The organism is Vibrio sp. 1F255 (genome assembly GCF_041439145.1).
GTDB lineage: Bacteria > Pseudomonadota > Gammaproteobacteria > Enterobacterales > Vibrionaceae > Vibrio > Vibrio crassostreae_C.
Genome location: NZ_JBGONQ010000023.1, coordinates 1 through 55,062, shown reverse-complemented (window position 1 = coordinate 55,062; position 55,062 = coordinate 1). Strand labels below are relative to the sequence as shown.

The window sequence follows — 55,062 nt, the reverse complement described above, 5'->3', positions numbered from 1 at the left end:
GAATTAAGTTACTATTCCAAGCATTGTAAGAATAATGAGATAGGAGGAAAATATGGCAGAGCAATTAGAATTCGACCAAGCTCACCAAACCCTCCAAGAAGTCAGCGAAGCCCTAGAAAACGGCCGATTTGTTCACGTACGCCGACAACTTCAGGACATGGAGCCTGAAGATATTGCACACCTTTTAGAAGCCTCCCCTCGCAAAAGTCGTGACGTACTCTGGCAACTCACCGATCCTGAAGACTACGGTGAAATTCTTGATGAACTAAACGAAGACGTCAAAGATGCTCTTGTGTCGAAAATGGCACCTGAGACCTTGGCAGAAGCAACCGAAGGTATGGAAACCGATGACGTCGCGTACGTACTTCGAAGCCTACCCGACGATGTTTCTCGCGAAGTCCTTTCTCAAATGGACTCCGTCGATCGTGCATTAGTTGAAACTGCCCTGTCGTACCCTGAAGATTCAGCGGGTGCGATCATGAACACCGACGTAATCACGATTCGTGGTGATGTCGATGTTGACGTTGTATTGCGCTACATGCGTATGCGTGGCGAACTGCCGGATGCAACTGATGCTCTGTATGTTATTGATGAAGAAGAACGTCTTATCGGTAACCTATCACTTACCACGCTAGTAACGACTCAACCTGATGTCCCTGTTTCAGAAGTGATGGATGATGCCGACGAAGCGATCGCGGTAGAAACCAGTGCGTCAGATATCGCGAGCCTGTTTGAACGTCGTAACTGGGTTTCTGCGCCTGTCATCGATAGTAACCAGCACCTTGTTGGTCGTATCACCATCGATGACGTGGTTGATGTTATCCGTGAAGATGCCGAACACTCAATGATGAGTATGGCGGGTATGGACGATGACGAAGATACCTTCGCACCGGTCGTAAAATCTGCTCGTCGTCGTAGTGTGTGGCTTGGTGCTAACGTACTCGCAGCACTGGCGGCAGCATCTGTATCAAACATGTTTGAAGCAACGCTCGATCAAATGGCAGCGATTGCGGTTCTGATGACTATCGTGCCTTCGATGGGGGGTGTTGCGGGTAACCAAACCGTTGCTCTGGTGATTCGTGGTTTGGCACTCGGTCATATCGGTGACAGTAACAAACGCGAACTGCTACTCAAAGAGGCAGCCATCGGCTTCCTAAACGGCGTTCTATGGGCCGTTATCATTGGTGGTATCGTGGTGGCTTGGAAAGGTAACTGGATACTGGGAGGCATCATCTCAGCGGCGATGATGACCAACTTGATTGTCGCAGGTATTGCTGGTGTAACTATCCCAGTGATGTTGAAGAAGATGAATATCGATCCAGCCCTTGCTGGCGGTATGGCACTGACCACAGTAACCGATGTTATTGGCCTATCGGTGTTCCTAGGCTTAGCGACCATACTGATCTAGTTAGCATAAGCAGTTAGCCAATTTTTGGCGAAATACAGAAAACAAAAAGGGAGCCACGGCTCCCTTTTTTAATTCATCAGATTCGCTTTAATTGAATTACTCACCCGCGACTTTCATCGACTCAAGCAGGATAGAACCCGTTTGAATTTGCGAACGTGTTTCTACGTCGTTACCCACAGCAACAATCTGAGTAAACATGTCTTTTAGGTTACCTGCGATTGTTACTTCTGATACTGGGTATTGGATCTCTCCGTTTTCAACCCAGAAACCTGCAGCGCCACGTGAATAATCACCCGTTACGGTGTTTACGCCTTGGCCCATCACTTCAGTGACTAGGAAGCCAGTACCCAACTCTTTTAGCATCTGCTCAAAGTTTTGACCGGTCGATTTAACGAACCAGTTATGAATACCACCAGCATGACCGGTTGGCGTCATATCCATCTTACGTGCGGCATAGCTCGTTAGTAGGTAAGTTGCTAGCACACCGTCAGTGATGATTTCACGATCTTGAGTGAACACACCTTCGCTATCGAATGGGCTTGAAGCCAAACCACGCAAGATATGTGGTCGCTCAGAAATGTTAAACCAGTCAGGTAGGATTTTCTGACCGAGATGATCCAATAGGAATGACGACTTGCGGTAAAGGTTACCGCCACTGATCGCCATAACAAGGTGACCAATCAAGCCAGTTGCCACATCATTAGCGAACATAATTGGGTACTGGCCTGTTGGTAGCTTTTTCGCATCCAAACGGCTAATGGTCTTTTCTGCAGCTTCTTGACCTACACGCTCAGGCGTCCACAGCTCGTCACGGTGACGTGCAACGGTGTAGCTGTAGTCACGCTCCATCTCACCGTTAGCGCCTTGTCCAATTACACAGCAGCTCGTGCTATGACGACTAGAAGCATAGCTTGCTAGTAAGCCATGGCTGTTACCATAAACCTTAACGCCATAGTGGCTGTCGTAGCTTGCGCCATCACTCTGTTTGATCTTATCGCTATAAGCTAACGCTTGCTTCTCAGCAGCAATCGCAATCTCAGCGGCATAGTCAGGGTTTGGTTCATCAGGGTGAAAAAGATCCAAATCTGGAATTTCTTTTACCATGTATTCTTTTGCCGCAGGACCGGCAAATGGGTCTTCAGAAGTGTACTGAGCGATATCAAGTGCGGCCGCGACGGTTTGAGCAATCGCCTTTTCACTCAGATCAGATGTAGATGCGCTGCCTTTTTTCTGGCCGCGATAAACAGTAATACCTAGCGCACCATCACTATTAAATTCAACGTTTTCCACTTCACACATACGTGTTGAAACACTTAAACCCGTTGACTTAGTAATAGCGACCTCAGCTGCGTCTGCACTCACTGATGCCATATCCAACGCTTTAGCTACTGCGGCTTCTAGCTCAACTCTTTGCTGGGCGACTTGCTGTTTTACATCCATATCTATTCTAATTTTTTAGGTCAATATTACGTAGGATAACAAGAATTTCGCTTTCTCCCCAAGATTCTTGCTAAAATAGGCAATATATTCGTTTGAGATAGTGACATAGGCAGAAAAGATGGCTCGCAAAAACCAAAAAGCCCCATGGGAACCAGAAGAAGAAATCATCTGGGTAAGTAAGACAGAAATGAAAACCGACATGGAAGCGCTACAAAAACTGGGGGAAGAACTTGTTTCCCTGAAGCCTTCTGTATTAGACAAGTTTCCTCTGTCTGAAGATTTGGCACAAGCGATTAAAGATGCACAACGCTTTAAAAATGAAGCGAAGCGCCGTCAACTTCAATACATTGGTAAAGTAATGCGCAATGTTGATCCTGAGCCAATTCAAGCGGCTTTGGATAAAGTACGTAACAAGCACTCGCAAGCAACCGCTGAACTGCACAAGCTTGAGCAACTGCGTGATCGCGTTGTTGCTGAAGGCGATGCTGCCATTTCAGAAGTCATGGACATGTACCCTGAAGCAGACCGTCAGCGTCTTCGTCAGCTAGCTCGCCAAGCTAACAAAGAGAAATCAGCGAACAAGCCAGCAAAGGCTTCTCGTGAAATCTTCCAAATCTTAAAAGAGCTAAAGCTAGAAGACTAATCGTTATCTCGCTTTACTCATAGAGTGAATAAAAGACCTAGCACATGCTAGGTCTTTTTGTTTTTGACGTACTCGATATCAAGAAGCACTCAATATCAATAAATACTCACAGGAGTGATGAGTCGTCACTCACCCGCTTTAACAAATGAGCTTAATTCTGTCTGTGGATGATCCGCCGTCAGTGCCTCTATCGAGTCTTCAACCAACACCTTACCTAGCGCCACAAACACAAACTTATTCGCGATACTGCGTGCGTCACCTAAATGGTGAGTCACCATCAAGACCGTAATATTTCGCTCTGCCGCTAATCGCTTCACTAAGCTAAGCATCTCTTCACGCAGCAAAGGATCAAGCGCAGAGAAAGGTTCATCAAGCAGCCAAATATCATGAGGTTGGACAAAACAACGCGCTAACGCAACACGCTGGCGTTGACCGCCGGATAAGTGCTCAGGCAACCTATCCAAATACTCAGCGACGCCAACTTGCGCTGCGGCTTGCTCCACAGCTTGCTTTTGGGTTGCAGTAAGCTTTAAACCTGGATGCAGACCTAAACCAATATTTTCTCGCACCGTAAGGTGAGCAAACAGGTTGTGCTCTTGAAACAACATCGCCAACGGACGCTGATGTGCTTCTTTACCAATAAGCGACTGCCCAGCCACTGATATCTCACCCGATGTAGGCTCGATGAAACCAGCAACTAGCGCCAACAGTGTAGACTTACCCGCACCACTCGGCCCCATAAGCGCAACAATATCGCCCTGCTCAGCTTGAAAATCAAAGCTAAACAACTCTCTGTGATAGTGGTAATCCACATCTTTCATCACTAACATCATCGGTTCCTTAATTCTTTAGCATCGAGCTTAGATCTTCGAGTAAATAAGAATTCTATTAAGCTAAAGCTGCCGACACTCAATAACAGTAAGCTCACAGAAACCACCGCCGCAGCTTCCATTTGATAACTGCCTAACAATTGGAATAGGTACAAAGGCAGAGTTCTAAAATCTTGGCTACCAAACAAAGCAATCGCGCTTAAGTCACCCATCGCCAACATAAAGCTAATCGAGAAGGCTTGCGCCATCGGCTTACGCAGTGCTCGCCACTCCACTAACCTAAAACGCGTGAAACCTGTCATTCCCAAGCTTGCACACACATACTGATACTGCTGAGACAAATGCAGCATAGGTTGAGCTAGGGTTTTAATTACGTAAGGCAGCGCCATTAAGCTGTTGACGGCAATCACGATAAAGAAAGCTAAACTAAAGACATCGGTGAATGAACGCAGTAATAAGAAGATCCCCGTACTGATCACCAGCCCCGGAGTCACTAAGATAATAGTGCCAATCAGCTCGATTTTATCGGCTCGAAAATTCTTGTTCTGTAAACGCCATGCTCGGCTAGTCAGCAGTATGGCGATACCAATACCAACTGCGATAACACTTGCTAATGACGCGACTTTAACCGAGGTAATTAACGCCGCCCAAAACGGCTCGCTGCTGAGTACGGTTAATGCCTGCGAGTTAATTCCACTGACGATAACCATAGCTAATGGCGGCAATACCAGCATTGAGACTATTATGATCCAAAAGCTATCCCAAGCTTTTGACCACCAGCTGTCCTTAACCAAATATTTCTCTTCAGACAACTGACTGGCCGTCACTGAAATAGGTTTCGATAGCCGTTGAATGCTCACTGCTAGCACACCACACAGCAGCATTTGCCATATCGCGAGCAAGGCACCAGCTTGAAGGTCAAAGTCGAATTTAATCGCCTGATAAATAGCGAGTTCGATAGTGGTTGATTTAGGTCCACCGCCTAGTGCCATCACGGTAGCAAAGCTGGTAAAACACAGCATGAAGACTAAGCCACACACATGAGGCAATTGCTGTCTTAAACGTGGCCATTCAACCCATCTGAATTTGTTCCAATGACTCATACCCAAATGAGCACAAAGCTTGTGTTGCTCGGCAGGCACGGTATCTAAGGCTTGTAAAAGTAAGCGACTGGCATAAGGCAAGTTAAAGAAAACGTGCGCCAGCAAAATACCATTCAATCCGTATATGGAAAATGGCAATTCAATATCGAAGCTCGCCAAAAACTTAGCTAACCAACCACTATTGCCATAGATCGCAAGTAAGCCAAATACGCCCACTAACACAGGCAGGACTAAGGTCGACGCGAACAGCCTTAACAACAAAGCGCGTCCAAAAAATTGCCTACGACACAGCGCATGAGCAATAGGTATAGCAAAGCCAACACTCAGCACTGTTGAGAGTGTCGCTTGATAAAAGCTGAATTTCGTTACATGCCAATAGTAAGGATCGGACCATACTTGGCTGATATCAAGAGAAGGGGCATTGCTAAGCAATGCCCCAACTGCTGAAACCACGAAGGCAGTAATGAGTATCGCTACCCAAATCCCAACCTTAGGTGTTTTCTTTATCATAGATTGTTTTTTACCGTAAATGGTTCGCTCAGTTAACATCGAACAAACCTTTAAATACAGAAAGTTAGAAAGCTAATTTTTTAAAAGCAAATTAAAAAGTAAGTGCACTCTGCCATTCACGAATCCATGGCTTACGCTTCTCGGCGATCTCTTCTGAGCTAAAGCTCAGCGCTTTCTGAGGAACCGTAAGTTGCTCAAACCCTTTTGGTAACTCAACATCCGTCACTGGGTACATCCAGTTGCCTGTTGGCATCGCCGATTGGAATTCATCACTTAGGATAAACGCCATAAACTCATCAGCAAGCTTTTCGCTCTTGCTGCCTTTAACCTTAGCGGCCACTTCCACTTGAGTGTAATGCCCTTCTTCGAAGCTTGCTGCTGCATACTTAGAATCGCTTTCAGCAATAATGTGGTAAGCCGGAGACGTTGTATAAGACAACACTAAATCCGACTCGCCTTCTAGGAACATAGAGTAAGCTTCAGACCAGCCTTTGGTTACAGTCACTGTTTTCTGAGCAAGCTTCTTCCATGCTGCTGTCGCTTCATCACCGTATACTGATTTCATCCAAAGCATCATGCCTTGGCCTGGTGTTGATGTACGTGGATCTTGGTAGATGACCTTAAGATCATCACGCTGCTCAACCAGTTCTTTCAAGCTCTTCGGCGGGTTTTCCAGTTTCTCTTTATTGTAAACAAAAGCAAAGTAGCCAAAGTCATAGGGTACAAAAGTGCTGTCGTTCCAACCATTAGGAAGCGTTACCGATGACGTATCAACATTATGCTCAGCCAATAAGCCCGTCGCTTTCGCTTCAGCCATCAGGTTGTTGTCGAGACCTAGCAAGATATCGGCTTTGCTGTTGCCGCCCTCAAGACGTAAACGGTTCAGAATAGACACGCCATCTTCTAGAGCGACAAAATTCACATCACAACCACACTTCTCTTCGAATGCTTTTTCAACGGCAGGACGAGGGCCCCAATCCGCAGCAAAAGAGTCATAGGTGTATATAGTCAAAGTGTTGTCTGCAGCAAAGGCAGAAAAAGAAATAGCTGTAGTAACAGCAAGGGTAGTTAATGTGAATTTCACTGGACGCTCTCCATGGTCTGAGCGGCACAGGTTTGAGGGAGGAGAACGGTAGAGGTTGTTCCTAACTCAATTCCTACGCCAGCATTATCTGGTTCAGGTTTACGGGTCCCAAGCACCTGCTTGATCTCAGCTCGCATTCATTATTTGAATGGTTCGCTCCCCGATGAGTGTTCAGAATTGTAATTTGATTTTTAACAATAAGCTATCAAGTTTGGATCAATTACGTTGATCGTAACCCCAACGTGGCACTAAACCTTGTTCAATACCAAGGTGATCTAGAATACGCGCCACCATAAAGTCGACCAGATCTTCAATTGACTTGGGTTGATGATAAAAACCCGGAGCTGCAGGCATGATCGTTACGCCCATGGTCGAAAGTTTGTGCATGTTCTCGAGATGAAGCGTCGAAAATGGCGTCTCGCGAACCACCAACAACAATTGGCCTCGCTCTTTCATGACTACGTCTGCTGCTCGCTCAATCAGGTTATCTGATAGACCATGAGCAATCGAAGCCAAGCTTCCCGCTGAACATGGACAAACGACCATCTGTTTAGGTGCTGCTGAACCAGAGGCAACCGGCGAGAACCAATCATCTTTTCCACACACCACCAGCTTTTCAGGGTCGCAGCCAAGATGTTTAACCAAAGCTTGTTTCGCCGCATCTGGCCCAGCAGGTAACTTAAGTTCATGCTCGGTCGCCAATACCACTCGCGCTGCCGATGAAATCAGCAAGTAGACCTGATAATCGGCTGCCAAAAGGCATTCAAGTAAACGCAGGCCATAAGGCGCACCAGATGCGCCAGTGAAAGCAAGGGTTATCGCTTTATCGTGTTTTGTCATGTTCTCAATTACTTCAAATTATAAGGTCGTGGATGCCGTTAGCCTTTGAGTGCCAATCCATCCAACAGTTTTTGATGAATGCCACCAAAGCCACCATTACTCATTACCAAAATTTGGTCGCCAGCTTGTGCCTCTGAGACAATTTTAGCAACGAATGCATCCATGTCATCACTCACGTGTGCCGGTTGGTGACAAGCGTCTGCAACATCTTGAACTGACCAATCAATGTTATCCGGTTGGAATAAGTAGGTAGAATCCGCTTGTTTAAGCGAATCAGCCAAGGTTTCTTTATGCACACCACGTTTCATGGTGGCGGAACGAGGCTCTAAAACGGCAATGATTTTTTTCGAGTCGACCTTATTACGTAAGCCGCCGAGCGTAAGTTCAATCGCCGTTGGGTGATGAGCAAAATCATCATAAACAGACACACCTGCCACCTCGCCTTTAAACTCCAAACGGCGCTTAGTATTAATAAAGGTAGCTAGTGATTCACAAGCAAGGTCAGGTGTCACGCCCACATGACGTGCAGCTGCAATCGCCATCAAAGCATTATTTACGTTGTGGTCGCCCACTAAATCCCAATTTACGGTTCCAACACATTCATTTTGGAAGTAAACCTCAAATTGAGAGCCATCTTTGACCAGTTTCTTGGCATCCCAGTCGCCTTGCTCGCCACTCGATTCAGTTTCACTCCAGCAACCGCGAGCTAGAACATCTTCAATAGCGCTGTCTTGCTTAGGTGAGAAAATGCGACCATTGCTTGGCACAGTACGCACAAAATGATGAAATTGTCGCTTAATCGCTTCAAGATCGTCAAAGATGTCCGCATGATCGAACTCTAGGTTATTCATCACTAAGGTTCTTGGGTGGTAATGAACGAACTTAGATCGTTTATCGAAAAAAGCACTGTCGTATTCGTCGGCTTCTACCACGAAGAACATGCTTTCACCAAGGCGAGCAGAGATACCAAAGTTACCCAACACTCCGCCAACTAAGAAGCCCGGTGCATAGCCACAGTCTTCCAAGATCCAAGCCAACATGCTTGATGTCGTGGTCTTACCGTGCGTTCCCGATACCGCTAACACCCAACGGTCATGCAGTAAGAACTCTTGCAACCACTGAGGACCAGAGGTGTATCTAAGGTTGTTATCCAAGACATACTCAACACATGGGTTACCACGGCTCATTGCGTTACCGATAACCACGAGATCTGGCCTTGGTTCTAATTGGCTAGGGTCGAACCCTTCAATAATTTCAATCCCTTGTGATTCCAACAAGGTGCTCATTGGTGGGTAAACATTCGCGTCACTACCCGTAACCTTGTGACCTAATTGACGAGCCAATACCGCAGCACCACCCATGAAGGTGCCACAAATTCCTAAGATATGAATATGCATAAATTGCTTCCAAACGCTTGGCTAAATAAACAGTGCCTAATTAAAACGGCTTGCACTCATTATCATTAAATGGCGATTAAAAGCGAGCGGCAATGCAAAACAAATTGAGTCGACATAGTAAGTGAGATCTGTGTCGCTTAGTTCATTACCATTAAAAAGATCTAACCTTTAGAATTTAGGTAAGCGTCTAGATGAATAAAGCCCACTCAAGAGGCCGAATCTACAGTGCTCAAATCCCCCCTAATATTGAGAGAAGTTTAAGGAAATAACATGTCTGAGATGCGCACCCTTGGTGAGTTCATTGTTGAGAAACAGAGTGACTTCCCCCATGCAAGCGGTGATCTATCATCCCTTTTGTCATCAATTCGTCTTGCTGCAAAAATTGTGAACCGTGAAATCAACAAAGCAGGTCTTGTCGACATTACTGGCGCTGTTGGTACAGACAACGTGCAAGGTGAAGAGCAGCAAAAGCTAGACCTTTACGCGAACGACAAATTTAAAGCGGCTCTAGAAGCCCGTGACCAAGTTTGTGGTGTTGCAAGTGAAGAAGAAGACGAAGCTGTCGCCTTCAATAAAGAGCTCAACAAAAACGCAAAATACGTTGTACTGATGGATCCACTTGATGGCTCTTCAAACATCGATGTGAATGTATCGGTTGGTACAATTTTCTCTATCTACCGTCGAGTATCACCGATCGGTACACCACCAACACAAGAAGATTTCTTACAGCCAGGACACAAGCAAGTAGCCGCGGGTTACGTGATTTACGGTTCTTCAACCATGCTTGTTTACACAACAGGTGCTGGCGTAAATGGCTTCACCTACGACCCATCACTGGGTACCTTCTGCCTATCTCATGAAAACATGATGATTCCAGATGAAGGTAAGATTTACTCAATCAACGAAGGTAACTACATCCGCTTCCCTACGGGTGTTAAAAAGTACATCAAGTACTGCCAAGAAAATGAGCCAAGCGACAACCGTCCTTACACATCACGCTACATCGGTTCTCTAGTATCAGATTTCCACCGTAACCTGCTGAAAGGCGGCATCTACTTGTACCCAAGTACGCAAAGTCACCCTCAAGGTAAACTGCGCCTGCTTTACGAGTGCAACCCAATTGCTTTCCTTATGGAGCAAGCGGGAGGCATCGCTTCAGACGGTGCTCAACGTATCATGGATATCAAACCAACTGAGCTACACCAACGTGTACCTTTCTTTGTTGGTTCAACAGACATGGTCCGCAAAGTAGAAGAGTTTCTTGAGCTGAACCCTGAGTAACCCTCTCATTTCATTCTCAAACTAACGCTATTAAAAAGCCAGCACCTCAGTGCTGGCTTTTTGTTGTCTCGTAAGGTGATTAACTAGTTAGGAATCATTGTTCCGCTGACACCAGTTACCCGAAAGTATTTCTTTATTAGCTGTTAGATCAAGCTGATACAAATATACCCATGCTAATCCAAATATAGTCTCTATTTGCTCGCGACGATACTCAACAGGAACATCTTCTAGCCGATCGAGCGACTCTAAAATTTCGTCGTTAATGATATAGACCTCACCAGCGACACTTTTCTTTCCCAAAATCATCGCCGGATAGGCACCTAAATCAAAAAGTGCGTATTCCTTAGGTGTATCAAACTGCCCTAATAAATCGCAGCCCTTCAAATAGTGGTGATTGGACTGACCTTGCCTCAAGGTTCCATAGACAAAAACAAGATGCTGCATATGCCCTCCCATACGGCTCTACTCGAACTCAAATTGATAGAGAAGATCCACAGCACTGTCTAAACCAGACACAGCTTCAACATAGAGATCCTGCATCAATCGATAACGAACGGTAAACTCACCTAAAGAGTTGAAGATACCCACACCATACTTCACCTGTAAGCCTGGCAGGATGTAACCACTTACCGTCACCTGAGAGTCATCGCCAGAGCCTGCGGTATCCAGTTGCAAATCTTGCACACCAAAGGCTTCACCAATTTCGCCGACAACCTTACCACTCTTCGCTAAACTCAAACCGATTAAAGTCGTTGTCATCGAACCGCTCGACTCACCATCGATATCTTGGCCACGCAAAATATAAGACAGTGCGTTCGCTTGTGGCATCGCTGGGTCAGAATAAATCTCGATGGTAGGCTCTGTCGCCGGGCCTGTCACTCGAATACCTGCGGTCACATCATCCTGAGTATTATCAGGATTACGAATCGCGTTGATGGCTACGTATGGCTGATCCGGTGGTCCATTCATTAGGATCTTACCCTCTTCGATCAAGAGGTCTTGCCCGAATGATTGGTAAGTACCATCGACGATGTTCACTTCACCTGTAATAAATGGACCTTGGTCTTTTTGAGCCACGTTGAGCTTACCGACCAAATCACCTTCAAGACCGAAGGCAGACAGTTTAAAGTCATCACCAATGGAGATATTAATATTCGTCATCACATTGAATGGAATCGTATCTTCGTTTTCTGGCTCTAGATCTTTATTCAAAATAACCTGATCAGAAGAGACGCCAACCGCTGACGGTGGTAAATCTTCAACAACAATTCGTCCCCATGGTAATGCAATATCACCGGTGATTTTCGCCAGATCTGGTGTGACATCAATAGTCATATCAGGTACGACCTTCACCTTAACCATCGGTGGGATATCAACCATCAACTCATCAGCGAAAACTCTAACGTTCGAATGCCATGCTTTAAGATCTTGCCAATCTCCGGTTCCCTCAATATCAAGGTGACCATCAGGTGTTTCGACATTCGCATCCAGTTTTGCACTATAACCATCAAAGTCGAGGTCGATGCGGCCATCTTTCACATCAACAGGCGTAACATCGCCTTTGACTTGAATACCATCAACAGAGAATTGACCAAAGACTTGAGGGTGCATCAGAGAGCCTTTAACTTGAAGATCACTCTCAAGGTCGGCTTTCAATAAGCTGTATTCACCTAGAATTGGTTGTAAGAAATCAAGATGGAACGTGGTCAGCTTAATTGCCGCATCGACCATTTTGTCTTCGGCAAGAATATCCGGTAACGACACCGTGCCAGACAGGTCACCATTGTCGGAAACATCCAACTTAAAATCGGCATCCAGTTTGTTGTCTTTCAGTTGGGCATTCAATGCAACGCTTTCCCAACCCAGTGTGATTGGCTCACCCACTTGTTGAACAACCTGACCTTTCGGCATATCAACGCTTACCGTGACTTCAGGCTCATCTTGTTCAGACCACTTTGCATGAGCAGTCGCATTGACTAAGCCCTGTAATTGCGTCTCTTTAGGCACAAAGGCTTTAATCTGCTCGAAATCGAATTGATTGATGGCCACTTTGGCCTCACCCGATTTTCCGACACGAACATCTTCATCCAAACACACGCTCGAACCCGATTGGTTCCAACAGTGCGCTTGAACATCGGCAAACTGCTTATCGACATCCGCCTTTATCGCGACAGGTTGATCTAACACCCAAGGACCTTGCTGAGTGGTGATTTTGACTCTGTCTAACGATCCATCCCAAATAAGAGAAGGCTTTTGAATCAACTCTCCGGAAATAGCTAAGCTTGTAGATACGATGTCGGATATCACATCAAGTGTCACTGTGTGTTTCTTCTCACCACCACTCACCGTGAGATCAATGCTTTCTACGCTTTGATTTTGATAGGTTAGGTTGTTAGCTTTTAATTCAAGATCAGCTTGAGCTTCAGGCAATGGCAGAGGAATCACAGAGCCATTAAGCGACAAGGATTCTAGTGTTGCTTCGCTATTCCAATCTACCTTATCCACATTTAGAGCGAGATCGACTTCAGGCTCTTTCGTTGGACCGCTTAGCTGGATATTACCAATCACTTTACCTTTCAAATCAGGGACGCTTTTTACAAGCTCAGGGAAGTAAATCTCAACACCCATGTCCCATTTCTTATCAAGCTCACCCTGAGCCTTAATCGAGTTAACACCGTGAGCCAAACTCAAACCACTGGTTTTCAGTTTTGGTTCACCGCTCGCGCTGCGATCCGACGCTGACAACTGACCTTCGATATCCAGAGGGTATTCTCGCAAGATCCCTTCAATATCCAATTTAGGCAGTTCAATCGCCCAGCCGCCCGCTTCCGTCAACTCACCCGAGGTGACGATGCTTCCGCTAATGTTGCCCTCGGCTTCAGGCCACTGCAGACCCGGCTGAATATCTTTGAGTGTCACGTCAGCTTGCCAGTTAACGAGACTCTTCCAGTTCGCTTTAACGACACCGTTAAGCTCACCGCCTAGCGTGTTGAGCTTTAGACGCTCGAGCTCAATTTGTTCCGTCGTGCCTTTACCCTGTAGATCAATGGCTAATTCAGGGATTTCCTTACCATCGGCTTCACCTTTAAGAAGAACATTGAAACCATCTAGTGAGCCATCAGCTTTGAATTGCTCAATTGTCGCTTGGTAATCGCTTTTTCCGGTAAGGGGCCACTGTGCTTGTCCGCCCTCTAAAAGAAGGTCAAATGGCAGAGTCGGTTCTAAGGGTTGAATATCCCCAGACAACTTTGCCTCAATCAGCTCAGAAAATTGGGAATCTAGGTTTAGCTTAGCCACGCTGCCTTGTGCTTTCAGAGACAACTTCTGACCAGCAAGGTCGGTTTCTTTCACTAACGCATCCAAAGAAAGCTCTAGCGGATAACCACCCTTGAGCTCAACCTTAGTCGTTAGATTTGCGCTTGCTTGTGGCATATCGAGTTCGAGAGTTGAAACATCAACCGTGTGTTTACCCGCGCGAGCTTCTAGCCCAAGGTGGTTAACAACGATTGGTGTTTCTTGCTCTAAGGTGAAACGGTTGAGGTCAAAACGCTCCAACACAACCTGCAGAGGAATCCAGACTTCCGGCAATTCGATAGCCGTTTTAACGGCAGCTTTTGGCTCAACCTTTTCTGCTTGCGGTTCTTCTGTCGACTCAGCGAGTTTAACCTTAAGATCATTGAATAAGGTTGGCGATACAGTTAGCTTTTCGCCCTGCATACTCAAAGCCGTAGAGAACAAGCTCCATTCAATTTCATGCCCTAAGATATTCAACTTGATATCAGACAAAGCGATACGGTTGATCACAATTGGCAACGGTGTTTTTACCGATGTTACGGGCGGAGTAGGTTCTGTTTCTTCTGTAGAGGCCGGAGGCAGTTCAGTAAATGCGAAGTCCAATCCTTGAATCGCTACACGATCGACACACAACTTAGGGTCGAGCAGACAGCGAGGATTAATCGCCAAGTTCAGCTTTTGAACTTTGGTGTCTATATGCAGGCTGTCATCTTTAAACTGAACATTATTAAGCGTAAAGCTCGGGAACAGAGCCCCTTTAGTGCTTTCCACTTTAAGCTGTGGCAACGCTTTTTCAGCGCCCCACAACACAGTGTTCAACCCTGGATTGGTGAACAAAACAAAACCTAGCAAGGCTATCAACAACAGCAAAATAGACGTCAATGAGATCGACGTCCACTTGATGCACTTGCCCATCACTTTGATCATAATTCTGGCCCTAAACTAAAGTGTAACTGGAACTCATCACCTTTTTCTGCATCTAGACCCCAAGCAAAATCCAAACTCACTGGACCAACAGGTGACGCCCAACGAACACCGACGCCGGTGCCGTGTTTCCATTCGGGTTTATCATTGAAGGCATCACCAATGTCGTAGAATGCTGCGCCCCACCAGTTTCCAACCAAGCGGTATTGGTATTCAAACGAGCTGGTTGCAATGAATTTGGCACCCGTTAGTGCGCCACTTTCATCTCGAGGAGAGATCGACTCATAACCATAACCACGAATGCTATTGTCACCACCAGCAAAGAATCTTAGGGAGGGAGATAGCTTATCAAACTCGTCGGCAAAGTTGCCGCCAAATTGAAGTCGAGTTAAGCCTCGGTGATTGTCGCCAATGCTTCGAATCCAAGCGGTTTGACCTTGAAAACGAACAACCTTAGTTTCAGATAACAAGGTATCATCACCCGCTTCAACCATAATGGTTTGTTTATCGCCCCACATCGGCATCGAACCGCCTCGCGTTCGAGTGCGTGAGAAAGAGATACCCGGCAGCACAAATTGCGCTAAATCATCCTGCAAACCTTGCTCATAGTTTTCGACCAAGTATCGAATGAAGACCGTGCGTTGCCAACCGTTATCCAGTCGCCAATATCTTTCTAGCGCTAAGTTTGACTCCAAACTCTTGGTATCACGATTATCCAAGTTTTTCATACCGTACTTAACTTGATAGTAGTCGTTCAGCACGTCATCCAGAGGGATTTTATAGGTAGCGGTAATCGTCTGTTCAGGTTTAGAAATCGACAGGCTGCTATTGAAGCTATGGCCTTGTTCATTAACCCAAGGTTTTTTCCACTTCAGAGTGCCTTTTACGCCAAGGTCGGTGGATACACCGATACCCGTTTCGATTTGGTTACGAGCTTGCGGAGCAAGGCTAACCTTCATCGGGATCTCTCGGCCTTCGCCTAACTGGCTTAAATCTGGTTCAACAAATACCGAGGAGAACCAATCCGTATTGGACAGGTTTTGGTTGTACTCACCGACTTTGGTGATTGAGTAAGGTTCGCCATCCTCAAATGGTTTAAGTGACTGCACCTTATCTTCTTCTATCTGGCTACCAGTAACCTGAGTAGTACCAAAGTGATAGCGGATACCACTGTTATAATGAAGACGAACATAAGCGCGGTTCAATTCAGGAGCGACTTCTAGCTTACTAAGATCATAAGCACCATCGAAGTAGCCTTTCGCTAAGCCAAGGTTGCGGATCGACGATTTCAAAGAGTCATAATTACCATGATTCAGAGTCGAACCTTTAGACAAGCTACTCTTCGCTATCAAGGCTAAAAAGTCTGGGTCATCCTTGGCTTCACCAGTTAGAACGATATCTGAAGTATAAATAACAACAGGCTCTCCCGGCTCAACCGTAACGGTCATTTCGGTATCATCTTCGGAGTGAGTAAATGTGATTTTAGGGTGGTAGTAGCCTAACGCATTCAGGGCTTCTTTAATCATAGATTCCAAGCGGGATTGGAATCTTAGTGAAACCGAATACTCTTCTTCAGGGATCGCACTCAGATAAGCATCAACATTATCCTCAAGCGCTCCATCTAGCCCTTTGATTTCAAGGGAAACGTCAGCGAAAGCGAGCGTCGATGACAATAGAGTGCCAATCAGAACTGGTAAAGTTTTTCTTATCATGTTTAATTGGTGAAGAAGTTATCAATACGTTAATAAGTGAAAAGAAATAATACCGCTAAATAGGCATTGAGTCTGTAATAAATCCTGGAATAACACGGTCTAATTTAAAGACTTATTCAATATTGACCAACAGTTAATATGAACCCACGTTAAATAAAAGCCAGCGCGGTAAACGTATGCGAAAAGGAATATAACATGCTAAACAAACAACAACTGGTTTCTGCAGCAACCGCACTACCGGGAAATGCTGACCCAATTCGAATCACTGAGCGCCATTTCGTCAATCAAACCGACCTGCTCGATGCACCCACGGGCTCTCAACAAGAAGTCCTGTTTGGTATGGGGTGCTTCTGGGGAGCTGAGCGTTTGTTTTGGCAATTGGATGGCGTTATTTCAACATCCGTTGGTTACGCTGGCGGATACACAGTTAATCCCACTTATGAACAAGTATGTACTGGGCAAACCGGCCATACCGAGGTCGTTCGTGTCATATTTGATAGTGAACAAACCTCTCTAGCTCGAATACTTGAAACCTTTTGGGAGCGTCATGACCCAACTCAAGGGATGCGCCAAGGCAACGATTTAGGGACTCAGTACCGTTCTGCGATTTACACCTTCAGTGAAGAACAACAATCTATCGCTGAGCACTCTAAACGTGAATATCAACGAGCAATGACTGAATCTTTAGGCAACGAGATCACGACGGAAGTTCTGCCTGCTGGAAAATATTTTTTCGCAGAAACCTACCACCAGCAATACCTAGCTAAAAATCCGAATGGGTATTGCGGGTTGGGTGGAACAGGTGTGTGCTTCCCTCCACAATAAAGTGCCGTTCGACATACCATCGTGAACGACACGCATTAAAAAAGGGCTTCCATCAGGAAGCCCTTTTCATTGTTAATCTATTCGGTGCAAGACAAATCGATAAAGCTCAGTTACACCGGCAACGCTGCAATGGTGCCGTTAACTTCTTTAAAAATAGTGAGCTTTTGTTTGTCTGAAACTTCAGGAAGTAGCACCTTGCCTTGGTCGAAGCGAAACTCTCCAACACCTTCAATAGCAAATTGGCCTTTGAACAGGACTTTAACGAAACGCGCCACCTGACGTGGACGGTAAGTAGAAAATTTTCTTAACATAATACAACCTCAATTCCATTTGAGTACTACAGTCACATACCTGAACAGCGTCGCTGTTCAAAGCACATTTAATCGCTAATTCCTTTAGCAAACAGCAAGATAATCTATTGTTCATCTTGATATTGATGCATTATACCTTTTGGTAACAAGCCTGCAACTTCTTTCTACGTCGTACGATAAAAAAGTTAAAGAGGCATTTTTCAAATTTCATATTATACTTCCTGTGCAAACCAATAAGCGGAACAAAAATATAATGAAAAACAAAACTCTACTGGCTTTTCTAGCCGCAGCCTCTCCACTCTTCGCCAATGCTCACAACCTATCAGTAGGCGCTACCCTGCCTGCCGTCGATGTGAGTAACTATGGTGAGATTGTTCTAAACGACGGAAATACTGGATATCAAGCTTGGGCAACCAATGATCTTCTAGGTAAAGTTCGCGTCGTTCAAGCTATCGCTGGCCGCAGCAGCTCTAAAGAGCTCAACGCACCACTGATGGCAGCCATTACCGCATCGAAATTCTCAGAAGACAGCTACCAAACCACCACTATCATCAACCAAGATGATGCGATTTGGGGTACTGGGTCTTTTGTTAAGTCCTCTGCCGAAAGCAGCAAAGAAGAATTTCCATGGTCTTCTATGGTCCTAGATGAAGACGGCGCCGTTGCGTCAACATGGGCTCTAAAAGAAGAAAGCTCAGCGATTATCGTTCAAGACAAGCAAGGTAAAATCTTGTTTGTAAAAGAAGGTGCATTAAACGAATCAGAAGTCACTCAAGTCATTGAGTTGATTAAAGCGAGCCTTTAATAAGATATTCGCGTCTTTTTCGAGACCTAACCAAAGGATATTGTTATATTATAACAGTATCCTTTTTTTAATTCTGTGGTTAATCATCCTGATGTGGCAAAACACACCCAACAATGTGAAACGCAAAACAGGCTTCTTGCTTGGGCTTATGCTCATGTTAAGCGTGTTAGCCGCAACACACATTGTGGATATCGCACCAGAGCACCACACTTCACACCATTGTGAGCTGTTTTCGCTTAATCAGTTCATCACAGCGCACTCACTACCACAGATTCCAGAGTTCCATTCGGAATTTACTGTCGCTATTACAGAGTCAGTAACTTCACTACAGCGGCTATATTTCGCTTATTTGGCACGCTCACCTCCTGTAAATATCGCTTAATTACCACTACTTTTTAATTAACCTTTATTCAGGAAAAAACATGAAACCTACTTTTTTAGCCGTTGTTATCGGCATGACTGTCTCTACAAATGCTCTAGCTAACGAAGAATTCCGCTCTCATGATGCACACGTACATGGCCAAGTTGAAGTAAACATCGCGCAAGATGGGCAAGAATTGCTTGTTGAAGTAACAGCTCCAGGCGCAGATGTGGTTGGGTTTGAACATGCTCCAAAAACTGCAGAACAGAAGAAAGTGTTTGAACAGGCTATCGCACAATTAAACAAGCCAGAAGAGCTGTTTAGTTTTAACAATGCGAGTTGTACTCTGAAGTTCAAGTCAGTAGCAAACACCTTAGAAGGCGGTCATGACGACCATGAAGGCCATGACCATGCGGAACACGGTCATGGCGACCACAAAGACCATGATCACGCTGAACACGATCATGACGACCACAAAGACCATGACCACGCTGAACACGATCATGATGACCACAAAGACCATGACCACGCTGAGCACGATCATGATGACCACGAAGATCACGACCACCACGATCATGAAGGCCACGATCACTCAGAAGGTGGCCACGGTGAGTTCACTGTTGAGTACCACTATGAATGTTCAGATGTTGCTAAGCTAGACACAGTTAGCACTCAGTGGTTCTCTAAGTTCAGCAACACTGAAAAAATGACGGTGAACCTACTAACAGACACAGCTCAAGTACAAGAAGTGCTTAACGCAGAGCGTATTAGTTTCCGATTCTAATCACTCCTAGATCGGATTAAACGTAAAATAAACAGCCAGGTAAGTCATCGCTTACTTGGCTGTTCAAATCGGTGTGTTCTGGGAATTTATGTTTCAAATTACTGTCCAGTAGATACACCGCTTTAATTATTGGAGCTAGCATGTCTTCTGACAGTTCATCACTTGTGGTCAAACTCGAAAATATCAGCTTTCGTTGGAAGCCTGAATTACCACCAACGTTAGAGATCCCCTCTCTTCACATCCAAGCCCAAGAGCACCTTTTTATTAAAGGGCCAAGTGGTTGTGGAAAATCAACTTTGTTAGGGCTACTGACCGGAATCAACCAAGCTGAGCAAGGAGAAGTCTCTATCCTTGATCAAGACCTCACTCAGCTTACACCTCGTCAAAGAGATAAATTCAGAGCCGATCATATTGGTTATATTTTCCAACAATTTAACCTGCTTCCTTATCTATCAGTTATCGATAACGTGACGCTTCCTTGCCAGTTTTCACAGATACGTAAACAGCAAGTCGCTGAAAGCCAGAAAAGCTTACAAGAGACGGCTCGAGAGTTGTTACTCAGATTAAAACTACCTCAAGCTTTAATGGACAAGCCCGTTACCGAGTTAAGCATCGGTCAACAACAACGTGTTGCTGCCGCTCGTGCTTTGATCGGCCAACCCAAAATCATTATTGCCGACGAGCCAACCTCGGCTTTGGATCATGACAACCGAGAAGCTTTTATCGAACTGTTGTTAGAACAAGCCAACCAGGCAGGTTCTACTCTTATCTTTGTTAGCCATGATCCAACACTAGAAAAGTTGTTCACTCGAACCATAGATTTAAAAACCGTTAACCAAGCTAAGGTTGTCGTATGAAAGTAATTACTCACTTAGCCTTAAAAAGCGTACTCAACCGTAAAGCCACAGCCATTCTAACTATTCTCACTGTGGCTGTATCCGTCATTCTATTACTCGGTGTGGAACGTGTAAGAACCGAAGCTAAGAGCAGCTTCGCCAATACGATTTCAGGTACTGACCTTATCGTCGGTGGCCGCTCTGGTCAGGTAAACCTGCTGCTTTATTCCGTATTTAGAATCGGTAATGCGACCAACAACATCGACTGGAAAAGCTATGAAGAATTTAGCCAGCACAACGCTGTAAAGTGGGCGATCCCAATCTCATTGGGTGATTCACATAAAGGCTTCCGCGTAATGGGCACGAACCATAGCTACTTCGAGAATTATCGCTATGGAAGTAAGCAACCACTTACTTTTCAGCAAGGCAAAGAGTTTAATCAGCTATTTGACGTAGTGATTGGTGCCGACGTCGCGAAGAAGCTAGATTACAAAATAGGTGATCAAATCATTCTTGCGCACGGTATCAGTGATGTTGCGTTTAGCCGTCACGATAATCTGCCCTTCAAGATTGTGGGAATACTCGCGCCAACAGGAACACCAGTAGACAAAACCGTACACGTATCGCTAGAGGCAATCGAATCAATTCATGTTGGCTGGGAATCAGGTGCCAACCTCGGGCACACACCGAATGCTGAAGCGCTAAAGCAACGTGACTTCCAACCGAAGCAGATTACCGCGATGATGGTTGGCCTTAAATCGAAGATCCAAACCTTCGCACTGCAACGAGAAATCAATAACTACCGCCAAGAACCTTTAAGCGCCATTATGCCGGGCATTGCGCTTCACGAATTGTGGGGAATGATGGCTGTAGCAGAACAAGCATTACTGATTGTTTCAGGGTTTGTTGTTGTCGCCGGATTATTGGGTATGCTCAGTAGCCTACTCACTAGCTTGCAAGAAAGGCGTCGAGAGATGGCTATCCTACGTGCGATGGGCGCAAGACCTCGTCATGTGTTTGGTTTACTGATCAGTGAAGCCAGTGCACTAACCTTCCTTGGCATTACATTAGGTGTTGCAGTGCTGTTTGCGCTGATCGCAGTGGTTGCTCCTATTGTGCAACAAAGTTATGGTATCAACATATCGATATCCGCAATCACACCGCATGAGTGGAAACTGCTTATGCTGGTACAAGTTGCCGGAATCATTATCGGCTTTATTCCCGCTTTCAGGGCTTACCGCCAGTCATTGTCTGATGGCATGACGATTCGAATCTAAAATAGGAACCTACGATGCAACGCAAATTCCTACTGATACTTGGGCTACTTCTGTTCCCATTTATCAGTACAGCTCACGCTGAAACCACTCAGAATGACGAATCGGTATTAACACTTGAATGGATTGATTTGATTCCAGAATCAGAACGTGCTCAGCTAGATTCATTTGGTATGCCGATGGTTGACCACAATAGTATGGACAAACCTCAACAATCGACACTTGGTGCTGTTCGACCAGAGCTGAATGGCAGCACAGTGAAGATTCCTGGCTTTGTGATTCCATTGGAAGGTGATGAGAATATGATCACTGAGTTTCTGCTGGTACCGTACTTTGGCGCATGTATCCACGTGCCACCGCCGCCACCGAACCAAATCATCTACGTGAAGTTCCCGAAAGGTGCACCAATACAGCAGTTATGGGATGTGATCTATTTGGTCGGAACGCTGAAAACTGAGTCAATCAGCCATGACTTAGCGCAAACCGGTTATCTTATTGAAGGTACTGCGATTGAAGAGTATGACGACATGTAGTCATTAGAAGGGTGGCTCAAGGATGAGCTGCCGTCACTGAACGAGTGTGATCATTCAATAACAGTTTAATAACGATAATTTTCTTCTGAATTACGCGATGTAATTAGATAAGTAAGCTAGAACAGCGACATAAGTCGCGAGTAATAACCCTATACTAAGCTGTTTCTTCAGCTTGTTATCATTGGCTTGATTCATAACTCCTCCTTGAGAATTACAACAAATTTAACATTTTATTATCATTAACAAAAGTAAAATTTTGTTGAAACCTTCAACTCTGCACGCAAAATCTAGCCACCAATAAGATAAAGAGTTACATTTTAGACAGTTATACCAATCACAATAAGTAAGTGTTCAGAAATAGCGTAGAAAAAAGGCTTGAGAACCAGGCGGAGCTTTTTGATAAGTGGTTATTCTACAATCAAAAGTTCTAACGCCGTTATCGAGCGTTTTAACAAGCTAGAGCGAGCAATTATTTACTACGATTGGTCTTGAGTCGTCTCCTAACGGTACTCTTATGTCAGAAACCAAACAGCCAGTGATCATTGAGCATGCTAGCGATACACAGCAAAAGCATGAGAAAAAGCCTCATATTGCCGACAGTGCCAGCAGAATGCTGCACATCGCACAAAGCTTCGGCCTCGATTTCTTAATTAGTCATAGTGCCAAGCCAAAGGATAAAGCTGAGAGTACGCTTATCGAACGGGCACTATTGCGAGAGAAAAAACGTAGAGAGCTTCGCCAAAAGAACCTAGAACAGATTCTAAAGTTGGCGCACTCTTCATGTAAGGATGAAGCGGCTGGAGACCCGGATCAGGACTGGCTATACCGTTTCTTCGACATGGCACAAGAGATCCACAATACATCGATGCAGAGGCTATGGGCTCAAGTACTGAAACGAGAAGTCACCAACCCAGGCTCGACGTCGATGAAGGCACTGCAAATCTTAAAAGACATGACACCAAAAGAAGCGTTAACCCTACAAAGGGCAGCATCACTGGGTTGTAGCTTTGGTAGCGATAACAGCAGAAAGCTCTTACTCGGCTTTAAATCTCATGCTGGGCTATTCAACTTTGGCAAAAGGGACACCACCAACACCATCAACCTTGGTGGGCACAACCTGCCCTACTCCAGCTTGCTCCACTTGATAGAGCTCGGGATTATTCTGGGCACAGAATTAGAATCCGGAGAGATTGATTTCGATCCAGCCCTGCACCTAACCTATCAAGGTAAGAGCATGTCACTGGCACCATTATCAAAAGGCGTGAAGCTGGTTTACTACCGATTCAGCCCTACAGGCAATGAGCTTTGTACCTTACTCGGTAACAAGCCAAACACGCAGTATTACGATCAACTGATTGCACTATTGAGCCAGAAATTCACAGTACAGACAGAAGTGAAAAGCAGCGTAAATTACACCGTCTAGACACTCGACGGAGCTAAAATAGACGGTGTAAAAAGTGAAGTATAGAGAGGAATAAAGAGAATCTAGAGGATAGGTTTCTTGTCTCGGTAAACTAAGGCTGCACTATTTATCGGTCGTGAATAAACAGATAAACAGCTGAGTAGCCTTAGTCATACCAACGATCTCAGTTGGCTAAGATATTTCGCTTCTCCAACGCATCAATACACAGTTCGACCAATTCATCGAGTGTCTTCTCACCTGCAGGTAGATCAATCTCAGGGTTCTGAGGCGCTTCGTACACTGAACTAATACCTGTAAAGTTCGGGATCTCTCCGGCACGTGCTTTCTTATACAGACCTTTAGGGTCACGCTGTTCGCAAACCTCTAATGGAGTATTGACGAACACCTCAAGAAACTCACCTTCCGGCAATAAATCTCTCACGAGTTGCCTTTCAGCTTGATGCGGAGAAATAAAGGCTGACAACACGATCAAGCCTGCATCTGCCATCAATTTAGCAAGCTCACCAATACGACGGATGTTCTCTCGACGATCTTGCTCAGAGAAGCCAAGGTCGCTACATAAGCCATGACGCACATTGTCACCATCCAATAAATAAGTATGGTAACCAAGCTGTGCCAAACGATTTTCTAATGCTCCAGCGACTGTCGATTTACCAGAACCAGACAACCCCGAGAACCAGAGCACGGCTGGCTTTTGTGATTTCAGATCCGCGCGAAATGTTTTATCAATCGAGTGTTGATGCCACACAACATTCTCATCTTTGGGTTTGAGTACTGCGGTCATAATTAGTCCTTTAAATAAACAGCATTAAAATGGGAAAAAATAAGGAATTAGGGTCAGCACCAAGCCCGAATATACAATCGAGATTGGAATGCCGATACGCAGATAATCCGTTAAATGGTAATTACCTACGCTATAAACAAGTAAGTTGGTTTGGTAGCCGTATGGAGAGATAAAACTGGCACTGGCACCAAACAGTACCGCCATGATGAACGGCATAGGGTCAACGCCATAACCTACTGCCATACTGTAGCCAATCGGAAATGAGAGTGCTGCAGCCGCATTATTGGTCACCAGCTCTGTCAAAACCAAAGTCATAAAGTAGGTAGCAACTAACGCACCGAATACGCCCCAGCCATTAAACGCCTCCATAAACATCAGCCCCATCCGCTCAGATAAACCCGATGAAATCATCAGTTGAGCAATAGAAAGTGCAGAGCCCACGATCACCACAATATCGACTGGGAAACGGCGGCGGAGCTCACCCAGTTGCACCACGCCAAATGCCACCAGCAACAGTAGAAAACCAGCTAAGCCTTTGATAATAGGTACTGCATCGATAAGGGCTAAACCAATCACGCTAGCAAATCCGAGCAACACGAACGTCGATTTGTCGGCATCAAGCTTGGCACTCGAATCTAAGTCATTCATCAACACAAACTCTTTGTTGTGTTGTTGGCGCTGTTCTTCAAAGCGTTTACCTGGAACCAAAATCAAGGTATCACCAGCGGTCAATGTGATATTCCCTAGCCCACCTTCTAGGCGTTCATGGCCACGACGAATAGCAACCACAACCGCATCGAAACGATCTCTAAATTGGCTGGTTTTCAGGGTTTTGTTACAGAAGCTTGCCGACGAACTCACCACCACTTCAACAAAGCTCTGGCCATTCAAATGATGCTGACCAAACAGGGTTAAACCTTGGATTTCTTGCAGTGTTGCAACACTCTCTACATCACCACAAAACAGCAATCGGTCGCGAGCTTGAAGAATAAAATCAGGGTCAATAGATGCGGTGGTCTTACCGTCTCGAATCACTTCCGCTAAGAACAGTTTTCTCAATGCTCTGAGGTTGTTTTCACTTACGCTGCGACCAACTAACGGTGAGCCCGGCTCCACTCTGGCTTCTAAAAAGTAAGGCAGATCATCTTGAGAACCATCATCGTAGCTGGGTAGAAAATAGCTAAGAGGAATAAGGATCAATACCCCACCGACCAAAACCGCTAAACCGATCAAGGTAGGTGTGAAAAAGTTTAAGCTCGGTAAACCTGCATCTTCAACAAAACTATTGATGATCAAATTGGTAGAGGTGCCGATCAATGTCAGGGTGCCACCTAAGATGGCAGCGTATGACAAAGGGATAAGTAACTTAGACGGCGCGTGCTGTTGATTACGTTTGATCGCCCCGATCAAAGAAACAACCACCGCGGTGTTATTAGTAAAAGAAGAAAGTAACGCTGTAGAAATACCCAACTTCGCAACCACGGTACCTAGCCTACCTTCAGAGATATTGCGGCTAACCCAGCTGATTAAGCGAGTTTTCTCCAACGCACTTGATGCGAGGATCAGAAGAATTAAAGTCAGTAACGAGGAGTTAGTGAAGTTATTAGCCAAGCTCGACAAGTCGATCATGCCAGCCATAAAAGCAATAAACGCCGCGCCAGCAAAGATAAAGCTTGGCTTAATACGGGTAACGAGCAGGCAAGTAATAATGCCGAGCAAAATCGCTAATACAAATCCTTGTTGCCACATATACCCGTCCTTTATGGCGGAAACGATCGGTTTCCGCCTGATTCAATAAGCTGTTACTTGGTCGTTTATGACTTCAGTAGTTGGCTTAGATCTTTGGCATCCCAATGAGGGAAATGTTTGCGAACCAATGCGTTGAACTCAAGTTCAAATGCAGAGAAGTTACCGACTTGCTGTTCAACAGAGTCTAAACGGTCTCGAATCAAACCCGCACCAACCGTCACGTTGGTTAGACGGTCGATAACGATGAAGCCACCGGTATCCGCACTCTCACGGTATTTATCCAATGCAACAGTCTCGTTCAAAGACCATTCACACAAGCCAATACCATTCAGTGGTAACTCATCGACAGCGTGGGTCGACAGGTTGTTGATGTCATATTGGTGGCGAACTGTTTCAACCTGACCGACGGTTTTCTTGCCTGCGATCTTGATGTCGTAAGCTTTGCCCGGTTGCAATGGTTGCTCTGTCATCCACACGATGTCAGCCAATACGTGGTTAGTGGATTCAATCTGCGCGTTTTCTAGCACAATCAAATCACCACGACTGATATCAATCTCATCTTCAAGGGTCAGTGTTACTGCCAAGCCCGCTTGCGCAGACTCCAAATCACCATCAAAAGTTACAATGCGTGCAACCTTAGAGGTTTTACCCGACGGCAGCGCCTTGATTTCATCACCGACACTGACACGGCCAGAGGCAACGGTGCCAGCAAAACCGCGGAAGTCTAAGTTAGGACGATTGACGTACTGAACTGGGAATCGGAATTCACCTGCCGAACGCTTTTGGTCAATGTCGACGTTCTCTAACACTTCTAGCAGAGATGGGCCTTCGAACCATGCAAGCTCTTTACTTGGTGCAGCAACGTTGATGCCTTCAAGCGCCGATACTGGCAAGATCTGAATATTGGTTTCGCCTTCTAGGTTTTCTGCAAACTCTAGGTATTCATCGCGAATTTCTTCAAAACGATCTTGCGCGTAATCCACGAGATCCATCTTGTTTACAGCAACGATGAAATGCTTCAAACCAAGCAGGTTAGAGATAAACGAGTGACGACGTGTTTGATCCAGAACGCCCTTACGAGCATCAATCAAGATCACCGCCAGATCACACGTTGAAGCGCCTGTTGCCATGTTGCGCGTATACTGCTCATGCCCAGGAGTATCAGCAATAATGAACTTACGTTTTTGAGTCGAGAAGTAGCGGTAAGCCACATCGATCGTGATCCCTTGCTCACGCTCAGCCTGCAGACCATCAACAAGCAGTGCCAAATCAGGTTTCTCACCTGTCGTTCCCACTCGTTGGCTATCCGAGTGAACCGCCGCTAGCTGATCTTCATAAATCTGTTTTGTATCATGGAGTAAGCGACCGATTAGCGTACTTTTACCGTCATCTACCGAGCCACAAGTTAAAAATCTAAGCATAGATTTATGCTGATGCTGACTTAGATAACCTTCAATCCCTAGTTCAGCCAATTCGGCTTCTACTGCACTATTCATTTTTCTTTCCTTAGATTCTTAGAAATAACCTTGGCGCTTTTTCAGCTCCATAGAGCCCGACTGATCATGGTCAATCGCTCGACCTTGACGCTCACTAGACGTCGCCACCAGCATCTCTTCAATAATGCCCGTTAGCGTATTCGCCTCAGATTCAACCGCTCCGGTTAATGGGTAACAGCCTAAAGTACGAAAACGAACGCTTTTCTCTTCAATCACTTCACCTTCTTGCAGCTCCATACGGTCATCATCAACCATGATCAGCATGCCATCACGCTCAACTACAGGGCGTTTGTCTGAAAGGTAAAGTGGAACAATATCGATGCTCTCTAGATAGATGTATTGCCAGATATCGAGCTCAGTCCAATTAGATAGCGGGAAGACACGAATGCTTTCGCCCTTATTAACCTGACCGTTGTAGGTGTGCCAAAGCTCTGGACGCTGGTTTTTTGGATCCCACGTATGGTTCTTATCACGGAAAGAATAAACACGTTCTTTCGCACGAGATTTTTCTTCATCACGACGCGCACCACCAAAAGCCGCATCGAACCCATACTTGTTTAACGCCTGCTTAAGGCCCTGTGTTTTCATGATGTCAGTGTGCTTCGAAGAACCATGTACAAATGGGCTACAACCCATCTCAATACCTTCTGGGTTCTTATGTACTAAAAGGTCGAAGCCGTACTTTTTAGCCGTACGATCACGAAACTCAATCATCTCGCGGAATTTCCAATCCGTATCTACATGCAATAGCGGGAATGGAATCTTGCCTGGATAAAACGCTTTGCGAGCTAAATGAAGCATCACAGAAGAATCTTTTCCGATGGAGTACATCATCACTGGGTTATCAAACTCAGCCGCCACTTCACGGATAATATGAATACTTTCCGCTTCGAGCTGTTTTAGGTGGGTTAAACGTTCTTGGTCCATTTCAGTGCTTCCTTTAAGGCTCGCGTTACGAGCAATTCATTACTTGGTCTTGCCAAGCATGGGATTTAACTCATCCACTTGAGTGAATGGGAGTATTGGCACTAGAAGAAAACAGAAGCTTCGTGTTGAGCTATCCTTGCTATTCGTCTGCCTGATACGTCCTTGATATAGGCATTATGACGAGCCTCTCATATTACTGGAAATTCTAAAATTTCATTTTTTATTCGAAAAGCTGATAAGGGATTGAATTTATCGATAAGCAGGTGAAATGAATGGACTAATATTATCGATATCAGTTGCACATCGATTAATCAGGTTTGGGAGGCGTCTTGCAGAACACCATAAAGTAATCGATCTAAGTCACGAATTAACATTCGTTGTAATCATTGTTTCATTCCATTTTGTTACATTACGCAACGAATTTTCTACTATCCACTTTGGAGCTACAAAATGAAAGTTGCAATGAAACCTTTGTCATTGGCTGTACTTGCGGGTCTTGGTTTGACTTTAGCAGGCTGCACAACAACACCAGATACCGATGAAGTGATTAAATTACGTGTCGTAGAAACGACGGACATCCATACCAACCTAATGGATTACGATTACTACAAAGACAAGCCATCGAAAAAAATCGGCTTAGCACGTACTGCAACTCTAGTAAAAGAAGCTCAAAACGAAGTAACCAACAGCGTATTAGTTGATAACGGTGACTTGCTGCAAGGTAGCCCAATGGGTGACTACATGGCAGACAAAGGCATCGAAGCGGGTGAAGTTCACCCTGCATACAAAGCTATGAACCAGCTAAGCTACGACGCTGCAAACCTAGGTAACCACGAATTCAACTACGGTCTTGATTTCCTAGAAGAGTCAATCAACGACGCTGATTTCCCGTACATCAGTGCTAACGTTTACGACGCAAAAACCAAAGAACACTACTTCACACCTTACATCATCAAGACGCACACGTTTGAAGATACTGCAGGCGTAGAGCATGAAGTAAAAGTCGGCTACATCGGTTTCGTTCCACCACAAATCATGACGTGGGATAAGAAGAACCTTGAAGGTAAAGTAATCGCTCGCGATATCATTGAGACAGCTAACGAGTTAGTGCCTCAAATGAAAGCGGAAGGCGCTGAAGTTATCGTTGCTATCCCTCACTCAGGCGTATCAACGGACCCATACAGAAATGGCGAAGAGAACTCAACGTTCTACCTATCTGAAGTAGACGGCATAGATGCAATCGCATTCGGCCACTCTCACGCAGTGTTCCCAGGTAAAGGTTTTGATGACATTCAAGGCATCGACAACGAAACTGGCACAATGAACGGCGTTGCAGCAGTAATGCCAGGTCGTTGGGGTAGCCACGTTGGTGTTATGGACCTAACACTTGCACAAAAAGACGGTAAGTGGGAAGTAGTAAAAGGCCAATCAGAAGCACGCCCTATCTACGACAAGATCGAGAAGAAATCACTTGCAGATGCTGATGAAGGCATCGTAACAGCACTAGAAAAAGACCACGCAGGTACTCGTGAGTTTGTTAACCAACCAATTGGTAAAGCAGACGACGTGATGTACAGCTTCCTGTCTCTAGTACAAGACGATCCAACAGTGCAGATTGTTAACCTTGCACAGAAAGATTACGTTGAACAGTTCATCCAAGGTGACCCAGACCTAGACGGTACACCAGTACTTTCTGCTGCTGCGCCATTCAAAGCCGGTGGCCGTAAGAATGACCCAGCGAACTTCACTGAGGTTGAATCTGGCCAACTGACATTCCGTAACGCGGCTGACTTATACCTTTACCCGAACACGCTAGTTGCAATGAAGGTAACAGGTCACGAAGTAAAAGAGTGGCTTGAGTGTTCTGCTGGCCAATTCAACCAAATCGATGTGAACTCAACAGCACCACAACAGCTGATTGAGTGGGATAACTTCCGTACTTACAACTTCGATGTTATCGACGGTGTGGATTACCAAATCGACGTAACTCAGCCTGCGAAATACGATGCAAACTGTAAAGTGGTTAACCCTGATTCTCAGCGTATTGTTGGCCTAACTTACCAAGGTAAGCCAATCGACATGAAGCAAGACTTCCTGATCGCAACCAACAACTACCGAGCTTACAGCGCTAAATTCCCAGGCACAGGTGAAGACTTCATCGCATTTGATGCACCAGATGAGAACCGTACTGTACTGGCGAACTACATCTCTCGCGTAAGCAAAGAGCAAGGCCAAGTGAGCCCAACAGCTGACAACAACTGGTCATTCGCACCAATCAAAACGGATAAAAAGCTAGATATCCGCTTTGAAACGTCGCCAAGTGAGAAAGCGGCACAGTTCATTAAAGAGAAGGGTCAATACCCAATGAAACGTGTTGCCACTGACGATGTTGGTTTCGGCGTTTACCAAATTGATCTAACTAAATAGATTACTCTAGTAATCAATAGTTAACCTTCTAAAAGGCTGAGTTTAACGACTCAGCCTTTTTCTTTTCTTATCTAAATTCTTAGTGTAAGGCCTCAGCTTTCGAAGCTTAAACTCCTGCTCATTCTTCGCCTAATATCGCACACCTCAAATCACCTATTGAATCCAATCAACGTAAAAAAGCAGCAATTCGCTGTAAGTTTTTCTGAGCTCCTCCTGTCTATTTAATTTACTACACTCAATGAATGGCCGGTAAGCCATTCATCTATAGGATAGATAAGGACATTTGATGGGCACCGTCGAGAGCATTCAAGCATGGTTACATTCAGGGGAGGAGTCGCTGCTATGGCTGATGCTTGGCATTATCGCGCTTTCTTACCTGCTTGAAGATCTGGCAATCGTGACGGCCGCTGGTTTAGCGACTCAAGCACTCATCCCACCGCAATATGCGTTACTTGCAATTTTCATTGGCATTGCCACTGGTGATCTTGGTCTTTATTACCTTGGTAAATCAGGACGTTACTTCCGAGGCGTTCGATATAAAGCCCTCACCAATAAGTACTTTCGTTCGCTTCGTACCAAATTACGCCAAAACGCATTCAGCAGCCTTTTTGCTATCCGCTTTATTCCTGGGCTACGCACCGTTGGTTTTACTCTGAGTGGCTTTTTCGCCATCCCACTGCCTACTTTCTTATTTGCCGTCATCAGCGCAACTGCGCTCTGGACTGGCATTGTCTTCTCTGCCATCTACTATTTAGGGACATCAGCCTGGCTGCAAGCCTCTGAATATCAATGGATCATCATCCCGTGTGCCATCGTTTTGCTGTTTATCGGCAATCGATTAATGAATAAAACCTACTCTAGAGGGCTATCATGAGTTCACCGCAAGATATTCGCATCATTCCCGCACATCAAATTAATGCAGGTATGCCTCTGCTTGAAAAAGATACCGTGCGAAGTGTCTCTCCTTATGAGTTTCTTCCGACTTGGTTCTTCTACACGCCAGTGGTCATTCAAAGCCTGATGCAAGGGTTACGGCACTTTGACTGGGCGCTGCCGCTCATCGCCAATCCGAGCATCAAACTCAGTGGCATGGTCGGCGAATCAAAACACGAGATATTAAGCCTTGCCGGATCTTCAAGTCAGCGTTGGATCTCACCGTTTATCACCCTAACCAAAACGGATCTCAGCAGTAAAAAACAAGCCGAAGACGCACGCAGCGCACTCATACAAACGGATCTTGATTTCCCTATCGTGGCTAAGCCGGATCTTGGCTGTCGAGGTGTCGGAGTTAAGCTGATCAACACACAAGATCAACTTGAGCAGTATGTTGAATCTTTCCCAAATAATGCTCGCTTTCTACTGCAGAAAAAGGCGCCTTATCAAGCCGAAGCGGGTGTTTTCTATGTTCGTTACCCAAACAAAAAGCAAGGCGAGATCATCTCGATCACACTCAAATACGCACCAATGGTGATGGGTGATGGCAAGTCGACACTCAAACAGTTAATTGAAAATAGCCCGCGTGCTGGGCAGCTTAGTCACCTGTATCTACCGAGACATGAAGATAAATTGGATCAAGTGCTCGCAGAGGGCGAAGAGTTCCAACTCGCGTTTGCAGGCAGCCATAGCCGTGGCTGTATCTTCCGAGACGGTAATCAATACATCACTCAGGCTTTAACCGAACGCTTAGACGAGATATTCGACGACTTCGATGGCTTTCACTTTGGTCGACTCGACGTCAAGTTTAAGGACATGCACAGCCTAATGAACGGCGAGGATTTCACGATTCTTGAGGTCAATGGCGCAAGCAGTGAGGCTGGACATATCTGGGATCGCAACACCCCATTGCGAGAGATATTTTCCACGCTACTTCTGCAATATCGCATTCTTTTTGATATTGGCGCTCAGCAAAAACAACGAGGCCACCAATCCCCTTCTTTCAAGAGCTTATTTGCGGCGTGGCAAGAAGAGCGACGTCTTGTTCAACAATATCCGACTACCGACTAACTTTTCACGAGGATCATGAATGAACCCCATAGCCCAGCCGAGCGCCCTTACTTCTTTCTCTCCTAGCATCAAGGGAGCGGTAGAGATATTGAATCAGGGTCTAGAGTTTTTGTTAGCGATTTCTGACAGCGATTACCTAACACGAGCAAAGCCACACGTTACAAGCTCTATCGGTGAACATACTCGTCACACACTGGATCTTTTTCACGCCTTGATTTTAAAAGAGGATGAGACCGTTGATTACAACACTCGTCGTCGTGGTCATCCTGTCGAATACGACCGCTCTATTGCAGTCAAAGAGATCCACTATGTGATCAACTGGCTTGAACGATTAGACCGTCGAGATCTCGAAGCGCCTATCATGATCCAAACCGAAGTTTCGATGGACGCTCAAGTGTTCGCAATCCTGCCTTCAACGCTCGAAAGAGAGGTCACCTTTGCCGCACTGCATGCCAATCATCATTACGCTATGATCAAGGTGATCACCACCTTCCTAGACGTCGAGACCTGCAACACCTTTGGTTATGCCCCAACCACCAGCAGCTATCTGAGGGAGCAATAATATGTGTTCAGTATCTTGGCTGCTTGAAGAAAATGGTTATCAGGTCTTTTTTAATCGTGATGAACAAAAGACGCGGGCACTGGCAATGCCACCTAGACAATATCGAGTCAACGGTGTCGATATCATCATGCCACTCGACCCAACTGGCGGCGGTAGCTGGATAAGTATTAATGAGTTCGGGCTTTCGCTGTGCCTACTCAATAACTATCAAGGCACAGTGCCCGTTGGTCCTTTAGTAAGCCGCGGTTTGCTACTTAAAAACCTATCATCGAGTCGTAATATCAGTCAGCTATCTGAAGCGTTTCACAAGCTAGACCTACACTCTTTTGCCCCATTTACCTTGCTAGCTTTCGCGCCCAATCTAACCCAACACAATGGTCTGGTTATCGCCTACATGTGGGATGGTATTCAACAGAAAATAGTCGACACTGATTCTCCACTCTTCTCATCCGGTGTTGATTTAGAGCGAGTGCAAGCCTACCGACAAGCAAAATATGATCAGCTCATGGCGGCAGGTAAGAATCAACAGAACTTACTGATGTTCCACTCTCACCATCACAATGAGCAACCTCATTTAGCGACCTGTATGCATCGCGAAGACGCACATACCGTGAGCTTTACACACTTACGTAACCTGCATGGTCAAGCCTCTATGTTTTATGCACCCGGCTCACCATGCGAACCCATTAAACCATGTCAGATAAATCAGCAGCGCTTTACCTTTGATTTATCACCCGCAATCAATCTATAGATGGAGTCCATCATGAGAAAACTATTCACCATGGTTCTGCTACTTGTTAGCCCGTACGTATTTGCCGCCGATGAAATCTACACTGGTTTCTTTAGCAGTAAGGCGCTCGATGGCTACGATACCGTCGCATATTTCACTTCCGGTAAGCCCATTGAAGGCAGTAAAAAATTCAGCACTGAGTACAAAGGGGCGGATTGGTATTTCTCTTCTGAAAAGAATCTGACTTTATTTGTTAATAATCCTGAAAAATATGCCCCTCAATATGGTAGCTATTGCGCTTGGGCAGTATCAGCGAAGAGCGACTTTGCACCGAGTGACCCACATCAATGGACGATTGTTGATAACAAGCTTTACCTCAACTACGACCAAGAGATTAAGCAGCGCTGGGAACAAGACCAAGCACAGCATATTCAACAAGCCGATAAAGTTTGGCCGCAACTGATTAAGTAAGGTAATTTCATTATGATTGATAGTCCTTTTCGTTTACCACGTTACACGCCTTTTGGTTTAGGTGAGTCTGTTGTCGAGTGGGCAACTGGGCTATCTAAGCTAGACCGACTCTACCAAGATCGTAAAAACGAGTTATCTAGCTTCGAATTCATGAATTACACTCTGTCGGCGCTCAATATCGACTACTCGGTTGCATCGGGAAGCACGGAAAACATCCCGGAAGAAGGGCCTGTCGTGATTGTGGCGAACCACCCGCTTGGCGCCATCGAAGGCGTGATCCTTGCCGATCTCGTAGGATCAGTAAGAAAGGATGTGAAGGTGCTGGCCAATGAGTTACTTAAGCGCCTGCCTGAACTGGATGATCTTTTCATCGGTGTCGATGTCTTTAACAGTAAAGAATCGAAACGCACCAATGCCAAAGCGATTCGAGATGCCAATCGTCATTTGGCTGATGGTGGACTATTGATTGTATTCCCAGCAGGTGAAGTATCAAGCTACCGTAAAGGGGCAAAAACACTGACAGACATCGAGTGGAGCAAGTCGGTAGCGAAATTCGTCAAACGTCACCAAGCCACCACGGTACCTATCTTTATCAATGGCAAGAACAGTGAGCTTTTCTATCAAGCGGGTCGTGTTCATCCACTGTTGAGAACCGCTCTACTCGGGCGTGAACTTCTTAATAAACAAGCGACAACTATCTCTATCTCGATTGGCTCATCGATTCCGTATTCAGAGATAAAATCGTTTGAAAAAGAGATGGATATCGTCAACTACCTACGACTTAATACCTATCTAATGAGTCAACAAGATAGTCCGAACACGCCAATCCACGCGCCCTCTTTCGATACCCAAGTGATAGCGCCTATTCCACCAGAAGTCTTATCAATAGAGATAGACTCACTCCCTGAAGAGATGAAACTGCTCGAGCAAGGGAACTTTGAGGTCTACTGCACACCAAGCCAATCTATTCCTAACTTAATGCGCGAGATTGGTCGAGTAAGAGAAGAAAGCTTTAGAGAAGTCGGAGAAGGCAGTGGGCTGGCCTGTGATTTAGATGAGTATGACCTTTACTACCATCAACTGTTTGTGTGGAATAAAACCAAGGCAGAACTGGTCGGGGCGTATCGACTCGGTATGGTCGACAAACTCATCGCAGAGCACGGGCTTGATCAGCTTTACTCTCGTAGCCTGTTTAACTACAACCAAGAATTCATTGATACGTTAGAAAACAGCATTGAACTAGGGCGATCGGTAGTAAGTAAACCTTACCAAAAGAGCCTGAACTCACTGTTACTATTGTGGAAAGGCATTGCGACCTTTGTGTCTCGTCACCCTCAATATACCCATCTGTTCGGCCCAGTCAGTATCAGCAATGATTACAGCCACAATGCGCGTCTGTTGATCGCGACCACGTTATCAATCCACCATTATGATGAGGAAAAGGCGAATTTGGTTTCACCTTCGTCACCACTCAATACCAGCAGTCATGTGTTCTGGCAAAATCACCTGCTCTCTTCACTGGCGAGTGTGCCTCTGCTCTCTAAAGTGTTAGCACGCATGGAGCAAGGTAAAGGCCTGCCGGTACTGCTGCGCCAATATCTAGGGATGAACGGTAAACTGGTGTGTTTTAATGTCGACCCATCGTTTAATGATGCCTTGGATGGCTTGATTGTGGTGAACCTTAAGAAGGTTCCATTGAAGACCTTAGGTAAATACATGGGCAGAGAACTTGCTCAAGATTACCTAGAGCAACACGCACGCCTCTGATTTATCCTGCTCTGTACCTCTCTCCAAATAAGTGCGATGATTTCGGCACTTATTTGGGATAGGTTATTTTCATGCACACCTCTTTTATCGAACAACTGCAAAGCTTCGACTTCTCTGAAAGCCAGATTGAATCTCTACTCGCTGTCGCCAAGCCACTTGAGCTGCCAACCAGACACATCTTGATCAATCAAGGTGAGATGGCGAGTTCAATCTACTTTGTACTTGAAGGCTTGTGCCATGCCTGCTACCTCACTGATGATGGTAAGCAATACAGCAAAGAGTTCTATTGGGAACAAGATTGGATCATCGGCTTTGAGAGTCTGATAAAGAACCAAGCCTCTCCTTACCTATTAGAAACGCTGACACCCATCACCATGTTAGAGCTGCCAATGAATGCGGTTATCGAGTGGCGTGCATCAAATAATCCTTTGTATTTAAAGCTGTTAGAAACACAACTGATGCATAAGGAAAACAAAGAACGCTTCATGCTGCTCTATACACCAGAGCAACGCTATCAGCTGTTCTGCGAGCACTATCCCGACCTTGAGCAGCGCTTGAACGACAATCAAATTGCAGCCTACCTAGGAATAACCGCAATCAGCCTGAGCAGAATTAAAGGTCGAATTAACAATAGTTAATGCCAACAATCATCGCGCATAGTACATTCAGAGCATCGATAATCTCTGGATGTAAACATGATCACTTGGCACTCAATTCCTTTTTCTGAACTCTCAACACAACAGCTTTATCAACTACTTAAATTAAGAGTCGATGTATTTGTGGTCGAGCAGACTTGTCCTTATCCAGAGCTGGACGGTAAAGATACACTCGCGGGTGTTGAGCACCTGCTTGGCTATGCTGATGAAGAGTTGGTAGCGTGTGCACGTTTATTACCACCAGGTACCTCTTACGACAACACCAGCATCGGTCGAGTCGCAACCAAGCAATCGGCAAGAGGTGGTGGCTTGGGGCATCAATTAATCAAAGAAGCATTAACACGCTGCGAGGCTCTTTGGCCAAATACGGCCATTGATATTGGCGCGCAGCAACACCTAGAAAACTTCTATGCGAGCCACGGCTTCAACACCATCTCGGATATGTACCTCGAAGATGACATTCCTCATATAGACATGAGATTAGAAAAATAATGACGAATATCACTGCCGGTATTCTATTGTTGGTTGCAGGTAACTTGTTTGCCTCGCTTTCCGACGTAGCGGTAAAGCTGTTAAATGGCGAAGTACCGCCCTTACAGTATATTTTTTTCCGACAGTTGATATCTCTGGTCATCATCACCCCTTTGTGGCTACAGCAGGAAAAAGAACAACGGCGCTTACAGCAGGCTAAGGTAACCTTCATTCGAGGTCAGTTAATTCTGATCGGCAGTGGGTGCATGGTGGTCGCGATCACTCACTTGTCTCTGGCAACCGCCAACGCAGTATTTTATGTCGCGCCTTTACTGATGTTGCCGCTCTCAATGTTGCTATTGAAAGAGCAACCGGCACTCGGCAAGGTTATCGGCACAACCATAGGTTTTATTGGTGCATTGATTGTCTTGAGGCCATCACAATTTCATTGGGCGGCACTGTTTGCTTTGGGGACAGCACTCACCCTAGCACTATTTAATGTACTCGTAAGAAAGCTTCCTAGTGAGCAAACGGTGGTCACTACGCTGTGGTGGACAACCTTATTCTCTATTCCAGCCTCATTAGTACTGTGCTTCTTATACTGGCAGCCAGTGTCTGTGGAGCATTTGGGATACATAGCCCTGAGTGCGACGCTAATCTTAAGTTACAACGGCCTTGCGGTTGCTGCCTATCAAAAAGCACACTCTAGCCAAATTGCCTTGGCTGAGTATTCAGGATTGGTGTTTGTCGCGCTAATAGGTGCAATATGGTTCGATGAGATTCCGGATACATTAACCTTTATCGGAATCATGCTTATCATCTTGCCACTCGCCCCTTTCAAGCGACCAAAAAAAAGAGCTAATGCTTAGCTCTTTTCTATCGTTTATCTGTGTCTGGTGAAGCGCTTTAACTCAGGCTCACTATTCATCTACTTACTGCGACCAAAGCCACCATCGGATAAGCGGAAGAACATCACCGAAGTGTCGCCTTTCTCTAGCTGAAGAATGTCCAACTGCCCAGTTTCAGCAAGTTTGAAACGAACCAGCTGGCCTTTACGAATCTGACTGAGCGGCTTATCTGCACCTTCAATTCGCACTAACGCATTCAAGTCAGACAATGGCAAATCGTTGTTTCGAAAAACCTGCGCTAACGTATCCCCTTGCTTAACAAGGTACTCCTGCCAATTTTTGTTACTCGGTTCTAATGAGCTGTTCTTGGCATTTTGCTGTTCGCTTAAGCCGACGGTGTTTATTTCAAGCTCAACGCGCGATGTTGTTGGAGCTGTGTCTACTTTAGGTTCTGGTAGCGGCACAAAAAGTAATATCAGCACGATCGGAGAAATCACCATCAACAGTCTTTGGTGTAACTTCGGCAATGAACCCCAAGTTTGCGCTGTCGAGGTTTTCATTTTCTTCACATCGATCGAACTCAATTTCTCTTTGACCTGATTCAGTCGATCCTTGAATTCTGCTAAGTGGTCAACTTTCTGTTTTTTCTTTTGACGACGATTCATACCACTGCGTCCTATACATTGAATAACTACAGTATAAAAACCAAAGTACCAACAGTATAGATCTTTCCGTCACAACAAGGCCCAAAGCGAGAAAATTGACATGGCTGTGATTTGGGCACGGTAAAGCGCAAGTGATCAGGGACTAGCCGTTTCTTCACGCTGCTAATACTGGTATTCTTACCCTTTTCGTACTGACAAAAAGAGTGACTTTTCATGTCTGAAGTAAAATTTGAAACTGTAGAGCAAAAAGCTAGCTACGGTATCGGTCTACAAATGGGCCAACAACTTGCTGGTTCTGGTCTTGAAGGCCTAAACGTTGACGCAATCGCTGCTGGTATCGCAACAGCTCTAGTTGGCGACATGCCAGCTATCGAAGTTGACGAAATCAACAACGCACTACAAGAGCTACACACTCGTGGTGAAGCTGCACGTCAAGAACTAGCTAAAGCTGCTGCTGCTGACGGCGAAGCTTTCCTAGCTGACAACGCTCTTCGTTCAGAAGTAACGGTTCTTGAGTCTGGTCTTCAGTACGAAGTACTAACTGAAGGTACTGGCGAAATCCCAACTGCAGACAAGCAAGTACGTGTTCACTACCACGGCGAACTAACTGACGGTACTGTTTTCGACAGCTCTGTATCTCGCGGTCAACCTGCTGAATTCCCAGTAACTGGCGTAATTCAAGGTTGGGTACAAGCTCTACAAATGATGCCTGTTGGCTCTAAGTGGAAGCTATACATCCCTCAAGATCTAGCATACGGTGAGCGTGGCGCAGGTGCTGCAATCCCACCATTTGCTGCTCTAGTATTTGAAGTAGAACTTCTAGCAATTCTTTAATTTTTATAAAAACCTTTAGTAAAACAAAATACTATAGGTAAATAAAATTGAAATAATCCAACGGCGATGTGACTACATCGCCGTTTTTCGTTTATAGTGAAAGAGTAAATTACTTTATTACTTAAGGACGAATAATGAAGAAAGTACTCATCACAGTTTTAAGCAGCCTAGCTGTTGTCTCTTGCGCTAGCACTAGCGACTCTGAACAAACCAGTTCATCATCAGATACCAACTATTCCCAACTATCCCAAACTGCACTGATGGCTGCAGTGAATATGTGGTCTCAGCAGAACGAAACAACACCGCTTGTGGATACGGTAGCTGACCAAGCTTCTGTTACCAGCGACCAAGCAGTTGGCGGTATTGGTTCAATGTTAGCCCTTGCACAAAACTCTCTTGGCACAGCCGACAACAAAGAACTCGCGACACTTATTCCGGGTATGTCGAGCCTTGAGTCTACTGGTCTATCATCGCTACTAAGCTCACAAGGTGCCGTTGAAAGTGCGTTTTCTGGATTAGGTATGGATCCATCAATGGTTACAACATTTGCACCCATCATTCTTCAAGCACTGCAGTCACAAGGTGCAACGAGCGGCCTGATGGATTCACTTTCAGCTATATGGCAATAATCGTTAGTTATTAATAGCTAGCTTAAAATCTAATAAGGGCACTTCGGTGCTCTTTTTTGTGCGTGGAAGAAAAGATATTTGAGATACGAGATACGAGATACGAGATACGAGATACGAGATACGAGACATTTTTGAAAATTGGAGCAGATAAGACAAGCAAAAAGTGCCAAACATCATGGTGCAATTTCTATTATCTTTTCCTTGTTCTACAGACACAAAAAAGCCGAGCTAATGCTCGGCTTTTGTATTAAGAATCTAGTATAGATTACTCAGCAGCTTCTTCAGCAGCTGGGCGGTCTACAAGCTCAATGTAAGCCATTGGAGCTTTATCACCAGTACGGAAACCACATTTAAGAATGCGAGTGTAACCACCTTGGCGAGCCGCGAAACGCGGGCCTAGTTCATTAAATAGTTTTGCCACAACTTCGTTATCACGAGTGCGAGCAAATGCAAGACGACGGTTAGCAACACTGTCTGTCTTAGCTAGGGTAATCAATGGCTCAATTACGCGACGTAGTTCTTTTGCTTTAGGCACGGTAGTTTTAATAACTTCGTGACGAACAAGAGAGCTAGCCATGTTGCTGAACATCGCTTTGCGATGACTGCTGTTGCGGTTGAGTTGACGACCACTTTTACGATGGCGCATGACCTAATCCTTCTAACTTTTCGATTAATCTTCAGCGATTGACGCTGGTGGCCAGTTTTCTAGACGCATGCCTAGAGAAAGACCACGTGAAGCAAGCACATCTTTAATCTCTGTAAGAGATTTCTTACCAAGGTTTGGCGTTTTAAGTAGCTCAACCTCAGTGCGCTGTACAAGATCACCGATGTAGTGAATCGCTTCTGCTTTCAAACAGTTAGCAGAGCGAACTGTTAGTTCAAGATCGTCTACAGGACGTAGTAGGATAGGATCGAATTCTGGCTTCTCTTCCTTCTCCTCAGGTACACGTACATCACGAAGATCTACGAACGCATCCAATTGTTCAGCTAAAATAGTAGCTGCACGACGGATTGCTTCCTCAGGTTCTAGAGTACCGTTCGTTTCCATATCGATAACAAGCTTGTCTAAATCAGTACGTTGTTCTACACGTGCCGCTTCTACAGCGTAAGCGATTTTATCAACCGGGCTGTAAGTAGCGTCAACTAGTAGACGACCGATAGGACGCTCATCTTCTTCAGTATGGATACGAGCTGAAGCTGGAACGTAACCACGACCACGTTCTACTTTGATACGCATAGCGATCTCAGCGTTGTCATCCGTTAGGTGACAAATTACGTGCTCAGGGTTAGCGATCTCTACATCACCATCGTGGGTGATGTCACCTGCAACAACAGGGCCTGAGCCTGATTTGTTCAGTGTAATAAACACTTCATCTTTGCCTTCAGCAACGCGTACAGCCAAACCTTTAAGGTTTAGAAGGATTTCCAGGATATCTTCCTGAACGCCTTCTTTAGTGCTGTATTCGTGTAGCACACCTTCAATTTCAACTTCTGTTACGGCACAACCCGGCATAGAAGATAGAAGAATGCGGCGAAGAGCATTACCTAGAGTGTGGCCGAAACCGCGCTCTAATGGCTCAAGAGTTACTTTCGCGTGTGTCGTATTGATCTGTTCAATGTCAACAAGACGCGGCTTAAGAAATTCTGTTACAGAACCCTGCATTGTGTCCTCTCTTTTTTTAACCTTACTTAGAGTAAAGTTCGACGATCAAGTGTTCATTGATGTCAGCTGATAGGTCAGAACGCTCAGGCATACGCTTGAATGTACCTTCCATTTTGCCAGCATCTACTTCAATCCAAGTTGGCTTTTCACGTTGTTCAGCAACTTCTAGAGCCGCTTTAATACGAGATTGCTGTTTAGCTTTCTCGCGGATAGAAACAACGTCGTTTGCCGCTACTTTGAAAGAAGGAACGTTTACAACTTTACCGTTAACTAGAATAGACTTGTGGCTAACTAGTTGACGAGATTCAGCACGAGTGGCGCCAAAGCCCATACGGTAAACTACGTTATCAAGACGACCTTCAAGAAGCTGAAGCAGGTTTGCACCTGTGTTGCCTTTAAGACGTGCAGCTTCTTTGTAGTAGTTGCGGAATTGTTTTTCTAGAACGCCGTAGATACGACGAACTTTTTGCTTCTCACGAAGCTGAACGCCATACTCAGATAGACGACCGCGACGAGCGCCGTGTACACCTGGTGCGTTATCAATTTTACACTTGGTATCGATCGCACGGACACCAGACTTAAGGAATAAGTCAGTACCTTCGCGACGGCTAAGCTTAAGCTTAGGACCCAAATATCTTGCCATGATCTTTCTCCAATATTCCTAGAAACGAAACTTAAACGCGACGTTTCTTAGGTGGACGACAACCGTTATGAGGGATTGGTGTCGCATCAACAATGTTAGTGATACGGAAACCAGCAGCGTTCAGTGCACGAACAGTAGATTCGCGACCTGGACCTGGACCCTTAACCATAACTTCCAAGTTCTTTAGGCCATATTCTTTAGCCATTTCACCACAACGCTCAGCTGCAACTTGTGCTGCGAACGGAGTAGATTTACGAGAACCACGGAAACCTGAACCACCTGCTGTAGCCCATGCAAGAGCGTTGCCTTGACGGTCAGTGATAGTTACGATTGTGTTGTTGAAAGAAGCATGAATGTGCGCTACGCCATCAGCTACTTGCTTGCGTACGCGCTTACGCGCGCGAGTTGGTTGTTTTGCCATTGTACTCTACCTTATCCGACTATTTCTTGATCGGCTTGCGCGGACCCTTACGGGTGCGAGCGTTGGTTTTAGTACGCTGTCCACGTAGTGGTAGACTGCGACGATGACGAAGACCGCGGTAACAGCCAAGGTCCATAAGACGCTTGATGTTCATCGATACTTCACGACGTAGATCACCTTCTACAGTGTACTTAGCTACACCATCACGCAGTTGATCGATCTGCTCTTCAGTTAGTTCACTGATCTTAGCATCTTCAGCAATACCCACTTCAGCTAGAATAGCTTGAGAGCGAGTTTTACCGATACCGTAGATTGCAGTAAGTGCAATTACAGAATGCTTATGATCAGGAATGTTAATGCCGGCTATACGGGCCATTATTCACTCCTAAGGGGTTCATAAAAGAATTATCCGCAGCAAAGCCCGTTATGGATACGCTGCGGCATACTACTTCTTTTGCACGCAAAAGGTAGGCCGAGAAATATACTCGACTCTACCTTGTATTTCAAGTAAAAATTTCTGCTAATTAGCCTTGGCGTTGTTTATGCTTTGGCTCACTGCAAATCACGCGAACGACACCGTTACGCTTGATAACTTTACAGTTACGGCAGATTTTTTTAACGGAAGCACGAACTTTCATTGCTAAACTCCGTAAATGGAATCGAAATTGTTACCACCGAATTAACGGCCGTAACCCTTCAGATTCGCTTTCTTTAACACAGAATCATACTGTTGTGACATCAGATGAGTCTGTACCTGTGCCATGAAATCCATGATAACTACCACTACGATTAGTAGTGATGTGCCGCCAAAGTAGAAACGAACGTTCCACGCGACCATCATGAACTCAGGAATCAGACATATAAAAGTAATGTATAGAGCGCCCGCAAGGGTTAGTCTAGTCATCACTTTATCGATATATTTCGCTGTCTGCTCACCTGGGCGGATACCGGGTACGAATGCACCAGACTTCTTCAAGTTATCAGCTGTTTCACGTGGGTTAAACACCAACGCTGTATAGAAGAAACAGAAGAAGATTATAGCTGCTGCATAAAGCATTACATACAAAGGTTGACCTGGGCTAAGAGCTAATGACACGTCAGTTAACCAACCGAACGCGCTGCTTTCACCATTTTGACCAAACCACTGCGCTAATGTTCCTGGGAACAAAATAATACTTGATGCGAAAATCGCTGGAATAACACCTGCCATATTAATCTTAAGAGGCAAGTGAGAGCTTTGTGCTGCAAAAACTTTACGACCTTGTTGACGTTTCGCATAGTTAACGACGATACGACGTTGACCACGTTCCATGAAAACTACGAAGTAAATAACAGCAAAAGACAATACAGCAATCAACAGCAGAAGAAGCACATGCAATTCACCTTGACGCGCTTGCTCGATTGTTTGACCGATTGCAGAAGGCAATCCAGCAACAATACCTGCAAAAATCAGAATGGAAATACCATTACCGATTCCTCGCTCAGTGATTTGTTCACCTAACCACATTAAGAACATGGTACCAGTTACTAAACTCACGGTAGCAATAAGCGTAAACATGGTTTGGTTGATAACAACCAGATTGTCGACCATGTTTGGTAAGCCTGTTGCGATACCAATAGCTTGGAATGTTGCAAGTACAAGCGTGCCGTAGCGTGTATATTGGCTTATCTTACGACGGCCTGCTTCACCCTCTTTCTTGAGTTCCGCTAACGCTGGATGAACTACAGTTAGCAATTGGACTACGATCGATGCCGAAATGTACGGCATGATACCCAATGCTAATATAGATGCACGCTCAAGAGCACCACCGGAGAACATGTTAAACATTTCTACGATGGTACCTTTTTGCTGATCGAACAAATCGGCAAGTACAGCTGCGTCAATACCAGGGATCGGCACAAAAGAGCCGGCTCGGAATACTAAAAGTGCACCAATTACGAATAATAAGCGCGACTTTAGTTCACTTAAGCCGCTCTGAGCACTACGAAAATCTTGTCCTGGTTTCTTAGCCATCTGTACCTCGTTCCTCGAGATTATTCCTCGATTTTACCGCCTGCAGCTTCGATTGCAGCTTTAGCGCCTTTAGTCACGCGTAGACCTTTAACAGTCACAGCTTTGCTTAGGTCACCAGAAAGAACGATCTTAACAAACTCGATGTTCTTAGTGATAACGTTAGCAGCTTTAAGGCTGTTAAGATCAACTACGTCACCTGTTACTTTCGCTAGCTCAGCTAGACGAACTTCAGCAGACACTAGGCTCTTACGAGAAGTGAAACCGAATTTAGGTAGACGTTGTTTTAGAGGCATTTGACCGCCTTCAAAACCTGGACGAACAGAGCCGCCAGAACGTGACTTTTGACCTTTGTGACCGCGGCCACCTGTTTTACCAAGGCCAGAACCGATACCACGACCTACACGCTTCTTAGAAGGTTTAGAGCCAGCAGCCGGTGATAGAGTATTCAAACGCATTCTGATTACTCCTCAATCTTAACCATGTAGTAAACCTTGTTGATCATACCGCGTACGCACGGTGTATCTTCAAGTTCTACTGTATGGTTGATGCGACGAAGACCTAGACCTTTAAGACACGCTTTGTGCTTAGGTAGGCGACCAATTGAGCTTTTAGTTTGAGTTACTTTAATAGTTGCCATCGTGTGCTTACTCCGAAATAGATTCAACAGTTAGACCACGTTTAGCAGCAACCATTTCTGGTGACTTAACGTCTACTAGAGCACCAATCGTTGCACGAACGATGTTGATCGGGTTCGTTGAACCGTATGCTTTAGAAAGTACGTTATGTACGCCCGCAACTTCAAGTACAGCACGCATTGCACCGCCGGCAATAACACCTGTACCTTCTGCAGCTGGCTGCATGTAAACTTTAGAGCCCGAATGACGACCTTTCACCGGGTGGTGAAGAGTGCCTTCGTTAAGCGATACTGTAACCATGTTACGGCGCGCTTTTTCCATTGCTTTTTGAATCGCAGCAGGTACTTCACGAGCTTTGCCGTAACCGAAACCTACGCGACCGTTACCGTCACCAACTACTGTTAGTGCAGTAAAGCTCATGATTCGACCACCTTTAACCGTCTTAGATACACGGTTAACTGCGATCAGCTTTTCTTGCAAATCATTAGCTTGTTGTTGTTCTTTAGCCATCTTCCAACCCTACCTTAGAATTTCAGACCAGCTTCGCGAGCAGATTCTGCTAGCGCCGCTACTCGACCGTGGTATTGGAAACCAGAACGATCAAATGCAACTGAAGCTACGCCTTTTTCAAGAGCGCGCTCAGCAACAGCTTTACCAACTGCTTTAGCTGCATCAACGTTACCAGTGTTCTTAACTTGCTCACGGATCGCTTTTTCTACAGTAGAAGCAGCTGCGATAACCTCAGAGCCGTTTGCCGCGATAACTTGTGCGTAAACATGGCGAGGAGTACGGTGTACTACCAGGCGAGTTGCACCAAGTTCTGCAATCTTACGACGTGCACGTGTAGCACGACGGATGCGAGATGCTTTCTTATCCATAGTGATACCTTACTTCTTCTTAGCTTCTTTAGTACGCACATTTTCATCTGCGTAACGAACACCTTTGCCTTTGTAAGGCTCAGGAGCACGGTAAGAACGAATGTCAGCCGCAACTTGACCTACTACTTGCTTATCGCAACCAGTAATGATGATCTCAGTTTGGCTAGGGCACTCAGCTTTAATACCTTCAGGTAGAGCGTGCTCTACTGGGTGAGAAAAACCAAGAGTTAGAGCTACAGAGTTGCCTTTCATAGCAGCACGGTAACCAACACCCTTAAGAGTTAGCTTCTTAGTGAAGCCCTCAGTAACACCCACAACCATGTTATTAACTAGAGCGCGAGCTGTACCAGCTTGTGCCCATGCGTTAGTAACACCTTCTTTCGGACCGAAAGTTAGGTTGGTTTCTTCCTGTGCAATAACTACGGCGCTGTTAAGAACGCGAGTAAGCTCACCTTTGCTACCTTTTACAGTAACTTCTTGGCCGTTTAGTTTCACCTCTACGCCAGCTGGAATAGCGACAGGTGCTTTAGCAACACGAGACATAATCTACTCCTTAAGCTACGTAACAGATGATTTCACCGCCAAGACCTGCTTTACGAGCAGCACGGTCAGACATCAGACCCTTGGAAGTAGAAACAACTGCAATACCAAGACCACCCATCACTGTAGGTAAAGAGTCTTTATTTTTATAAACTCTTAGACCAGGACGTGATACACGCTTGATTTGCTCGATTACAGGTTTAGCTTGGAAGTACTTAAGAGTAACTTCTAGCTCAGGTTTTGCTTCGCTGTTAACAGCGAAGTCTACGATGTAACCTTCAGCTTTAAGTAATGCAGCAATTGCAACTTTAAGCTTTGAAGAAGGCATTTTTACAGCAACTTTGTTTGCTGCCTGACCGTTACGAACTCGGGTCAGCATATCCGAAATCGGATCTTGCATGCTCATAAGATTTACTCCAAATGATTAAGTGGCAATTACCAGCTAGCCTTACGAAGACCCGGAATCTCGCCTTTCATGCAAGCTTCACGAACCTTAATGCGGCTTAGACCGAATTTACGTAGGTAACCGTGTGGACGACCAGTTTGGTTGCAACGGTTGCGCTGACGTGATGCACTTGAATCACGTGGAAGAGATTGCAGTTTAAGAACCGCATTCCAACGATCTTCTTCAGATGCGTTTACATCGCTAATGATAACTTTTAGCGCAGAACGCTTTTCAGCGAACTTAGCTACTAGTTTTGCACGTTTAGCTTCACGTGCTTTCATTGATTGTTTAGCCATAACAGTAACCCTACCCTTACTTACGGAATGGGAAGTTAAAGGCAGCCAGCAGAGCTCGGCCTTCCTCATCGGAACCCGCAGAAGTCGTGATAGTGATATCAAGACCGCGGACACGATCGACTTTATCGTAGTCGATTTCCGGAAAGATGATTTGCTCGCGAACGCCCATGCTGTAGTTACCGCGACCGTCAAAAGACTTAGCGCTAACACCACGGAAATCACGTACACGTGGAAGTGCGATAGAGATTAAACGCTCTAAAAATTCCCACATGCGCTCACCACGCAAGGTTACTTTACAACCAATTGGGTAGCCTTCACGAATTTTGAAACCAGCTACAGATTTACGCGCTTTAGTGATAAGTGGCTTTTGACCAGAGATCGTTGCCATATCAGCTGCTGCGTTTTCTAGCAGTTTCTTATCGTTGATTGCTTCACCAACGCCCATATTTAGGGTGATTTTCTCAATCCTAGGGACTTGCATGACGCTTGTGTAGCTGAACTCTTTGGTAAGCTCAGCGACTACAGACGACTTGTAGTAATCATGCAGTTTCGCCATAGTAGAACTCCAAATTACTTCTAATTAGTTAGAAACAGTTTCGCCGTTAGATTTGAAGAAACGAACTTTCTTGCCATCTTCGATACGGAAACCGATACGGTCTGCTTTACCAGTAGCCGCGTTAAAAACAGCAACGTTAGAAGCATCAATAGCTGCTTCTTGTTCAACGATGCCACCTTGTTGACCTAGAGCCGGAACCGGCTTTTGGTGTTTCTTAACAAGGTTGATGCCTTCAACGATAACTTTACCAGTTGTCAGAACCTTAGTTACTTTACCTTTCTTGCCTTTATCTTTACCAGCAAGAATGATTACTTCGTCATTACGACGGATTTTAGCTGCCATATTGCCGCTCCTTACAGAACTTCAGGTGCTAGTGATACAATCTTCATGAATTTCGCGTTACGAAGTTCACGAGTCACAGGACCAAAGATACGTGTGCCGACTGGTTGCTCAGTAGTGTCATTTAACAATACACAAGCATTACTGTCGAAGCGAATGACAGAACCGTCTGGGCGACGAACGCCTTTACGGGTGCGCACTACTACCGCCTTCAGAACATCACCTTTCTTTACTTTACCGCGAGGAATCGCTTCCTTCACTGTAACCTTGATGACGTCACCGATATGTGCATAACGGCGGTGAGAGCCACCCAGAACCTTAATACACATTACCTTGCGCGCGCCAGAGTTATCTGCTGCGTCAAGTGTACTTTGCATCTGGATCATTGTTAGTGCTCCGCTAAATATTAAAACTAGACCCTCTCGGGTCGGGCTGCCTCTTTAAAAGGGACGCGAATTGTACCACCCTTTTTTTAAATTGGGTAGACAAAAAACAAGCGGCTCCAAAAAATTATTTGGAGCCGCTTATAAGTTATAGAATTACAAAGATTAAATCTTCGCTTTTTCTAGAACTTTAACCAATGTCCAAGACTTAGTCTTAGACAGAGGACGACACTCAGCGATTTCAACTTTGTCGCCTAGGCCACAAGTGTTGTCTTCGTCGTGTGCGTGTACTTTAGTCGTGCGTTTGATGAACTTACCGTAAATTGGGTGTTTTACAGTGCGCTCAATAGCAACAACGATAGACTTGTCCATCTTGTCACTTACTACACGGCCTTGCTGGATGCGGTTAGTTTCGCTCATTATGCGCCTGCCTTTTCAGTCAAAACAGTTTTCACACGTGCGATGTCACGGCGTACAGCTTTTAGAGTATGAGTTTGCTGTAGTTGACCAGTTGCAGCTTGCATGCGCAAGTTGAACTGTTCACGTAGCAAATTCAATAGCTCAGCGTTAAGCTCTTCAACGTTCTTTTCGCGTAGATCTTGTGCTTTCATCACATCACCTGCTTAGTTACAAAAGTAGTTTTAACAGGCAGTTTACGTGCCGCTAGGCGGAACGCTTCACGTGCCAACTCTTCAGGTACGCCATTCATCTCGTACATAACTTTGCCTGGTTGGATTTGAGCAACCCAGTACGCAACTGAACCTTTACCTTTACCTTGACGAACTTCAAGAGGCTTTTCAGTAATCGGCTTGTCTGGGAATACACGGATCCAGATTTGACCTTGACGCTTAATGTGACGTGTCATAGCACGACGTGCCGCTTCGATTTGACGTGCAGTCAGACGACCACGGCCAACAGCTTTAAGACCGAATTCGCCGAAGCTTACTTCAGTACCTTTAGCTAGACCACGGTTACGACCAGTCATAACCTTGCGGAACTTAGTACGTTTTGGTTGTAGCATCGTTCGACTCCTTACTTACGGCCTTTACGCTGCTTCTTAGGCTTATCGCCTTTTGGCTCTACTGCGTTAGCAGCTGGCATACCGCCTAGAATCTCACCTTTGAAGATCCAAACTTTAATGCCGATCACACCGTATTGAGTGTGAGCCGAAGAAGTTGCGTAATCAATGTCTGCACGTAGAGTGTGTAGAGGCACACGGCCTTCACGGTACCACTCAGAACGTGCGATTTCAGCACCGCCAAGACGGCCGCCTACTTGTACTTTGATGCCTTTAGCGCCTAGACGCATAGCATTTTGTACCGCACGCTTCATTGCACGACGGAACATAACACGACGCTCTAGTTGAGACGCGATGCTATCAGCTACAAGCTGACCATCTAGCTCAGGCTTACGTACTTCAGCGATGTTAATTTGCGCTGGTACACCTGCGATTTTAGCTACAGCTGCGCGTAGCTTCTCTACGTCTTCACCTTTCTTACCGATAACAACGCCAGGACGAGCAGTGTGAATAGTCACACGGATGCTCTTAGCTGGACGCTCGATAACGATACGAGATAATGATGCTTTTTGTAGTTCCTTTGTAAGGAACTGACGTACCTTGAAGTCGCCGTCTAGGTTGTCAGCGAATTCGTTGGTATTAGCAAACCATGTAGCATTCCAAGGCTTAACGATGCCAAGACGAATACCATTAGGATGTACTTTCTGACCCATTGCTTACTCTCCTAGTCTTTAGCGATCTGCTACAACAATAGTGATGTGGCTTGAACGCTTCAAGATACGATCCGCACGACCTTTAGCACGAGGCATAATACGCTTCATGATAGGGCCCTCATCTACGAAGATTTTAGCGACATTTAGATCGTCGATATCTGCACCTTCGTTATGTTCCGCGTTAGCGATAGCTGACTCAAGAACCTTCTTAACTAATACAGCAGCTTTTTTGTTGCTGAAAGTTAGAATTTCTAGAGCTTGGTCTACCGACTTACCGCGAATTTGGTCTGCAACTAAGCGAGCTTTCTGTGGAGAAATACGAGCAAAGTTATGTTTAGCTAAAGCTTCCATCATCTACTCCTTATTTCTTCTTAGCTTTCTTATCTGCAGCATGACCGCGATAAGTACGAGTTGGTGCAAATTCGCCCAGTTTGTGACCGATCATTTCTTCGGTAACGAAAACTGGAACGTGCTGACGACCATTATGGACAGCGATGGTCAAACCAATCATTGTTGGGATGATCATTGAGCGACGGGACCAAGTCTTAATAGGCTTTTTGTCTCCGCTTTCCACCGCTTTCTCTACCTTCTTCAGCAAGTGTAGGTCAATAAAAGGACCTTTCTTGAGAGAACGTGGCATGGCGATTCCTCTTTATAAATTATTTAGTGCGACGACGTACGATGTACTTGTCAGTGCGCTTGTTCTTACGAGTCTTGAAGCCCTTAGTAGGAACGCCCCAAGGAGAAACTGGGTGACGACCACCAGATGTGCGGCCTTCACCACCACCATGTGGGTGATCCACCGGGTTCATTACTACACCACGTACGGTTGGACGTACGCCGCGCCAGCGTGAAGCACCAGCTTTACCAAGTTCACGTAGCATATGCTCAGAGTTACCAACTTCACCGATCGTTGCACGACCTTCAGAAAGAACTTTGCGCATCTCACCAGAACGTAGACGGATAGTTACGTATGCACCATCGCGAGCGATGATTTGAGCATAAGCACCAGCCGAACGAGCTAGTTGAGCACCTTTACCAGGCTTAAGTTCAACACAGTGTACAGTAGAACCTACTGGGATGTTGCGCATCGGCAGAGTGTTACCTGCTTTGATTGCAGCATCTACGCCAGATTGAATCTGGTCGCCTGCGTTAACACCTTTAGGTGCAATGATGTAACGACGCTCACCGTCTGCGTACAGAACTAGAGCGATGTTAGCACTACGGTTTGGATCGTATTCTAGACGCTCAACTTTCGCTGGGATGCCATCTTTAGTACGTTTGAAGTCAATTACACGGTAATGGTGCTTATGACCACCACCGATGTGACGTACTGTAATACGACCGTTGTTGTTACGACCACCGTTCTTAGAGTTTTTCTCTAGAAGTGGTGCGTATGGCTTACCCTTGTGTAGGTCAGCGTTAACAACTTTAACGACGTGACGACGACCAGGGGAAGTCGGCTTACATTTAACAATAGCCATTTTTACTACTCCTGTTATTCCGCGCCGCCAACGAAGTCAAGATCTTGACCTTCTTTCAAAGTAACGTAGGCTTTCTTAACGTCTGAACGACGGCCTTCACGCATACCTTGACGTTTGGTCTTACCCTTTAATACAAGAGTATTTACAGACTTAACTTCAACTTCAAATAGCTTTTCTACAGCTGCTTTGATCTCTTTCTTAGTTGCATCTTTAGCTACTTTGAAAACGATAGTGTTCGCTTTCTCAGCTGCCATAGTTGCTTTTTCAGAGATGTGCGGAGCACGTAGAACTTTTAAGATACGCTCTTCAGTGATCATGCTAGCATCTCCTCAACTTGCTTAACTGCGTCAGCAGTCATTAGAACCTTGTCGAAAGCGATTAGTGATACTGGATCAACACCAGCAACATCACGTGCATCTACTTTGTATAGGTTACGAGCAGCTAAGAATAGATTTTCATCTACTTCGCCAGTCACAATCAGAACGTCGCTTAGCTCAAGCTCTTTAAGCTTAGCTACAAGTTCTTTTGTTTTTGGTGCTTCTACAGAGAAGTTATCAACAACGATTAAACGCTCTTGACGAACTAGCTCAGAAAGAATGCTCTTCATAGCACCGCGGTACATTTTTTTGTTTACTTTTTGGCTGTGATCTTGTGGTTTCGCAGCAAAAGTAACACCACCTGTACGCCAGATTGGGCTACGAATTGTACCAGCACGTGCGCGGCCAGTACCTTTTTGACGCCATGGCTTAGCGCCACCGCCAGATACTTCAGAACGAGTCTTTTGAGCACGAGTACCTTGACGAGCACCTGCTGCATATGCAACAACTACTTGGTGTACAAGAGCTTCGTTGAAGTCACGTCCGAAAGTAGTCTCGGAAACAGTTAGTGCATCAGCACCTTTAACCATCAATTCCATTACTTACTCCTAGACGTTATGCTTTAACAGCAGGTTTTACGATCACGTTTCCGCCTGTTGAGCCCGGTACTGCACCTTTAATAAGGAGTAGATTGCGCTCAGCGTCAACACGTACGATCTCTAGGTTTTGAGTCGTTACACGCTCAGCACCCATGTGACCTGCCATTTTCTTGCCTTTAAACACGCGGCCTGGAGTTTGACATTGGCCAATTGAACCCGGTGCGCGGTGAGACAAAGAGTTACCGTGAGTCATATCTTGAGTAGAGAAGTTCCAACGCTTGATAGCGCCTTGGAAGCCTTTACCTTTAGATGTACCAGTAACGTCTACTTTTTTAATTTCGTTGAAAAGTTCTACGTTTAGCTCAGCGCCAACTTCAAACTCTTCGCCGTTTTCTAAACGGAATTCCCAAAGACCGCGACCTGCTTCTACACCCGCTTTCGCGAAGTGACCAGCTTCAGGTTTAGTTACACGGTTAGCTTTCTTAGCACCAGTAGTTACTTGGATTGCTGCGTAGCCGTCTGTCTCAAGAGTTTTAACTTGAGAAATACGGTTCGCTTCAACCTCAACAACAGTTACTGGGATAGAAACGCCTTCTTCAGTAAATACGCGGGTCATACCCACTTTACGTCCGACTAGACCAATCATTATTCTTATCTCCCTTAACCTAGGCTGATTTGAACATCAACGCCAGCTGCAAGATCAAGACGCATTAGAGCATCAACAGTTTTATCTGTTGGCTCAACGATGTCGATCAAACGCTTGTGAGTACGGATTTCGTACTGATCACGTGCATCTTTGTTGACGTGTGGAGAGGTAAGAACAGTGAAACGCTCTTTACGAGTAGGAAGTGGAATAGGACCACGAACCTGTGCGCCAGTACGTTTTGCTGTTTCAACGATTTCCGCAGTTGAAGCATCGATTAGCTTGTAATCAAACGCTTTAAGGCGGATACGAATACGTTGGTTCTGCATGAGACAGAGCTCCAATTATTAAAAATTACACAAACAATATCGCCACTCAAACCCGATAAAACGAGAGAATGCCGATTGATTTATGTGAAACCGTAGCACCCAAAATTAGGACGCATTGTCAGTTAACTTTTGAAGTAAACAAGAAGTTTACTATTTTTATTAACCGCGAACATAAGCTGAGTATACATTACTAGGTAAGACCTACTCCTCAGTGCTCATTGGTTCACAACCAGCGTTAGCCAGTGCGATGCATTATACAGATCACACTTTAGTATGCAAGTAGTGTTGGAAAAATAATCGCAATTTATTGGAAGTTGGTTTTGTATCGAGAGGGAAGAAGATAGATGGAAGGTAATATTTCTTTTGAGAAAACAAAAGGGAAGCCGAAGCTCCCCTTTTCAGATGCGTGCTCTTCTAATGAAGAGAGTGCAAAAATCTAAATGCTATTAAGCGAAGATTTTAGCTACAACACCAGCACCAACTGTACGGCCACCTTCGCGGATTGCGA

At 45.4% G+C, this 55,062-nt stretch carries 66 protein-coding genes and 1 riboswitch; of the genes, 23 read left to right on the top strand and 43 right to left on the bottom strand.

Annotated elements, in window-relative coordinates:
* Positions 1–52 precede the first annotated feature (52 nt).
* Positions 53–1,408, top strand: a complete 1,356-nt coding sequence (gene mgtE / locus ACED41_RS13810; protein ID WP_017058911.1) for a magnesium transporter — start codon at positions 53–55, stop codon at positions 1,406–1,408.
* A 96-nt stretch (positions 1,409–1,504) separates the two neighbouring features.
* On the opposite strand, the gene pmbA is transcribed toward mgtE, so the two are convergent.
* Positions 1,505–2,848: a metalloprotease PmbA gene (pmbA, locus tag ACED41_RS13805; RefSeq protein WP_017058910.1), complete on the bottom strand. Its 1,344-nt coding sequence runs from the start codon at positions 2,846–2,848 to the stop codon at positions 1,505–1,507.
* Positions 2,849–2,966: 118 nt separating this feature from the next.
* Between pmbA and yjgA the strand changes: the two genes are divergently transcribed.
* Positions 2,967–3,491 carry a ribosome biogenesis factor YjgA gene (gene yjgA / locus ACED41_RS13800; RefSeq protein WP_017069408.1) on the top strand — a complete coding sequence of 175 codons (525 nt, stop codon included), beginning with the start codon at positions 2,967–2,969 and terminating at the stop codon, positions 3,489–3,491.
* Positions 3,492–3,616: 125 nt separating this feature from the next.
* On the opposite strand, the gene thiQ is transcribed toward yjgA, so the two are convergent.
* The 5 genes from thiQ to mpl all read right to left on the bottom strand — a co-directional run bounded on the left by thiQ (position 3,617) and on the right by mpl (position 9,255).
* Positions 3,617–4,321 carry a thiamine ABC transporter ATP-binding protein gene (gene thiQ / locus ACED41_RS13795; RefSeq protein ID WP_017071293.1) on the bottom strand — a complete coding sequence of 235 codons (705 nt, stop codon included), beginning with the start codon at positions 4,319–4,321 and terminating at the stop codon, positions 3,617–3,619.
* Positions 4,321–5,934, bottom strand: a complete 1,614-nt coding sequence (gene thiP / locus ACED41_RS13790) for a thiamine/thiamine pyrophosphate ABC transporter permease ThiP (protein WP_136973684.1) — start codon at positions 5,932–5,934, stop codon at positions 4,321–4,323. The genes thiQ and thiP overlap by 1 nt, the downstream gene beginning before the upstream one ends.
* 91 nt (positions 5,935–6,025) lie before the next feature.
* Positions 6,026–7,018: a thiamine ABC transporter substrate binding subunit gene (gene thiB, locus ACED41_RS13785; RefSeq protein WP_371725135.1), complete on the bottom strand. Its 993-nt coding sequence runs from the start codon at positions 7,016–7,018 to the stop codon at positions 6,026–6,028.
* A 53-nt stretch (positions 7,019–7,071) separates the two neighbouring features.
* Positions 7,072–7,191, bottom strand: a riboswitch (TPP riboswitch).
* Positions 7,192–7,234: 43 nt separating this feature from the next.
* On the bottom strand, positions 7,235–7,858 hold the full coding sequence (locus ACED41_RS13780) for a flavin prenyltransferase UbiX (protein ID WP_016787846.1): 624 nt from the start codon (positions 7,856–7,858) through the stop codon (positions 7,235–7,237).
* A 38-nt stretch (positions 7,859–7,896) separates the two neighbouring features.
* Entirely contained in the window at positions 7,897–9,255 is a 1,359-nt protein-coding gene (gene mpl / locus ACED41_RS13775; protein WP_371725134.1) for a UDP-N-acetylmuramate:L-alanyl-gamma-D-glutamyl-meso-diaminopimelate ligase, read from the bottom strand.
* A gap of 270 nt (positions 9,256–9,525) precedes the next feature.
* Between mpl and fbp the strand changes: the two genes are divergently transcribed.
* Complete coding sequence (gene fbp, locus ACED41_RS13770; RefSeq protein ID WP_371725133.1) at positions 9,526–10,536, top strand: class 1 fructose-bisphosphatase; 1,011 nt, start codon at positions 9,526–9,528, stop codon at positions 10,534–10,536.
* A gap of 87 nt (positions 10,537–10,623) precedes the next feature.
* On the opposite strand, the gene ACED41_RS13765 is transcribed toward fbp, so the two are convergent.
* Genes ACED41_RS13765 through ACED41_RS13755 form a run of 3 tightly spaced genes read right to left on the bottom strand, consistent with a single transcriptional unit; the run spans position 10,624 to position 16,466 of the window.
* Positions 10,624–10,980 carry a gamma-glutamylcyclotransferase gene (locus ACED41_RS13765; protein ID WP_371725132.1) on the bottom strand — a complete coding sequence of 119 codons (357 nt, stop codon included), beginning with the start codon at positions 10,978–10,980 and terminating at the stop codon, positions 10,624–10,626.
* A gap of 18 nt (positions 10,981–10,998) precedes the next feature.
* Entirely contained in the window at positions 10,999–14,757 is a 3,759-nt protein-coding gene (locus ACED41_RS13760; protein ID WP_371725131.1) for a translocation/assembly module TamB domain-containing protein, read from the bottom strand.
* Positions 14,754–16,466 (bottom strand): autotransporter assembly complex family protein, encoded by a 1,713-nt coding sequence (locus ACED41_RS13755; RefSeq protein ID WP_017063725.1) that lies wholly within the window; start codon positions 16,464–16,466, stop codon positions 14,754–14,756. Before ACED41_RS13755 ends, ACED41_RS13760 begins: the two co-directional genes overlap by 4 nt.
* Positions 16,467–16,661: 195 nt before the next feature.
* On the opposite strand from ACED41_RS13755, the gene msrA reads away from it, so the two are divergent.
* Positions 16,662–17,291 (top strand): peptide-methionine (S)-S-oxide reductase MsrA, encoded by a 630-nt coding sequence (msrA, locus tag ACED41_RS13750; protein WP_017058899.1) that lies wholly within the window; start codon positions 16,662–16,664, stop codon positions 17,289–17,291.
* Positions 17,292–17,401: 110 nt separating this feature from the next.
* On the opposite strand, the gene ACED41_RS13745 is transcribed toward msrA, so the two are convergent.
* Complete coding sequence (locus ACED41_RS13745) at positions 17,402–17,602, bottom strand: DUF1107 family protein (protein ID WP_017058898.1); 201 nt, start codon at positions 17,600–17,602, stop codon at positions 17,402–17,404.
* A 253-nt stretch (positions 17,603–17,855) separates the two neighbouring features.
* Between ACED41_RS13745 and ACED41_RS13740 the strand changes: the two genes are divergently transcribed.
* From ACED41_RS13740 to ACED41_RS13710, 7 genes are all read left to right on the top strand, one after another.
* Positions 17,856–18,407 (top strand): YtfJ family protein, encoded by a 552-nt coding sequence (locus ACED41_RS13740; protein WP_017063723.1) that lies wholly within the window; start codon positions 17,856–17,858, stop codon positions 18,405–18,407.
* Between the two features lie 91 nt (positions 18,408–18,498).
* A complete protein-coding gene (locus ACED41_RS13735; RefSeq protein WP_017063722.1) occupies positions 18,499–18,789 on the top strand; it encodes a DUF2607 family protein in 291 nt (96 codons plus the stop codon).
* Positions 18,790–18,829: 40 nt separating this feature from the next.
* Positions 18,830–19,552 (top strand): DUF2796 domain-containing protein, encoded by a 723-nt coding sequence (locus ACED41_RS13730; protein WP_371725130.1) that lies wholly within the window; start codon positions 18,830–18,832, stop codon positions 19,550–19,552.
* 140 nt (positions 19,553–19,692) lie between these two features.
* The gene (locus ACED41_RS13725) at positions 19,693–20,409 is read left to right on the top strand and encodes an ABC transporter ATP-binding protein (protein ID WP_017058894.1); all 717 of its coding nucleotides are present in this window, start codon (positions 19,693–19,695) and stop codon (positions 20,407–20,409) included.
* A complete protein-coding gene (locus tag ACED41_RS13720; protein WP_371725129.1) occupies positions 20,406–21,665 on the top strand; it encodes an ABC transporter permease in 1,260 nt (419 codons plus the stop codon). The genes ACED41_RS13725 and ACED41_RS13720 overlap by 4 nt, the downstream gene beginning before the upstream one ends.
* A 14-nt stretch (positions 21,666–21,679) precedes the next feature.
* A complete protein-coding gene (locus ACED41_RS13715) occupies positions 21,680–22,195 on the top strand; it encodes a DUF3299 domain-containing protein (protein WP_017058892.1) in 516 nt (171 codons plus the stop codon).
* A 514-nt stretch (positions 22,196–22,709) separates the two neighbouring features.
* Positions 22,710–23,618, top strand: a complete 909-nt coding sequence (locus tag ACED41_RS13710; RefSeq protein WP_017058890.1) for a TIGR03899 family protein — start codon at positions 22,710–22,712, stop codon at positions 23,616–23,618.
* Positions 23,619–23,781: 163 nt separating this feature from the next.
* On the opposite strand, the gene cysC is transcribed toward ACED41_RS13710, so the two are convergent.
* The 4 genes from cysC to cysD all read right to left on the bottom strand — a co-directional run bounded on the left by cysC (position 23,782) and on the right by cysD (position 28,610).
* On the bottom strand, positions 23,782–24,402 hold the full coding sequence (gene cysC, locus ACED41_RS13705) for an adenylyl-sulfate kinase (protein ID WP_371725128.1): 621 nt from the start codon (positions 24,400–24,402) through the stop codon (positions 23,782–23,784).
* Positions 24,403–24,426: 24 nt separating this feature from the next.
* Positions 24,427–26,151, bottom strand: coding sequence for an SLC13 family permease (locus ACED41_RS13700; protein ID WP_017067554.1), 1,725 nt, complete (start codon positions 26,149–26,151; stop codon positions 24,427–24,429).
* Positions 26,152–26,216: 65 nt separating this feature from the next.
* Positions 26,217–27,647, bottom strand: a complete 1,431-nt coding sequence (gene cysN / locus ACED41_RS13695) for a sulfate adenylyltransferase subunit CysN (RefSeq protein ID WP_017058887.1) — start codon at positions 27,645–27,647, stop codon at positions 26,217–26,219.
* A gap of 18 nt (positions 27,648–27,665) precedes the next feature.
* On the bottom strand, positions 27,666–28,610 hold the full coding sequence (gene cysD / locus ACED41_RS13690; protein WP_226088532.1) for a sulfate adenylyltransferase subunit CysD: 945 nt from the start codon (positions 28,608–28,610) through the stop codon (positions 27,666–27,668).
* A gap of 414 nt (positions 28,611–29,024) precedes the next feature.
* On the opposite strand from cysD, the gene ACED41_RS13685 reads away from it, so the two are divergent.
* The 10 genes from ACED41_RS13685 (at position 29,025) to ACED41_RS13640 (ending at position 38,531) form a co-directional block, all read left to right on the top strand.
* Entirely contained in the window at positions 29,025–31,001 is a 1,977-nt protein-coding gene (locus ACED41_RS13685; protein WP_371725126.1) for a bifunctional 2',3'-cyclic-nucleotide 2'-phosphodiesterase/3'-nucleotidase, read from the top strand.
* Between the two features lie 286 nt (positions 31,002–31,287).
* A complete protein-coding gene (locus ACED41_RS13680) occupies positions 31,288–31,875 on the top strand; it encodes a DedA family protein (protein ID WP_371725125.1) in 588 nt (195 codons plus the stop codon).
* Entirely contained in the window at positions 31,872–33,005 is a 1,134-nt protein-coding gene (locus ACED41_RS13675; protein ID WP_371725124.1) for a D-alanine--D-alanine ligase, read from the top strand. Before ACED41_RS13680 ends, ACED41_RS13675 begins: the two co-directional genes overlap by 4 nt.
* 19 nt (positions 33,006–33,024) lie before the next feature.
* Positions 33,025–33,567 carry a hypothetical protein gene (locus ACED41_RS13670; protein ID WP_371725123.1) on the top strand — a complete coding sequence of 181 codons (543 nt, stop codon included), beginning with the start codon at positions 33,025–33,027 and terminating at the stop codon, positions 33,565–33,567.
* Between the two features lies 1 nt (position 33,568).
* Positions 33,569–34,318 carry an NRDE family protein gene (locus ACED41_RS13665; protein ID WP_017058882.1) on the top strand — a complete coding sequence of 250 codons (750 nt, stop codon included), beginning with the start codon at positions 33,569–33,571 and terminating at the stop codon, positions 34,316–34,318.
* Between the two features lie 12 nt (positions 34,319–34,330).
* Positions 34,331–34,768: a YHS domain-containing (seleno)protein gene (locus ACED41_RS13660; RefSeq protein ID WP_371725122.1), complete on the top strand. Its 438-nt coding sequence runs from the start codon at positions 34,331–34,333 to the stop codon at positions 34,766–34,768.
* Positions 34,769–34,780: 12 nt separating this feature from the next.
* Positions 34,781–36,535, top strand: a complete 1,755-nt coding sequence (locus ACED41_RS13655) for a lysophospholipid acyltransferase family protein (protein WP_102333017.1) — start codon at positions 34,781–34,783, stop codon at positions 36,533–36,535.
* Between the two features lie 71 nt (positions 36,536–36,606).
* Complete coding sequence (locus ACED41_RS13650) at positions 36,607–37,173, top strand: Crp/Fnr family transcriptional regulator (RefSeq protein ID WP_017067547.1); 567 nt, start codon at positions 36,607–36,609, stop codon at positions 37,171–37,173.
* A gap of 57 nt (positions 37,174–37,230) precedes the next feature.
* The gene (locus ACED41_RS13645; protein WP_017058878.1) at positions 37,231–37,683 is read left to right on the top strand and encodes a GNAT family N-acetyltransferase; all 453 of its coding nucleotides are present in this window, start codon (positions 37,231–37,233) and stop codon (positions 37,681–37,683) included.
* Entirely contained in the window at positions 37,683–38,531 is an 849-nt protein-coding gene (locus ACED41_RS13640) for a DMT family transporter (RefSeq protein WP_371725121.1), read from the top strand. Before ACED41_RS13645 ends, ACED41_RS13640 begins: the two co-directional genes overlap by 1 nt.
* A 59-nt stretch (positions 38,532–38,590) precedes the next feature.
* On the opposite strand, the gene ACED41_RS13635 is transcribed toward ACED41_RS13640, so the two are convergent.
* A complete protein-coding gene (locus ACED41_RS13635) occupies positions 38,591–39,175 on the bottom strand; it encodes a LysM-like peptidoglycan-binding domain-containing protein (protein ID WP_017068022.1) in 585 nt (194 codons plus the stop codon).
* Between the two features lie 213 nt (positions 39,176–39,388).
* On the opposite strand from ACED41_RS13635, the gene ACED41_RS13630 reads away from it, so the two are divergent.
* Both ACED41_RS13630 and ACED41_RS13625 read left to right on the top strand, forming a co-directional pair.
* Positions 39,389–40,009, top strand: a complete 621-nt coding sequence (locus ACED41_RS13630) for an FKBP-type peptidyl-prolyl cis-trans isomerase (RefSeq protein WP_008220519.1) — start codon at positions 39,389–39,391, stop codon at positions 40,007–40,009.
* A 134-nt stretch (positions 40,010–40,143) separates the two neighbouring features.
* On the top strand, positions 40,144–40,638 hold the full coding sequence (locus tag ACED41_RS13625) for a DUF2780 domain-containing protein (protein WP_017058875.1): 495 nt from the start codon (positions 40,144–40,146) through the stop codon (positions 40,636–40,638).
* Positions 40,639–40,903: 265 nt separating this feature from the next.
* Here the strand turns inward: ACED41_RS13625 and rplQ are convergent, their stop codons facing one another.
* The 28 genes from rplQ to rpsJ form a co-directional block, all read right to left on the bottom strand.
* Entirely contained in the window at positions 40,904–41,284 is a 381-nt protein-coding gene (gene rplQ, locus ACED41_RS13620; RefSeq protein ID WP_004729812.1) for a 50S ribosomal protein L17, read from the bottom strand.
* A 24-nt stretch (positions 41,285–41,308) separates the two neighbouring features.
* Positions 41,309–42,301: a DNA-directed RNA polymerase subunit alpha gene (gene rpoA, locus ACED41_RS13615; protein WP_004729813.1), complete on the bottom strand. Its 993-nt coding sequence runs from the start codon at positions 42,299–42,301 to the stop codon at positions 41,309–41,311.
* Positions 42,302–42,323: 22 nt separating this feature from the next.
* Positions 42,324–42,944, bottom strand: coding sequence for a 30S ribosomal protein S4 (gene rpsD / locus ACED41_RS13610; protein ID WP_004738777.1), 621 nt, complete (start codon positions 42,942–42,944; stop codon positions 42,324–42,326).
* A 31-nt stretch (positions 42,945–42,975) separates the two neighbouring features.
* Positions 42,976–43,365, bottom strand: a complete 390-nt coding sequence (gene rpsK / locus ACED41_RS13605) for a 30S ribosomal protein S11 (RefSeq protein ID WP_004738778.1) — start codon at positions 43,363–43,365, stop codon at positions 42,976–42,978.
* Between the two features lie 19 nt (positions 43,366–43,384).
* Positions 43,385–43,741: a 30S ribosomal protein S13 gene (rpsM, locus tag ACED41_RS13600; protein ID WP_004738779.1), complete on the bottom strand. Its 357-nt coding sequence runs from the start codon at positions 43,739–43,741 to the stop codon at positions 43,385–43,387.
* Between the two features lie 148 nt (positions 43,742–43,889).
* A complete protein-coding gene (rpmJ, locus tag ACED41_RS13595) occupies positions 43,890–44,003 on the bottom strand; it encodes a 50S ribosomal protein L36 (protein ID WP_000868186.1) in 114 nt (37 codons plus the stop codon).
* Positions 44,004–44,044: 41 nt separating this feature from the next.
* Positions 44,045–45,379, bottom strand: a complete 1,335-nt coding sequence (gene secY / locus ACED41_RS13590; RefSeq protein ID WP_004738781.1) for a preprotein translocase subunit SecY — start codon at positions 45,377–45,379, stop codon at positions 44,045–44,047.
* A gap of 20 nt (positions 45,380–45,399) precedes the next feature.
* The gene (gene rplO / locus ACED41_RS13585) at positions 45,400–45,834 is read right to left on the bottom strand and encodes a 50S ribosomal protein L15 (protein WP_004736758.1); all 435 of its coding nucleotides are present in this window, start codon (positions 45,832–45,834) and stop codon (positions 45,400–45,402) included.
* Positions 45,835–45,839: 5 nt separating this feature from the next.
* Positions 45,840–46,016, bottom strand: a complete 177-nt coding sequence (gene rpmD, locus ACED41_RS13580; protein WP_004736756.1) for a 50S ribosomal protein L30 — start codon at positions 46,014–46,016, stop codon at positions 45,840–45,842.
* Between the two features lie 7 nt (positions 46,017–46,023).
* The gene (rpsE, locus tag ACED41_RS13575) at positions 46,024–46,524 is read right to left on the bottom strand and encodes a 30S ribosomal protein S5 (protein WP_017061307.1); all 501 of its coding nucleotides are present in this window, start codon (positions 46,522–46,524) and stop codon (positions 46,024–46,026) included.
* Between the two features lie 14 nt (positions 46,525–46,538).
* Positions 46,539–46,892 (bottom strand): 50S ribosomal protein L18, encoded by a 354-nt coding sequence (gene rplR / locus ACED41_RS13570; RefSeq protein WP_004738784.1) that lies wholly within the window; start codon positions 46,890–46,892, stop codon positions 46,539–46,541.
* 9 nt (positions 46,893–46,901) lie between these two features.
* Positions 46,902–47,435, bottom strand: a complete 534-nt coding sequence (rplF, locus tag ACED41_RS13565) for a 50S ribosomal protein L6 (RefSeq protein ID WP_017063712.1) — start codon at positions 47,433–47,435, stop codon at positions 46,902–46,904.
* Positions 47,436–47,445: 10 nt separating this feature from the next.
* Entirely contained in the window at positions 47,446–47,838 is a 393-nt protein-coding gene (rpsH, locus tag ACED41_RS13560; RefSeq protein WP_017061309.1) for a 30S ribosomal protein S8, read from the bottom strand.
* 29 nt (positions 47,839–47,867) lie between these two features.
* Positions 47,868–48,173: a 30S ribosomal protein S14 gene (gene rpsN / locus ACED41_RS13555; RefSeq protein ID WP_004738789.1), complete on the bottom strand. Its 306-nt coding sequence runs from the start codon at positions 48,171–48,173 to the stop codon at positions 47,868–47,870.
* Positions 48,174–48,189: 16 nt separating this feature from the next.
* Positions 48,190–48,729, bottom strand: coding sequence for a 50S ribosomal protein L5 (gene rplE, locus ACED41_RS13550; protein WP_004738790.1), 540 nt, complete (start codon positions 48,727–48,729; stop codon positions 48,190–48,192).
* Between the two features lie 24 nt (positions 48,730–48,753).
* Positions 48,754–49,071, bottom strand: coding sequence for a 50S ribosomal protein L24 (gene rplX / locus ACED41_RS13545; protein ID WP_004738792.1), 318 nt, complete (start codon positions 49,069–49,071; stop codon positions 48,754–48,756).
* 11 nt (positions 49,072–49,082) lie between these two features.
* Positions 49,083–49,454: a 50S ribosomal protein L14 gene (rplN, locus tag ACED41_RS13540; RefSeq protein WP_004736740.1), complete on the bottom strand. Its 372-nt coding sequence runs from the start codon at positions 49,452–49,454 to the stop codon at positions 49,083–49,085.
* 162 nt (positions 49,455–49,616) lie between these two features.
* The gene (rpsQ, locus tag ACED41_RS13535) at positions 49,617–49,871 is read right to left on the bottom strand and encodes a 30S ribosomal protein S17 (RefSeq protein WP_004736739.1); all 255 of its coding nucleotides are present in this window, start codon (positions 49,869–49,871) and stop codon (positions 49,617–49,619) included.
* Complete coding sequence (gene rpmC / locus ACED41_RS13530; protein WP_004736737.1) at positions 49,871–50,062, bottom strand: 50S ribosomal protein L29; 192 nt, start codon at positions 50,060–50,062, stop codon at positions 49,871–49,873. Before rpmC ends, rpsQ begins: the two co-directional genes overlap by 1 nt.
* Complete coding sequence (rplP, locus tag ACED41_RS13525; RefSeq protein ID WP_004736736.1) at positions 50,062–50,472, bottom strand: 50S ribosomal protein L16; 411 nt, start codon at positions 50,470–50,472, stop codon at positions 50,062–50,064. The genes rpmC and rplP overlap by 1 nt, the downstream gene beginning before the upstream one ends.
* A gap of 11 nt (positions 50,473–50,483) precedes the next feature.
* Entirely contained in the window at positions 50,484–51,182 is a 699-nt protein-coding gene (gene rpsC / locus ACED41_RS13520) for a 30S ribosomal protein S3 (protein WP_004736734.1), read from the bottom strand.
* An 18-nt stretch (positions 51,183–51,200) separates the two neighbouring features.
* On the bottom strand, positions 51,201–51,533 hold the full coding sequence (gene rplV / locus ACED41_RS13515; RefSeq protein WP_004736732.1) for a 50S ribosomal protein L22: 333 nt from the start codon (positions 51,531–51,533) through the stop codon (positions 51,201–51,203).
* Positions 51,534–51,543: 10 nt separating this feature from the next.
* Entirely contained in the window at positions 51,544–51,822 is a 279-nt protein-coding gene (gene rpsS / locus ACED41_RS13510) for a 30S ribosomal protein S19 (protein WP_004736729.1), read from the bottom strand.
* A 19-nt stretch (positions 51,823–51,841) separates the two neighbouring features.
* Positions 51,842–52,666, bottom strand: coding sequence for a 50S ribosomal protein L2 (rplB, locus tag ACED41_RS13505; protein WP_010435149.1), 825 nt, complete (start codon positions 52,664–52,666; stop codon positions 51,842–51,844).
* A gap of 14 nt (positions 52,667–52,680) precedes the next feature.
* On the bottom strand, positions 52,681–52,983 hold the full coding sequence (gene rplW / locus ACED41_RS13500; RefSeq protein ID WP_004736765.1) for a 50S ribosomal protein L23: 303 nt from the start codon (positions 52,981–52,983) through the stop codon (positions 52,681–52,683).
* Positions 52,980–53,582, bottom strand: a complete 603-nt coding sequence (gene rplD / locus ACED41_RS13495) for a 50S ribosomal protein L4 (protein WP_004738803.1) — start codon at positions 53,580–53,582, stop codon at positions 52,980–52,982. The genes rplW and rplD overlap by 4 nt, the downstream gene beginning before the upstream one ends.
* A gap of 16 nt (positions 53,583–53,598) precedes the next feature.
* Positions 53,599–54,228, bottom strand: coding sequence for a 50S ribosomal protein L3 (gene rplC / locus ACED41_RS13490; RefSeq protein ID WP_004736763.1), 630 nt, complete (start codon positions 54,226–54,228; stop codon positions 53,599–53,601).
* A 14-nt stretch (positions 54,229–54,242) separates the two neighbouring features.
* Positions 54,243–54,554 (bottom strand): 30S ribosomal protein S10, encoded by a 312-nt coding sequence (gene rpsJ / locus ACED41_RS13485; protein WP_004736761.1) that lies wholly within the window; start codon positions 54,552–54,554, stop codon positions 54,243–54,245.
* Positions 54,555–55,062: the final 508 nt, after the last annotated feature.

Excerpts from the sequence above, each read along its gene's own strand:
- rpsK (WP_004738778.1), bottom strand. The coding sequence starts at position 43,365 with ATGGCAAAACAACCAACTCGCGCGCGTAAGCGCGTACGCAAGCAAGTA.
- ACED41_RS13635 (WP_017068022.1), bottom strand. The coding sequence starts at position 39,175 with ATGAATCGTCGTCAAAAGAAAAAACAGAAAGTTGACCACTTAGCAGAA.
- mgtE (WP_017058911.1), top strand. The coding sequence starts at position 53 with ATGGCAGAGCAATTAGAATTCGACCAAGCTCACCAAACCCTCCAAGAA.
- ACED41_RS13725 (WP_017058894.1), top strand. The coding sequence starts at position 19,693 with ATGTCTTCTGACAGTTCATCACTTGTGGTCAAACTCGAAAATATCAGC.
- pmbA (WP_017058910.1), bottom strand. The coding sequence starts at position 2,848 with ATGGATGTAAAACAGCAAGTCGCCCAGCAAAGAGTTGAGCTAGAAGCC.
- rplR (WP_004738784.1), bottom strand. The coding sequence starts at position 46,892 with ATGGATAAGAAAGCATCTCGCATCCGTCGTGCTACACGTGCACGTCGT.
- rplN (WP_004736740.1), bottom strand. The coding sequence starts at position 49,454 with ATGATCCAGATGCAAAGTACACTTGACGCAGCAGATAACTCTGGCGCG.
- ACED41_RS13780 (WP_016787846.1), bottom strand. The coding sequence starts at position 7,858 with ATGACAAAACACGATAAAGCGATAACCCTTGCTTTCACTGGCGCATCT.
- rpsH (WP_017061309.1), bottom strand. The coding sequence starts at position 47,838 with ATGAGCATGCAAGATCCGATTTCGGATATGCTGACCCGAGTTCGTAAC.
- ACED41_RS13755 (WP_017063725.1), bottom strand. The coding sequence starts at position 16,466 with ATGATAAGAAAAACTTTACCAGTTCTGATTGGCACTCTATTGTCATCG.
- rpsM (WP_004738779.1), bottom strand. The coding sequence starts at position 43,741 with ATGGCCCGTATAGCCGGCATTAACATTCCTGATCATAAGCATTCTGTA.
- ACED41_RS13625 (WP_017058875.1), top strand. The coding sequence starts at position 40,144 with ATGAAGAAAGTACTCATCACAGTTTTAAGCAGCCTAGCTGTTGTCTCT.
- ACED41_RS13715 (WP_017058892.1), top strand. The coding sequence starts at position 21,680 with ATGCAACGCAAATTCCTACTGATACTTGGGCTACTTCTGTTCCCATTT.
- rplX (WP_004738792.1), bottom strand. The coding sequence starts at position 49,071 with ATGGCAGCTAAAATCCGTCGTAATGACGAAGTAATCATTCTTGCTGGT.
- rpsE (WP_017061307.1), bottom strand. The coding sequence starts at position 46,524 with ATGGCTAAAGAACAACAACAAGCTAATGATTTGCAAGAAAAGCTGATC.
- rpsD (WP_004738777.1), bottom strand. The coding sequence starts at position 42,944 with ATGGCAAGATATTTGGGTCCTAAGCTTAAGCTTAGCCGTCGCGAAGGT.
- thiP (WP_136973684.1), bottom strand. The coding sequence starts at position 5,934 with ATGATAAAGAAAACACCTAAGGTTGGGATTTGGGTAGCGATACTCATT.
- rpmD (WP_004736756.1), bottom strand. The coding sequence starts at position 46,016 with ATGGCAACTATTAAAGTAACTCAAACTAAAAGCTCAATTGGTCGCCTA.
- ACED41_RS13630 (WP_008220519.1), top strand. The coding sequence starts at position 39,389 with ATGTCTGAAGTAAAATTTGAAACTGTAGAGCAAAAAGCTAGCTACGGT.
- ACED41_RS13745 (WP_017058898.1), bottom strand. The coding sequence starts at position 17,602 with ATGTTAAGAAAATTTTCTACTTACCGTCCACGTCAGGTGGCGCGTTTC.
- thiQ (WP_017071293.1), bottom strand. The coding sequence starts at position 4,321 with ATGTTAGTGATGAAAGATGTGGATTACCACTATCACAGAGAGTTGTTT.
- ACED41_RS13765 (WP_371725132.1), bottom strand. The coding sequence starts at position 10,980 with ATGCAGCATCTTGTTTTTGTCTATGGAACCTTGAGGCAAGGTCAGTCC.
- yjgA (WP_017069408.1), top strand. The coding sequence starts at position 2,967 with ATGGCTCGCAAAAACCAAAAAGCCCCATGGGAACCAGAAGAAGAAATC.
- ACED41_RS13700 (WP_017067554.1), bottom strand. The coding sequence starts at position 26,151 with ATGTGGCAACAAGGATTTGTATTAGCGATTTTGCTCGGCATTATTACT.
- rpsJ (WP_004736761.1), bottom strand. The coding sequence starts at position 54,554 with ATGCAGAACCAACGTATTCGTATCCGCCTTAAAGCGTTTGATTACAAG.
- ACED41_RS13670 (WP_371725123.1), top strand. The coding sequence starts at position 33,025 with ATGAACCCCATAGCCCAGCCGAGCGCCCTTACTTCTTTCTCTCCTAGC.
- secY (WP_004738781.1), bottom strand. The coding sequence starts at position 45,379 with ATGGCTAAGAAACCAGGACAAGATTTTCGTAGTGCTCAGAGCGGCTTA.
- rplF (WP_017063712.1), bottom strand. The coding sequence starts at position 47,435 with ATGTCTCGTGTTGCTAAAGCACCTGTCGCTATTCCAGCTGGCGTAGAG.
- rplP (WP_004736736.1), bottom strand. The coding sequence starts at position 50,472 with ATGCTACAACCAAAACGTACTAAGTTCCGCAAGGTTATGACTGGTCGT.
- rplC (WP_004736763.1), bottom strand. The coding sequence starts at position 54,228 with ATGATTGGTCTAGTCGGACGTAAAGTGGGTATGACCCGCGTATTTACT.
- rpmC (WP_004736737.1), bottom strand. The coding sequence starts at position 50,062 with ATGAAAGCACAAGATCTACGCGAAAAGAACGTTGAAGAGCTTAACGCT.
- ACED41_RS13685 (WP_371725126.1), top strand. The coding sequence starts at position 29,025 with ATGAAAGTTGCAATGAAACCTTTGTCATTGGCTGTACTTGCGGGTCTT.
- msrA (WP_017058899.1), top strand. The coding sequence starts at position 16,662 with ATGCTAAACAAACAACAACTGGTTTCTGCAGCAACCGCACTACCGGGA.
- ACED41_RS13735 (WP_017063722.1), top strand. The coding sequence starts at position 18,499 with ATGTGGCAAAACACACCCAACAATGTGAAACGCAAAACAGGCTTCTTG.
- rpsN (WP_004738789.1), bottom strand. The coding sequence starts at position 48,173 with ATGGCTAAACAATCAATGAAAGCACGTGAAGCTAAACGTGCAAAACTA.
- rpoA (WP_004729813.1), bottom strand. The coding sequence starts at position 42,301 with ATGCAGGGTTCTGTAACAGAATTTCTTAAGCCGCGTCTTGTTGACATT.
- ACED41_RS13655 (WP_102333017.1), top strand. The coding sequence starts at position 34,781 with ATGATTGATAGTCCTTTTCGTTTACCACGTTACACGCCTTTTGGTTTA.
- mpl (WP_371725134.1), bottom strand. The coding sequence starts at position 9,255 with ATGCATATTCATATCTTAGGAATTTGTGGCACCTTCATGGGTGGTGCT.
- rplO (WP_004736758.1), bottom strand. The coding sequence starts at position 45,834 with ATGCGTTTGAATACTCTATCACCGGCTGCTGGCTCTAAACCTTCTAAG.
- cysC (WP_371725128.1), bottom strand. The coding sequence starts at position 24,402 with ATGACCGCAGTACTCAAACCCAAAGATGAGAATGTTGTGTGGCATCAA.
- fbp (WP_371725133.1), top strand. The coding sequence starts at position 9,526 with ATGTCTGAGATGCGCACCCTTGGTGAGTTCATTGTTGAGAAACAGAGT.
- ACED41_RS13760 (WP_371725131.1), bottom strand. The coding sequence starts at position 14,757 with ATGATCAAAGTGATGGGCAAGTGCATCAAGTGGACGTCGATCTCATTG.
- rplQ (WP_004729812.1), bottom strand. The coding sequence starts at position 41,284 with ATGCGCCATCGTAAAAGTGGTCGTCAACTCAACCGCAACAGCAGTCAT.
- rpsQ (WP_004736739.1), bottom strand. The coding sequence starts at position 49,871 with ATGAGCGAAACTAACCGCATCCAGCAAGGCCGTGTAGTAAGTGACAAG.
- ACED41_RS13650 (WP_017067547.1), top strand. The coding sequence starts at position 36,607 with ATGCACACCTCTTTTATCGAACAACTGCAAAGCTTCGACTTCTCTGAA.
- rpmJ (WP_000868186.1), bottom strand. The coding sequence starts at position 44,003 with ATGAAAGTTCGTGCTTCCGTTAAAAAAATCTGCCGTAACTGTAAAGTT.
- ACED41_RS13645 (WP_017058878.1), top strand. The coding sequence starts at position 37,231 with ATGATCACTTGGCACTCAATTCCTTTTTCTGAACTCTCAACACAACAG.
- rplB (WP_010435149.1), bottom strand. The coding sequence starts at position 52,666 with ATGGCTATTGTTAAATGTAAGCCGACTTCCCCTGGTCGTCGTCACGTC.
- ACED41_RS13680 (WP_371725125.1), top strand. The coding sequence starts at position 31,288 with ATGGGCACCGTCGAGAGCATTCAAGCATGGTTACATTCAGGGGAGGAG.
- ACED41_RS13640 (WP_371725121.1), top strand. The coding sequence starts at position 37,683 with ATGACGAATATCACTGCCGGTATTCTATTGTTGGTTGCAGGTAACTTG.
- rplV (WP_004736732.1), bottom strand. The coding sequence starts at position 51,533 with ATGGAAGCTTTAGCTAAACATAACTTTGCTCGTATTTCTCCACAGAAA.
- rpsC (WP_004736734.1), bottom strand. The coding sequence starts at position 51,182 with ATGGGTCAGAAAGTACATCCTAATGGTATTCGTCTTGGCATCGTTAAG.
- ACED41_RS13665 (WP_017058882.1), top strand. The coding sequence starts at position 33,569 with ATGTGTTCAGTATCTTGGCTGCTTGAAGAAAATGGTTATCAGGTCTTT.
- rplD (WP_004738803.1), bottom strand. The coding sequence starts at position 53,582 with ATGGAATTGATGGTTAAAGGTGCTGATGCACTAACTGTTTCCGAGACT.
- rpsS (WP_004736729.1), bottom strand. The coding sequence starts at position 51,822 with ATGCCACGTTCTCTCAAGAAAGGTCCTTTTATTGACCTACACTTGCTG.
- ACED41_RS13660 (WP_371725122.1), top strand. The coding sequence starts at position 34,331 with ATGAGAAAACTATTCACCATGGTTCTGCTACTTGTTAGCCCGTACGTA.
- ACED41_RS13730 (WP_371725130.1), top strand. The coding sequence starts at position 18,830 with ATGAAACCTACTTTTTTAGCCGTTGTTATCGGCATGACTGTCTCTACA.
- ACED41_RS13710 (WP_017058890.1), top strand. The coding sequence starts at position 22,710 with ATGTCAGAAACCAAACAGCCAGTGATCATTGAGCATGCTAGCGATACA.
- cysN (WP_017058887.1), bottom strand. The coding sequence starts at position 27,647 with ATGAATAGTGCAGTAGAAGCCGAATTGGCTGAACTAGGGATTGAAGGT.
- rplW (WP_004736765.1), bottom strand. The coding sequence starts at position 52,983 with ATGATCACTGAAGAGCGTATCTTAAAAGTTCTACGTGCTCCGCACATC.
- ACED41_RS13720 (WP_371725129.1), top strand. The coding sequence starts at position 20,406 with ATGAAAGTAATTACTCACTTAGCCTTAAAAAGCGTACTCAACCGTAAA.
- ACED41_RS13675 (WP_371725124.1), top strand. The coding sequence starts at position 31,872 with ATGAGTTCACCGCAAGATATTCGCATCATTCCCGCACATCAAATTAAT.
- ACED41_RS13740 (WP_017063723.1), top strand. The coding sequence starts at position 17,856 with ATGAAAAACAAAACTCTACTGGCTTTTCTAGCCGCAGCCTCTCCACTC.
- rplE (WP_004738790.1), bottom strand. The coding sequence starts at position 48,729 with ATGGCGAAACTGCATGATTACTACAAGTCGTCTGTAGTCGCTGAGCTT.